Raw genomic sequence first — 57,671 nt, 5'->3', positions numbered from 1 at the left:
ATCTCCTCTACATCAATCCAACGACAAACATCGCCTCTTGGTTGTTGCCCGATTGTCATCACACCGACTCCGGCTCGTCCCGCAACGACGTCCTGCGTGGGTGTTAGGCGTGAGTGTTGGGTGTACGCGGGCCCGCGGGCCCGGTCAGAGCAGGTCCGGCAGCTCCTGCGTCGCGAACCAGAGGAGCTCGAACCCCTCCGCGCCGTCGACGACGAAGGCCGCGTCGTCGCTGCCGAGGTCGGCCTCCAGCACGGCCGCGACGGCGGCCCGCACCGCGGCCTGGGCCTCGGCGTCCGACGGGTCGTCGGAGTGAACGGCCCGGACGGCGGCCAGCGGCACCGACTCGAGGACCTCGACCGCGCCTCGATCCAGGTCGTCGCGAACGCGCACCAGCCGCTCGTCGACGTCCGCGGCGAAGACGAAACGCCGCGGCGGCGACTCGGGGTCGGCGTCGAGCAGCCGCAGGCTCGCCCGGGCCGCGTCCTGCAGCGCCGCGAACTCCATCTCCTCGACGTCGGACTGGCTGTACCACTCCCGCACGGCGGGAGTGACCGCGAACGCCATGCCGGGTGGCACCTTCCGCTCGTGCAGCACCGCGCGGGCGGCCGTCAGCGTTGAGGGAAGGTAGACACGCATGTGCCCAGTGTGGCAACCCGCTGTCAGCCGACCAGACCGAGGTCCGCCTTCTGATCCGCGGCGGTGGTCGCCGCCGCGCGGCCAAGTGCCTCCCGGCCACCGGCGCGACGTCCCGGACCGCTCGCGGTGGCACCGGAGTCACCCGGGCCAGCCGTTGTTCCCGCCGTCGCTGTTCCCGCCGCCCGCGTGGCGCGGATGGGACGGGTGGGGCGCGTGTCGGCGCCGAGCGCGGTTCGGAGGGCGGCGGCCGAGGTTCGCAGCGAGGTCTCGAACACCTCCGCGCGGCGTGTCAGGTCCATGACGTTCCCGCCGATCACTTCTAGATCCTCCGGACCCGGGCACAGCGCTGTCACCCGGGTGCCGGCAGCCTCCAGCAGCTCGATCTCGCGGGCCAGCCGTCGCGTCGCGGCCCGGCGCATCTGCCGCTCCACCCGGGCGATGGCGCCACGCGGGCGGTCACTGTCGAAGGAGCAGGCCGGCGCGAGCACGAGCACCTCGTCCAGTTCCTCCTCGACCAGCAGGTCCAGGGACGCCGGTGATCTGGTGCCGCCGTCCACGAAGCGCCGGCCGGCGATCTTGACCGGCGCGTACCAGCCGGGGATGGCGCACGAGGCCATCACCGAGTCGGGCAGGGTCGCCCGCGGCGCGTCCGGGGAGCCGAAGAGCACCCTGCCGCCCGAGTCGAAGTCCATCGCGACGACGCGCAGCCGGGGGGACCGCGGCCAGCCGTTCGCCGCCAACGAGACGGGCTGACGTCCCCGGCCCGCGCCGGGGGGCACCGCGGCCGAGCGCTTGGCGGCCAGCGCGTCCAGCGGATGCTCGATCCGGGCGGCCGTCTCGGTCACGAGATCACCGATCGCGGCGATCTGGCCACGGCCCTGCGGGAGCAGCGCCGCCAGCGCGACCATCGGCGTCGCTTGGCGGGGATGCAGAGCGGTCGTGGTCAGCAGCCGCGGCGAGCCCATCCGCATCCGCGGCCTGGGCGGCAGGGACGCTCCGAGATCGCGGTAGTCCAGCACGGGGTAGCCCGGCTCGAAGATCCCACGCTCGGAATTGACCATCACGTCCGCGCCGACCCCCAGGCCGAGCAGCGCCGCGATGACCGATCCGGCGGATGTCCCGAGTACCAGGTCGTGATCCCGGACGTCGATGGCCTGTTCGGACTCGACGGCCCACAGTGCGCCGATCATCCAGGCTGAGCCGAGCACTCCGCCGGCGCCAAGCACCAGCCCCCTGTGCGAAGCCCGCTTCCTCGGCATTGCGTCACCTCCCGACGCGGTGCACCCGGCCACGCACACGGGTCGTGGTGCGCGTACGACACCGATGTCGCCGCTCCCGCGCGCGGGCCGTCCGCGCCCCATCAGGTACAACCGGGCCGGCCCGGCAGTTGTGCCGGCCCGCAGCCCGCCCCGGCCCGCGTCGACGCGGGGTGCCGTGGCCGGCGCCGCGATGCCTACTCCGGCGGCTCGCTCTCCTCGGGGAAGCTGGTCTCGAGCACTCCCCAGGCCCGCAGCCGCTCGGCGAACTCCTGTGGCGTCGTGTCGTGCAGCAGGGCCAGGGCCCGGACGTCGCCGTCTCGGATCGACAGCACATGCCCGGCGTAGTCGTCGCGCTGGCGCTGAATCTGCGCGACCCATCTGCGTACCAGTGCGGACGAATCGGGCGGCGCCTCGGCGAGCTTCTCCAGATTCAGCACGGTACGGGGCCTGCGTTCCCGCGGCGGCAGCTGATCCTCATTTGGTAGGAGCGCTGACACCGGAACACCGTAGAAACCGGCGAGCTCCGACAACTGATGAACGCTGATCATTCTGTCGCCGCGCTCGTAGGAGCCGACCGCGGCGGTCTTCCACCGACCGCGCGACTTCTGTTCGACGCCCTGCAGCGACAACCCCTGCTGGATCCGGATTGCCCGCAGGCGACCACCCACGGCCTTCGCGTACTCCCGGCTCACCCGACACACCCCCAGCCGTCTCGAACGAGCATCGACGTGCCCCTGTCACCACGCTGAGCTGGGTGGCGACGTTACACGCACACACTAACTTAACGTCCCCGAAAGCGACGGTTCACCATCCGACAGGTCATTGATGCGGATCGCGGCGAGTCCGCCACTCAGGCTGGATACGATTTGCACGATTTGCAGCAGGTCGCTCACCGCTGGACGTGGTTCCCAACCCCCTTATCACCCAATGCCAGGGCTTCGCCACTACTCGCGGGGAACCGTTCGACAATTCGATGCCCCCGAATCGCTCCCCGTAACCGCAGCAGGCGCAGACCGCCGCCGCCGAGGGCCACCGAATGTCACAGCAGCCATAGCTGGACGGACGAAATCCCCCGGACTGGGCCAAATGTCACCTGAGAGATTCGTGATGCCAGTTAGGCACACTCCGGAGGAACGATTTCCGGAGACCGCCCACGGCCGGCGCGTCGGGGCGTGTCGGGACGACACGCGAGGAGCCGGGCGGGGCCGAGTGGGCCGGACCTGAGGCGCGCCGGGCTGGGGCGCACCGGCTTGGGGCACGCCAGGCTGGAGCGGTCAGCGCTGAGCGCGGCGCAGCGCGGAGCGCCGGCGCCGCCCCGAACCGGACACCCCCGCCAGGAGCGCGGCCAGATCCCGCACCGCAAGCCGGGCCGGCGATGCCGGGGCGATGTCGCGCAGGAGCTGACCGGACGCGGCTGCCGCGTCCAGGCCCGCCAGATCGTAGGGGACGAGCGCCACCGGCTCGCGGCCGGTGTGCCGGGCCATCGCCCGCGACACCTCACGACGCGGGTCACCGCCCACCACCGAGCCCCGCAGCTTGTTGACCACGATCAGCGGATCGACGTGCGGAACCACCTCCCGCAGCTCCGACAGCCCACGGACGAAGCGAACCAGCCCGACCGGCTCCGCGGACGCGACGGCGAGCACCGAGTCGGCCGCGCCGAGCACGGCCAGTGTGGCGCCGTTGCGCCGCGGCGCGGCCGTGTCGAACGACAGCTCCTCGTCCGTCTCCAGGCAGAAGCCGCAGTCGACGATCACGAACGACGCGAGCCGGCGCGACAGCGCCAGCACCGTCTCGATGGAGGCGGGACGCAGCTCCGGCCAGCGGGACGGCCGCGAGATACCCGGCAGCACCCGCAGACCGCCGCCGAGATCCCGACACAGCACCGCCAGGCGAGGGACATCCAGCAGGCCCTGGTTCGCCGAGCGCGCCGCTGCCGCGAGGCCCGGCGCCTCCTCGAGCAGCCCGACGTGCTGGCCGACCGAACCGCCGTACGAATCCGCGTCGATGAGCAGGGTCGGGGTGCCGAGAGCGGCGAGCTCGGCGGCCAGGCCCAGCGCGATCGTCGTGCGCCCCGGCGAGCCCACCGGCCCCCAGACCGCGAGCACCCGGCCCTCACCGGGCTCGCCGGGCTCGGTCTGGTCGGCCGCCGGCACCGCCGGGGCGAGTGGGTCGAAACCCATCAGCGGCTCGCTGAACGCCGCGGGCAGCGCGGGCGGACCGGCGAGGTCGGCCAGCGCGCGCGACGCCTCCACGACCGCACCCGCCACCGCCTCCGCGGTCGCGTCCGCCGGGATCACCGCGACGACGCCGAGCTGGCGCAGCCGGCGGTCGGCGTCCTCGTCCCCCGGCGCGATCAGGCCCACGACGGCCACACCGGACGCCGCCAGCCGCACCAGGGCATCCCTGTCGAGGCGGCGCAGATCGGCCGACAGCAGGGCGGCCCGGGCGGCCCCGGTCGTCGCGGCGGCAAGCAGATCGGGCAGGTCGACACACCGGCGGACGACCGTCACCCCGAGGTCGCGCCGGTCGAACGCCGAGACGAGGCCGGCCTCGACCACCGAGTCGGTGACGGCGGTCAGGATCGGCAGGCTCACCGACCGTACCCCGGAGCGGAGGACGGGCCGCCCGATCCGACCTCGCCGCGGGCGTCCCGCTCCAGCTTCACGACGTCGACCCGCTCGCTCTGCGACGCCGCCACCGCCCGGATGGCGTCATCCACCGGAACCCGCAGGGACAGCGACCGGTCGCCGCTGTTGAGCCTGTCCTGCGCGACGAACTCGACGTCGTGCAGCACCTGGATCTCGACGCCCGCGCCGGCCACGGCCTGCCCCTCCTGCGCGGGCTGCGCCGGGTCGCCGCCTGTCTCGGGCGGCGCGGCGGCTCCCGGCTGGTACACGAAGACGTCCACGTGATCGCCGGGGGACAGGTCGGGGACCCGCCCGGCCTTGACGATCACCGGGACGAGCCTGGTCGCGGCGGCGTCCTCGCCGGCGAAGTCGGCGCCGCTCAGGAGCTCGCCCGAGCTGACCGGACGGGCCAGGGTGGCGCCCAGGAGTTCGCTGCGACGGTCACCGGGGTAGTAGCGGTCCGACGTCGCGCCGTCCAGGTGGGCGGTGGCCGTGGTCAGGTCGCCGTCGACGACGATGTGGCCGGCCGGCAGGTCGGCGGCGGCGACCACCCACTGCCTGGTCCGGTCCGCGGTCGCGAACAGGCGCGCGCCGGCGACGACGGACACCAGCACCAGCAGGACGCCGATCAGCAGCCGCGAGTCGCGCCAGCGGCGGCGCCCGAGCCTGCGCGCCGGGGGTGACGGCGGCACCGGCGGGGTCGGCTCCGGTCGCGCCGGCGCGACGGTCAGCTCGGTCACCGGGCCCTCCTCACTCCTCGCCCGCGGCGATCTTCACCAACGGTCGTCCTCACCAACGGTCGTCCTCACCGGCGGCGGCATGTGCCGTGCCGGCGACGTCCTATGACGGCCACCGAAGAACACACCCCGGTCGCAGAGCGTACGTGGCCGACGATCCCGAACCCAGTCGAAACGGTGATACAGCATCAAGCCGTCACCGTCGCCGCGTTACGGCCTTTCCCCACATAGGACGCCTGGCTGGGCCCCGGCGATGCGCGGCGGCGGCGACGGGCATAAGGAGGTCGCCCGCCGGCCGCGCGCGTCTGGGCCTGGCGGCCGGTTACCGGTTGCCGGTCCCACCGATCGGTATCGCGAGCAGTTATCCACAAGCCGAGGCATTCGAACGCGATGCGAGGCGGGAAGTCTGATACACAGGTAAGACGCGCCGACCGTCACCGGAGAGGAGGCGTTGATGAACGACCGCTTCCTTCAGCTCAGCGACGTGGCAGAGATCCTCAACATCTCTGCCAGCCAGACGTACGCTCTCGTTCGCTCCGGTGAGCTGCCCGCCATCAAGATCGGCGGGCGGGGCCAGTGGCGGGTCGAGCGCAGCGAGCTCGAGGCCTACATCCAACGCGCGTACGAGCAGACCCGCGCCTTCGTGGCCGCCAACCCGATGAGCCGCAACGAGACCCTGCCCGAGGACTGACCCACCCCGAACACCCGCACCCGGGCCGGGCGTCTGGACGTCCAGCCGTCGGTCGCCGGGGTTTCAGCCGCGCCGGTCGCCGTGGGCTCAGCCGCGCCGGATGAACGCGAGGCCCTCGAGGGGCACCGTCCAGCCGGAGCGCACCTCGCCGCGGCGGGCGAACCCGCCCAGCGGATGTTCGGCGAGCTCGACGAAGTCCGCGCCGACGCGCAGCAGCGTCCCGGTCAGCTGCCCGCCGCCGAGCAGGGCGACCGCGCAGGCCGCCCGGTCGCGCACCAGGCCGCGCAGCACGTGGCGCAGGTCGAGCCGGGCCGCGAGACGGCCCTCGTGCCCAGGCTGCGCCGACACCGTCGGCAGGCCGCGCACCGCGAGCAGCGACGATCTCGGCACCAGCACCTCCGCCGGGCCGGACTCGGACAGCAGGAGCCAGTCGACCCCGAGCGCGGTGAGCCGCCCGGTGACGGCTGCGGGGCCGGCCGTCGGCCCGCCCCGCAGCAGGCATCTCACCTCGGCGCCCACCGCCGGTCGCAACCGGTCGAGCAGCCGGAGGTAACCGGCCTCCCGCCGCGTCCGGTCAGCGATCTCCGCTTCGAGCTCGGCCGCCTCGACGGCCTCCCACTGCAGCTCAAGATCGGCGAACAGGTCCTCCCAGCGCATCGCGGCGCCAACCTCCATTTCTACAGGTCAACCGTCACGACCCCGATCAGACGAAGCAGGACGGATTGACATACGCCTTTCGGCGGGTTACACAAGCAAACGTAACCAAACGGCCTCTGCCGTAGTTCGGCTCCCTGACCCCGAGCCAATCCGGAGGCCGGCATGGCTACCGATAGCAGCCATGCCGCCCATGGGCGATGTACCCCGACACAGCCGGTACATCGCCCATGGCCGGCACCGCTCCCATACCCGGACGGACGGTCACCAAAGATGATCTCAGGGGTGCGGCGGGACGCGGCCGCCAGGGTGGGCAGCGCCGTGCTCGCCCTCGGTGTCGCGGCGGTGCTGATCCTGCTGGGCCCGCGGCTGGCGGACCTGCCGTCGAGCCCCGGCGACATCCCCACGTGGTTCGCCGACGAGCCGGAGCTGGCGTTCGCCAACTGCCTCGGCATCATCGCCTGGATCTGCCTGCTGTGGCTGTGCGCCGGAGTGGTGCTCGGCGTCCTGGCCGCGCTGCCGGGCGCGGCCGGCCGGGTGTTCGCCGCGCTCGCCCGCCGGGTCCTGCCCAGCGCGGTGCGCCGGATCGTCGAAATCGGCCTCGGGGTGACCCTCGTGGCCGCGAGCGTCAGCCCCGTTCTCGGCGCCAGCCCGGCTTCGGCCGCCACCGGCCCGCCCGCCGCCACGGCGTCGGCGAGCGTGTCAGCGGACGCTTCGGCGGGCGCCCCGGCTATCGGGCCGACGGGCGGGCTGGCCGCGTCCCAGCGCGGCTGGCCCTACCTGGGCCACCCCGACGCGGCGTCCGGCGCCGGGCGTGGCCTGCCGGACGACGTCCAGGTCGTGCCGATGACCCCGGTCAGCGCGGCCGATCCACCCACCCGTGCGCAGCAGCCGCCGGATCCCGCCACGGCCGCCCCTGACCCCGGCGCCGCGCCCACGGACCGATCGGCCACGGCGACCGCGCGCGGATGGCCCTTCCTCGGCCATCCCGACCGGGCCGGGCACACCGATCAGCCGGGCCAGGCCGGCCAGCCGTCCAGCGCCAGCACGCCACGGCCCACAAACCCGACCCCAGGTGCACCGGCCCCCAGTGCGCCGAGCACCACCGCTCCGACGCCCGCCGCCGCAGCGCCCAGTGCTTCCGCGCCTTCCAGCAACGGCGGGGGTGATCCCCTCGTGCCCTCCGCGCCGCTCGGCACGGGCACGCCGGGCACGGCGCCCGGCGTATCCCCGGGCACTCCCCCGACGAATCCGGGCGCGACCGCGGAGGTCGTCGTGCTGCGCGGAGACAGCCTGTGGACGATCGTCGCCCGTCACCTCGGGCCTACCGCCACGACCGATCAGATCGCGGCCGAGTGGCCGCGCTGGTGGTCGGCGAACGCCGACGTGATCGGGCCCGACCCGGATCTTCTTCTTCCCGGCCAGCGGCTCCTGCCGCCACCCAGTCCCTGACCCCGGCTACAGCCACCTGCCCGGCCCAGGTCCCTCGGTGCCTGGGCGATGACGCCCCACCATCCCCCGAAAGGTCCGCCGTGACCGCGACGACCGCCCTGACCCTGCCCCGTCGCCGGCGTCCCCATGTCGCCACAACGCCCCGGTTGATGCCCGTGCGTCCCATCGACCCGCCCTACGACGACGAAACCGTCTCACCCGAGCAGACCGCGCCGGCCGGGCGAGCCCCGGGAACCGACCGGTCCGCGGGTGCCCGGTATTCACGAGTCGCGGCGCCGACCACCACGCCAAACGCCCCGTCGACCGCCATGGGCGCGCCGGTCAGGACGGTGTCCCGCGCCGAACGCGGCGCCGCCCGCCACCTTCTGCCGGACCAACGGACCCTCCCGTGGCCGCGGCCCGCCCGAACGACCCGCACGCCGGCGCGCCAGCCGGCGGACGGTGCTACCGCGGCGGACGGTGCCACCGCCGCCGCGGTGGCACCGCGGCTCGCGGCACGGGCACCGACGGGCCCGGGGACGTCACCGGACCCGCGCCGGACCGCGGCCGTCGTCGTACGAGTGATCGTCGAGGTGTTGTCCGGAGCCCGCCCGGCCGCGCATCTGGCCCCCTGGAGCACGGCCGCCCTGCAGAGCGACTTCCAGCGGACGGCCTCGTCCCTGGCCACCCGCCAGCCTTCTCAGGTGCGCAGCGTGCGGGTCAGCGAGCCGCTGCCCGGGGTCGCGGAGGTCAGCGCCGTGGTCAGCAGGGGCACCAGGGTGCGGGCGCTCGCGCTGCGGATGGAGCACGCGGCCGGCCGCTGGCAGGTGACGACCCTCCAGCTCGGCTGATTCTCCAGCTCGGCTGACCGGCCAGAGGCGGGGCGGAGAGCTCCGGGGACGCACCCGCCCCACCTCTGGCTTTCCGGTGGTTCCGTCAGTCGTTGCGGCGGGCCGGATCGCCGTGGCAGCGCTTGTACTTCCGCCCCGAGCCGCAGGGGCAGGGCGCGTTGCGTGCCGGGCGGGCCGTTCCGCCCTCGCCAGCGCCGCGGGACACGCCGCCGCCGGCCGAGCGCGGCCCACCACCGCCGGCACGGGACAGCTCGGACCCGTTGTCGACGGTCGTCACCGTGGACGAGCCGCCGTCGACGGACGGCGCCGTGTAACGCAGTCCGCCGGTCGGGCGGTGCGGTTCGAGGCCCTTGACGAAGACGGGCGGCGGGGACGCCGGCACCGGGGCCGGCGGAGGCTCGGGAGCGGTCCGCGCGGGCTGCGCCGGTGCGGGCGCGGCCGGGGTGACCGGCGGCACCGCGCCGACGGACACGGAGCCGCGCTCGGCCGGGGCGGCCGGCGTGGGCGTCGTGCCGGCCGGGGCCGCGGGCGCTCCTTCGGGCGCGGTGCCGCTCTGGTCGGTGTCCCGCCCCGCTACCTGCACCTCGACGTTGAACAGGAGGCGGACCGACTCCTCCTTGATGCCCTCCATCATCGTCTGGAACATGTCGAAGCCCTCGCGCTGGTACTCCACGACCGGGTCTCGCTGCCCCATCGCCCGCAGGCCGATGCCCTCCTGCAGGTAGTCCATCTCGTAGAGGTGCTCACGCCACTTGCGGTCGAGTACCGCGAGCACCACCCGGCGCTCCAGCTCACGCATGACGGCCTCGCCGTCCGGCTTGTCKCCGAGGTCGGCCTCACGCCGGTCGTAGGCGTCCTGCGCGTCCCCCTGAAGATCCTCGAGCAGAAGGTCGGAGGTCAGCCCCTCGCGGTCGTCGGTGCCCGGTGCGTCGACGCCGACCGGGTAGAGCAGGCCCAGGCCCGACCAGAGGGTTTCGAGGTCCCACTCCTCCGGGTACCCGTCGGCCGTCGCGCCGCGCACATAGCCCTCGACGGTGTCATCAACGAAGTGGCGAACCTGCTCGTGCAGGTCGGCGCCCTCCAGGACCTTGCGGCGCTCCTCGTAGATCACGGTGCGCTGCTTGTTCATGACTTCGTCGTACTTGAGGACGTTCTTGCGGATCTCGAAGTTCTGGCCCTCGACCTGGGTCTGCGCGGAACGGATCGCGCGAGTCACGATCTTGGACTCGATCGGGACGTCGTCCGGGATGTTGAGGCGGTCCATGATGCCCTCGACCGCCGCGGCGTTGAACAACCGCATGAGGTCGTCACCGAGGGAGAGGTAGAACCGGGACTCGCCGCGGTCGCCCTGACGGCCGGCACGGCCGCGCAGCTGGTTGTCGATCCGGCGGGACTCGTGCCGCTCGGTGCCGAGCACATAGAGGCCACCGGCGTTGACGACTTCCTCGTGCTCGGCCTTGACCGACGCACGGGCCTTCTCCAGCGCCTCGGGCCAGGCCGCCTCGTAGTCGTCCGGGGTGTCGATCGGAGACAGGCCGCGCTGGCGAAGCTCCGTCTGGGCGATGAACTCGGGGTTGCCGCCGAGCATGATGTCGGTGCCTCGGCCGGCCATGTTCGTCGCCACGGTGACCGCGCCGCGCCGGCCCGCCTCGCCGATGATCATCGCCTCGCGCTCGTGGTGTTTGGCGTTCAGCACCTCGTGCCGGACACCGCGCTTGGTGAGCTGCTTGGACAGGTACTCCGACTTCTCCACGCTGGTCGTGCCGACCAGGACGGGCTGACCGTTCTCGTGCCGCTCGGCGATGTCCTCCACGACCGCGTCGAACTTCGCGATCTCGGTCTTGTAGACGACGTCGGCCTGGTCCATGCGAGCCATCGGCTTGTTGGTCGGGATCGGCACCACGCCGAGGGCGTAGATCTGGTGGAACTCGGCGGCCTCCGTCATGGCCGTACCGGTCATTCCGGACAGCTTGTCGTAGAGCCGGAAGTAGTTCTGGAGAGTGATCGTCGCCAGGGTCTGGTTCTCCTGCTTGATCTCGACCTTCTCCTTGGCCTCGATCGCCTGGTGCATTCCCTCGCTGTAACGGCGGCCGTGCAGGACGCGACCGGTGAACTCGTCGACAATGAGGACCTCACCGTCGGTGACGATGTAGTCCTTGTCTCGCTTGTAGAGCTCCTTGGCCTTCAGCGCGTTGTTGAGGTAACCGACGAKGGGGGTGTTCACCGACTCGTACAGGTTCTCGATGCCGAGCTGGTCCTCGACCTTCTCCACGCCGACCTCGCTGATCGAGACCGTCCGCTTGCCCTCCTCGACCTCGTAGTCGACGTCCCGCTCGAGCAGGGGGGCGATCCGCGAGAACTCGGTGTACCAGCGGGTCGGGTTGTCGGCCGGGCCGCTGATGATCAGGGGCGTACGTGCCTCGTCGATGAGGATGGAGTCGACCTCGTCCACAACGGCGAAGTGATGGCCGCGCTGGACCAGTTCCTCGGCGCTCCAGGACATGTTGTCGCGCAGGTAGTCGAACCCGAACTCGTTGTTCGTGCCGTAGGTGATGTCGCACCGGTACTGCTGGCGGCGCACCGACGGCGGCATCTGGGGATGGATGACACCGACCGTGAGGCCGAGGAAGCGGTGGACACGGCCCATGTTCTCGGCGTCGCGCTGGGCCAGGTAGTCGTTCACCGTGACGATGTGGACGCCGTTGCCGCTCAGGGCGTTCAGGTAGGACGGCAGCGTGGAGACCAGGGTCTTGCCCTCACCGGTCTTCATCTCGGCGATGTTGCCCAGGTGCAGCGCCGCGCCACCCATGATCTGGACGTCGAAATGGCGCTGGCCGAGCGTGCGCCGCGCCGCCTCGCGCACCGTCGCGAACGCCTCGGGCAGCAACGAGTCGAGGGTTTCCTCTTCGCTGGCCAGGCGCTGGCGGAACTCGTCGGTCATCCCGCGCAGCTCGGCGTCGGTCAGACCGGTGAAGTCGTCCTCGATGAGGTTCACCTGCTCGGCGATCGCCTTGAGCTTGCGCAGAATCCGGCCCTCACCGGCACGCAAGATCTTGTCTAGAACCACGGCGAAACTCCTCCGGCAGGCATGTCGGCGAGGCTCACCGACAACCAAGATGCTAGCCCCTCGATCGCCACCCACGGCCCGTCCTCGGACCGGCGGCGGCGCGCCGGGATCGGGAGCCGCGCACCGCGCCCAGGTCGCCGCGGCGTCTCCCTCCCCCGCGAGTACACAACGACCGAGCGGCGGCGCCCGTGCCCGGCCTGGCAACGCGCGCCGTGGCCCGCCGGCCATCGTCGGAAACGTCTCGCGCCCACCACCGAATCGGGTGGCGACGGCGGACCGCGAGCACGCCGCCGCGGCCCGGGGTGCTGGCATCGTGGCGGTATGCGTTCCGACACCGGATCCGGTCCCGGCCCCGTCCCCGGCCCCTGGCTGCCCCCCGCGCGCCGGCCTGGGCCGGGCGCAGAGCGCGCCGTCCAGCGGATTCCGCTCGAGCCCGTCGAGATCACCGCGGGTGCGCTGCACCTACGTCCCTGGAAGGCCTCGGACGTCGACGCCGTGTGCGGGGCCTGTCAGGATCCCGAGATTCCGCGATGGACGCGGGTCCCCGTTCCCTACACGAGAGACCACGCGGAGGACTTCGTCTGCCGGCAGGCGCCGGAGGCGTGGGCGACGGCGACGGGCACGCCGCTGGCCGTCGTCGACGCCACCACCGAAGCGCTCCTGGCATCGGTGGCCCTGCAGGACCTGACCGACGAGGGGGACGCGGAGATCTCCTACTGGTGCGCCGCCGACGCCCGCGGCCAGGGCGTGGCCACCCGGGCGGCGGCGGCGCTGCTGCGTTGGGGGTTCGGCGCCCTTGGGCTGGAACGCGTCGAGTGGCGCGCGGCGGTCGGAAACCACGCCTCCCGCCGGGTGGCGGAGAAGCTCGGGTTCACCCTCGACGGCACGCTGCGCAGCGCGATCGTCCTGGGGGACGGCGTCCGCCACGACTGCTGGATCGGCACCCGGCTCGCCACGGACCCGCCCGTCTGACCGCCGCACTGCGGCTCGCCAACGGACCCGGCTGACCGCCGCCGCGCGGCTCGACGGACACCGACCGCGGGCCCGCCGGGCGCGAGGCCGTCAGGTGATCTCGAGCAACTTCTCCCGCACCGCGTACACCACCGCCTCCATCCGGGAGTGGAGCTGGAGCTTCTCCAGGATGTTCCGGATGTGGTTCTTCACCGTGTTCTCGCTGATGTAGAGCTGCTTGGCGATGTCCCGGTTGTTCAGCCCCTTGGCGACCAGGCGGAGGACCTCCATCTCCCGGTCGGTCAGCCGCGGTGTCGGGAGCTGCGGGCGGTCGTCCTTCGTCTTGATCATGGCCGCGAACTCGCTGAGCAGCTTGGAGGCCATGGACGGGCTGATGAGGCTCTGGCCGTTGTAGACCGCCCGAATGTCCGCGGCGACCTCGTCGATCGAGATCTCCTTGAGGAGGTAGCCCATGGCGCCGGCCTTGATGGCGTCAAAGAGGTCGGCTTCCTCGTCACTTATCGTGAGCATCACGATCTTCGCACTGGGCACCTTCTCCTTGATGGCGCTCGTGGCGTCGATCCCACCGCGCCTGGGCATGCGGACATCCATCAGGACGATGTCCGGCGCCATCTCGGCGGCCATCGTGACCGCCTCCGCCCCGTCGGCGGCCTCACCGACGACCTCGATGTCGACCTCCTGCGCCAGGACCATCTCCAGGCCGCGCCGGAACAGGGCATGATCGTCAACGATGAGCACCCGGATGGGATTCGCCTCCGATGGCGTACGCAGCGCCTCCTCGGAACGCTGCTCGTCCACCGTCATCTCCGACCTCCCCTGGAACCGCTCCCGCGGGGTTGTGCCCCCGGCGTCGCGACGCCGGGGGCACAACCCGTGGAACGTGCCGTGTGCACCGATGCCGGGAGTCCGACACCCAAGGCAAATGGTCCCACGCCGGCAGGGGGGATCGACCGTCACACGGCGGAAATGACCGCCGCCGTTCGTTCCCGGGCGCCGATCATGCTGTCTCCGGCCGCTCCCTCGAGCCGGATGACGCCGTAGTCGTAGCCGCATCGGCGGTACACGACGCTGGGCAGGCCGCTAGCGGCATCGAGGAAAAGGTAGAAGTCGTGCCCCACGAGCTCCATGTTCGACAGGGCGTCGTCGAGCGTCATGGGCGCGGCCTCGTGGGTCTTCTCGCGTACCACCATCGGCGAGTAGTCGGAATCGTCGCCGTCGCCATCGTCGGCCGTCGACCAGCTCGGCCGCTTCGCGCGGGTCTCGGATCCGACGGCGGCGAGGCCCGCCGCGCCGTCCTCGGCGCCCGGGACCGGCGGGCCGGCGGTGTCCGTCTCCGGCTGGCGGCCGGTCGGGACGGCGGGGATGTCCGGGACGGCACCCGCCCAGCCGGGAACCGGGTGGTTCGCACCCGCGTGGTTGGCGTGGTGGCGGACCCGCCGGTCCGAAGCGCGGCGCAGGCGCTCCGCCAGCTTGGCGGTAGCGCGGTCGAGCGCGGCGTAGGCGTCGGCCGCGGCGGCCTCCGCACGGATCACCGGGCCCCGCGAATACACGGTGAGCTCGACACGGTCGCAGGTGTCCGACAGCCGAGGGTTGTGTTCCTTGGAGAGTTCGACGTCGACCAGCATGACCTTGGAGTCGAGCCGCTCGAGCTTCGCGAGTTTGGCCTGGACATGCCTGCGGAACCGTTCCGGAACCGCGGTGTGCCTGCCCTTGACCACGATGTCCACGCGATCCACCTCCCGTTCACCTGGCCCGGCCGGCCGATCCGTGCGGGATCGACGCGACCGGCGAGTCGGTACCTCGGGCGGCCGTCGATGGCTGACCTCGGCGTGCCGAGGTCACCTCGTGTGCCGCCGTAGGTTGTCAACGTTCCTGGTGCAGTACCTGGTTGCAAATCAGCTGGTGCTGGTTTCTGGCGCTGCCGAATGGCTCCTTCCATGGGCGCGCCTCGCTGTCCGGTGACCACGGCATCGGCGGTGTTTCCACCGACCCGCCTCGCTCGGCTCCTTCCCCGCGCCGGTCGGGTCTATGCCGGAACGGCCCTACCAATATCGGGAGATTCCGGACCGGCATCCTGGGAGCGGCCGGCCGCGCCGTGAAGCCGGTCGGCACGTTCCGAAGGCCCCGCCTCGCGCGCTCCTCGACCGGGTCGGCAGCCCCGGGACGGCGGCCCGGGACGGGGGGCCGTGCGCCGCATCCGTCGCGTCGCGACGGTGGGCCGCACGCCGACCTCGTCCAGGACGACGGCACCGCGCCGAGCAGTGACGGTCATTGCCGGCATCAGCTTGTCGCCGTCGGCTCCGGGGGCGGAGCGCTCGCGCCCAGTGTCCCCCTTCCACCGCCCGGACGGCGGGCAATCCCGAAGGATGGCGCGTCGCGCCCGTGCTGGAGCGGTGTGGCGGCCACCGCCGCGCCGGCCGCCGGCGCCCAGCCGCCCGCGCGCAGCGCGCGCACCGCCTCCCGGACAGTCGCACCGGTGGTGACGATGTCGTCCACGACGACCGTGATCTCCCCGGGACGCGGCGAAGGCACGCCGGTGCGCAGCGCGAACGCCCCCGAACGGTTGCGTGACCGTGCCGCCGCCCCGAGGCCGGCCTGGTCGGCTCCGGACCGCGACACCCGTAGCGCCGCGCTAACCCGCGCCCGGAGCCCGCGGTGGGCGAGGGACCGGGCGGCGACCGCCGCGAGCCGGGCGACGTGGTCGACCCCTCGGCGCCGCCGCGCCGCGGCCGTCGTCGGGACCGGGACGAGAAGTACCGGTGGGGGCCGGCGACCGCCGGGCGCGGCCGCCACCAGCGCGGCCGCCACCGCCCGCGCGAGCGCCTGGCCCAGCACGGCAGCGAGGTCGACCCGCCCACGCTCCTTGTAGGAAAGCAGAAGGACCCGGGCGGCACCGGTGTACGAGGCCGCCGCGAAGGCTGGGGGCATCGCCGGCCGGAGCGCCGGCTGTAACGAGGGACCACGTGGCCGGCCGGGCCGCTGGGAGTGGCTGGCCGGATGGTGGCCTCGCCGCCCCGGGCTGGCCGTGGGACCCGGGGCGGCGAGAACTGGGGGACCCGCCAGGGCCGCCGCGCAACGCGCACAGGCGGCCTCGCCGAGCCGGCCGCAGCCCGCGCAGGCGCGCGGCAGCACGAGATCCGCGAGGATCGTCAGGGCCTCGGCGAGGTGGCGGAAGCGGGTCACCGGACGAGAATGACCGGTGATCGACCGGCTTCGCCATCGCCGGACCCGAGTTGTGGACAGACAGCACCGCACGCGGCGGCTGTGGACGACGCGGGCCGGACCCCGGCCAGACCGGCACCCGGCACCCGGCACGGGGCACGGGGCACGGGGCACGGGGCCATGAACTGCCTGCTGCGCCGCACCGGCCACGCCGGCATCAGCGGCACCCGGCGCACATCGACGACGCCCGGCGCATCCGGACCGGCCCGTCTGCCAGACCTGCGCGTCCGCCCGGCACGGCGGTGGCCCGTCGCCGGGCCGGCGGCGGGCGATCGCCCCGCGTCGACAGGGCGCCCGGTCGGGAGGTGTCCGTACTCGGTCTGCAACGATGCGGTCGCCAGGAACGTTGGTCGACACGGGACGGCAACTAGTACAGGGAGACCACGATGACGGACGGAGCCGGTCAGACCCCTCCCGGCACGCCCGGACCGGAACAGCCCGGCTCGTGGGGTGCGCCCTCCCCGGGCCCGCAGCACCCACCCCCCGGTTCGTGGGATCAGCCACCACCCGGCCCCGGAGGCGGCGCGCCCGCGCCCGGCGAATGGCCTGCGCCCGGCGGCTGGCAGGCCCCCGGCAGCGACCCCGCCGCGGCGCCGGTCCCCGGGCAGGGCGCTCCCCCCGGCTACATCCCGAACAGCCCGAACAGCGGGTACGGGCCGGGCGGGTACGGGCCGCACGGTGGCTACGGCCAGCAGCCCGGCCCGGCCCGGGGCTACGGCGCGTGGGGCCCGAACGGGTGGGGCGGTCCGCCGATCGCACCCAAGCCCGGTGTGATCCCGCTGCGCCCGCTGGCGGTCGGCGAGATCCTCGACGGGACCTTCGCGACGATCCGGTCGAACCCCGGCGCCACCCTCGGCCTCACCCTCGGCGCCACCGCCGTGGTCGAGACGATCAGCACGGTCGCCGCGATCGCCGCCGAGGAGATGTCCAATACGGCGGCAACGGTACTGACGCTGCTGCTCTTCGGCCTGAACGCGGCGCTCGGGATCTTCCTCTCCGGGGTGCTCGCGGTGGTGGTGAGCGAGGCGACACTCGGCGGGCGGATCACCGCGGGCGACGCCGTCCGCCGGGTCACCCCCCGGCTGGGCGGTCTGCTGATGCTGACCCTGGCGGTCACGCTGTTGAGCGCGCTCGGCCTGGTCGCGCTGATCGTGGGGGCGGTCGTGGTCGCCGTCTACCTGAGTCTGGCCACACCGGCCTACGTGCTCGAGGCGCAGTCGACCGGCGACGCGCTTCGGCGCTCGTGGCGGCTGGTCAAGGGATCGTGGTGGCGGACGCTCGGCGTTCTCCTCCTCTCCGCGGCGGTCGGCGGGGTCCTGATGTTGATCTTCGCGATCCCGACCAGCGTGATCCTCATGTCGTCCGAGCAGACGTTCGGCAGCCTGGTCGAGGGAGACCTGACCATGGCCGGGCACATCGTCAACGCGATCGGCAGCCTGCTCGCCACGACGGTCGCGACTCCGGTGATCTCCGGGGCCGTCGTCCTCCTCTACATCGATCGGCGCATCCGCCGCGAGGGGCTGGACGTCACCCTCACCGAGGCGGCCCGCCAGCGCGCGGCCACTCCGTGATCACCGGCCACCTGTCCGCCCCCTTCCTGCCCTCGTTCCTCCCCTCCCTCGTCGCTCCGGCCGTCGCCCCGGCGGCGGCCGGCGGCCCGCTCGGGGGGCCGGTGACACGCGAGGGGGCGCAGGACGAGGCTCGGCGCGAACTGTCCAAGAGCGTCTACCAGGACGCCCAGCCCGACTGGTTCACCCGGGCCATCACCTGGATCAACGACCGCCTCGCCGATCTGTGGAACTGGCTGACCCCGGACACCGATGCCGGCGTGGGCGGTTTCAACGGACTCGGTGTCCTCGCCGTGCTCCTCGTGCTCGTCGCGCTCGCCGTTGTGATCCGGCTGTGGCTGGGCCCCGTGCGGCGGACCGCGCGGGACCAGGTGGAGGAGACCGACCTGTCCAGTCCTCTCACCGCCGACCAGCTCCGCGTGCTGGCCCGGGACCAGGCCGGCCAGGGCGCGTACGCCGAGGCGGTGCGGTCCCGGCTGCGGGCGATCGTGCGGATGCTGGAGGAGCGTGGAGTGCTGGACCCGAGACCTGGACGCACCGCCGGCGAGCTCGTCGACGCCGTCCGCGCGGCCATCGACCGCGACAGCGATGCGATCGGTGCGCTGGTCGCGGCCGTCGAGGTGTTCAGCGAGATCTGGTACGGCGGTGGGCCGGCCACCGAGCGGGCCTACGAGGTTCTGGTGCGGGCGGACGAGCAGCTCACGGGCGTGCGACGCCGCCCGGGCCATGGCCGGTCCGACGACCGGTCCGACGACGGATCCCGCCCGGTCCCGGCATGACCGCTCCGCCGACTGACCGCCCGCGCCCGGCGACACCGGCCTCCGGGCCCTTCGGCACTCCAGCGGGACCGCGCCCGGGCGCAGGCGTGGGCCGAGGCGGGGGTGGCTCGACCCACGTCCGCAGCGGTCCCCGGCCGCCGGCCGTCCGGCGCGCGGTGCGGCTCGGCGCCGTCCTCGGCGCACTGGTGATCGCGTACGCGGTGATCACCGCTGTGGTCAGCCGCCCGGCCGGCCACGGCTACCTGGACATCACCTCCGCGGACGGATACGGCACCCGGGCGGTCGCGGAGATCCTGCGCGCCCGCGGGGTGACGGTGACGGCCGGCGAGCAGGTGCCGACGGCAGCCCCGGCACCCGGCCCCGCGGGGGCGTCCGCAGGGCGGACGGTGGTCGTCACCAACCCCGACCTGCTGTCCCAGGCCGAGCTCGACGCGCTGGTGACCAGCACCCGCGCCGGCTCGGACGTCGTTCTCGTCGCCCCGGATCCCAGCGTGGTGGTCGCGCTGGGCCTGCCGGTCACGACCGGGCAGCCGGGCGTAGGTGACTACGGTGACGAATCCCCCCCGGGGTGCACGCTCCCCGAGGCAGGCGCGGCCGGGTCGACCACGGTCGGCGACTCGGTGACGTTCGCCCGCACCAACGGCCAGGACAGCCAGGACAGCCAGAACGGCCAGGGCACCCCGGGCGGCCGGAGCGGCGCCACCCGCGTCGAGCTCTGCTACGGCGACCCCGGCGCGGCCCGGCTGGCGGTGCTCACCCCCACCCGGTCGGACGTCGGCAGCGGGCCGACCGGGCGCCTGGTGCTCCTGGGCGGCGGCGGCTTCCTCACCAACGAACGCCTAGACGAGACCGGGAACGCGGCGCTGGCCCTCGGGCTGCTCGCCCGCACCCCCCGGCTGGAGTGGGTGACCCCGGTCGTCGCGGCCGAGGACGCCGTGGGCACGAAAGGCCTGTCGGAGCTGCTCCCCGACGGTTTCTGGTTCGGCTCCCTGCAGCTCCTGCTCGTCCTGGTGTTCCTCGCCCTGTGGCAGGGACGGCGGCTCGGGCCACCGATCGAGGAGCCGCTGCCCGTCGTGGTGCGCTCCACCGAGACCGTCGAGGGCCGGGGCCGGCTCTACGCCGCGGCGCACGCCCGCGAACGGGCCGCCGCGGCGCTGCGGGCGGGGCTGCGGGCCCGGCTCGCCGACCGGCTCGGCATCGATACCGCCGCGGCCGGCTCGCCGTGGCACACCCGTGGCCCGGATCCGACCGTCCTCGTGGCCTCCGTCGCCGAACAGACCGGACGGTCACCCATGGAGATCGGGCCACTCCTGTACGGTTCGGACATGGCGCCCACGGGCTATTCCGAACCACCCTGGCCGGCCCACCAGGGCCCGCCCGCCTCATGGGCATCACCGATCCCGCCGAGCCCGGTCGACATCCAGGCTGCCAGGACGAGGCGGGATGCCGAGGGTGACGTCGCGCTCGTCCGGCTGGCCCGCGCCCTGCACGAACTCGATCGACAGGTGGGCAGAAGGTGACATCCCCGAACCTCGGCGCTCCCCCGCCCGGATCGGAGACGCTGCGCAAGCCGCTGGCCGCTCCGCAGGCGCCTCCCCCCGCCGACGCCGAGGCCGCCCGCCGGGCGCTGGTGACGCTGCGCGACGAGGTCGCGAAGGCCGTCGTGGGCCAGGACGCCGCCGTCAGCGGCCTCGTCGTGGCGCTGCTGTGCCGCGGCCACGCGCTGCTCGAAGGCGTCCCCGGGGTCGCGAAGACCCTGCTCGTACGAACGCTGGCGGCCGCGTTGTCGCTCGACACCAAGCGGCTGCAGTTCACCCCGGACCTGATGCCGGGTGACGTCACGGGTTCGCTCGTCTACGACAGCCGGACCAGCGAGTTCACGTTCCGTGAGGGGCCGGTCTTCACCAACCTGCTGCTCGCGGACGAGATCAATCGGACGCCACCGAAGACCCAGGCGGCGCTGCTCGAGGTCATGGAGGAACGACAGGTCACCGTCGAGGGCGTGCCACGCCCGCTCCCGGCGCCCTTCGCCGTCCTGGCGACCCAGAACCCCATCGAACACGAGGGGACCTACCCCCTTCCCGAGGCGCAGCTGGACCGTTTCCTGATCAAGGTGACGCTGCCGCTGCCGCCCCGCGACGACGAGGTGCGGATCCTCGCCCACCATGCCGGCGGGTTCGACCCGGGCAACCTGGCCGCCGCCGGGGTGTCGCCGGTGGCCGGCCCGGCCGATCTGGCGGCCGCGCGGGCAGCCGTGTCCCGGGTGCAGATCCACCCCGAGGTGCTCGCGTACATCGTGGACCTGGCGCGGGCCACCCGGGCGGCTCCGTCGGTGCAGCTCGGGGTGTCGCCGCGCGGGGCGACCGCGCTGCTGGCGACCACCCGCGCGTGGGCCTGGCTGTCCGGGCGCACATACGCCACGCCGGACGACGTCAAGGCGCTGGCCCGGGCGACCCTGCGCCACCGGATCAGCCTGCGGCCGGAGGCCGAGCAGGACGGCGTCACCGCCGACACCGTGCTCGACCAGGTGCTCGCCGTCGTGCCCGTCCCCCGGTAACGGGCAGCTGTGGCGATCACCGGCCGCGCCGTGGCGCTGGTCGCGCTCGGCATCGTCGTGGTGGTTCTCTCCCCGGCGCCGGGCGCGACCTTCGTGCTGGTGAACCTGCTGGTCGTCGCGCTGATCTGCGTCGACGTGTGGCTGGCGGGGCAGGTGCGCGCGTGCACGTTCGCCCGCTCCGGACCGACCGCGGCCCGGCTGGGTCAGCCGGTTCCGCTCGTGCTGACCGTCGCCAACAACGGAACCCGCACCGTGCGGGCCCGCATCCGCGACGGCTGGCCGCCGTCCGCCGGCGCCCGACCACGGGTGCACCGGGTGACGGTGCCGGCGGGCGAGCGCCGGTTCCTGGAGACCACGCTGAACCCGACCCGACGCGGTGACCGGATGCCCGTCCGCATCACCGTGCGCTCGCTGGGCCCGCTGGGCCTGGCCGGGCGGCAGGGCCGGCACCACTGCCCGTGGCGGGTGCGGGTGCTGCCGCCGTTCTCGTCCCGCCGGCACCTGCCGGCCGCGCTGGCCCGGTTGCGCGAGGTGGAGGGCGAGGTCGCGATCCGCGGCGGCGGCGCCGGCTCGGAGTTCGACAGCCTGCGGGAGTACGTCGTCGGCGACGACGTGCGGACGATCGACTGGCGGGCCACCGCCCGCCACCACGGCTCGGTGGTCGTCCGCACCTTCCGGCCCGAACGGGACCGCCGGGTCATCTGCGTCCTCGACACCGGCCGGACGTCAGCCGGCCGGGTCGGCGACGTCCCCCGGCTGGACCATGCGTTGGACGCCGCACTGCTGCTCACCGCCGTCGCCCTGCGGGCCGGGGACCGGGTCGGGCTGGTCGCCCACGACAGCACCAGCCGGATCTCCCTGCCGACCTCACGGGACAACGGCCTGCTGGCCCGGATGAGCGATGCGATGGCCACCCTGGAACCGGCCCTCGTCGAGGCCGACCACGCCGGGATGGCCTCGGCGGTGCTGCGCAACGCCTCCCGGCGTGCCCTCGTCGTCATCTTCACCGAGCTTGTCCCGGCGGTGATCGAGGACGGCCTGCTGCCGGCGCTGCCCACGCTGACCTCCCGGCACACGGTGCTCGTGGCCGCGCTGCGCGACCCCCGGCTTGACGAGCTCACAGCCGGGCACGGCGACGTCCACCAGGTGTACGCGGCGGCGGCGGCGGAGCAGACGCTGCTGCGGCGGCGCGAGCTGACCGAGGCGCTGCGCCGCCGCGGCGTCGAGGTGGTGGACGTGGCACCGGCGCACTACGCGGCGCTGGTCACCGACACCTACCTCACGCTGAAGGCCCGCGGGCGCCTGTGACCGCGGCCCGCGCGGCGGCCCCCCGCGCGAGATCCGGGGTGCCCGGACGCTCCCGGGGCTCCGCGGCGGCGTCCAGGCCCGTCTCGCGCACGACGGCACGCAGCTCCCGGACGACGCGCAGCGCCCGCTCCCCCGGATCGACGCGCGTGGTGGCGTAGACCTCCTGGGTCAGGTCGACACCGTCGCGGCGGACCGGGACCCAGCGGAACGAGCCCGCCCGCGTGCCCGCGAACGAGCTGCCGCTCTTGAACGGCAACGCGATGTCGGACGGGACGACGACGGTGCCGTGACCGTCCTGGCCGAACGCGACAAGCACCTTGGTGCCATACGCCTCGTGCGCGACCCGGGCCGCGATCCCCGGATCGTCCGCAATGTGCTCGGCGATCTCCCGCTCGAGCATCTGACGGGAGCGTGCGGGCAACGGCGGCACCAGCAGCCGGCGCCGGACCAGATCCCGAAGCTCGATGCCGTGCTCGGCCTCGGCCTCGGCCTCGGCCTCGGCGGAGTCGATCATCGCCTCGAGCCGGGATGTGTAGAGCCGGTGCCGGTCGAGGGCGGGCGGATCGCCCACCCGCCTGGGCGGCGGGCCGATGACGAGGTCCGTCGCGCCGTGCAGGAGCGACCCGATGACGTTCTCCTCGAACACGACCATCGACCGGTCCTGCTCGCCCAGCACGTTGGTGGTGCACTCGATGTGGTCATCCGACCGGCCGTCACGCCCGCCGGCGTCACCGCCGGGACGTTCGTCGGCGACCGTCACGCGCAGCCGGCGCATCACCGCGGAGACCAGGTGCGCGTGCTGCGGGAGGAACGTGATGCGCAGCGTCGACGAGCCGGCGTCCGACAACGCACCCCAGCGGTCCATCATCTCCCGCGCCTGGCGGTACACCTCCGTCCCGAACACCGAAAGGCCACGCCGGTCCTGGGCGAAGAGGCTGCGGCCGGCGAAGGCCGACTGGAGCAGGTCGAGGTTCTGCCGGACGGCATTCGGGGTCTGGCGGAGCTCGTCCGCGGCCCGGCTGACCGAGCAGTCGAGCTCCGCGACCGAGACGAAGACCCGCAACCTGGCAAGGGTGATCCGGGGGTCGGGACCGCGTCCGCGCTCGTGCTGAAGCACAAGCCGAGCTTGGCACAGCTCAGAAGATTTTGTGTGCCTCAGAGCAGCGTAAGTTCTGTGGGTACGGAAATAAAGCTGCTCTTGCTCACGGTCGAGGACGGCCGGCACGATAGGCGGGTGGACATCCTTGATCCGGATCTTGCGGCACGCATCGGCGCGCTCGGCGCCGCGGATGCCGACGGCGTAGGGCGCGAGGCGTGCGCGCTGTTCGCCGCCGGATACGGGCGGCGCGACGCGCGCGACCTCGCCCGAGCCCTGCACTGGCTGCTGCGCGGCAATCCACTGGTCTGCTCCAGCACCCAGATCATGCACGCTCTCGCGAACGGTGCGGGCAGCGCGCGATCCGGCGCGATGATCCCCAGCCCGACGCTTCCGGACGAGCCGCCCGCCGCCGGCACGCTCCCGGCTCGGGCGCCCGCCGCCCCGCCACGCGGCGCGGTGCCCTCGCTCGCCGGGCTCCCCGCGCTTTCGGACGCCCAGTGCGCCGCGCTCGCCGTCGCCCTCGATCTCAACCACGGCCTGGACCAGGGCACGGCCCGCGCGGACGGGTCCCTGCCGCCCCACGGCGCGACCGCGGACCTCATCAAGCTGCTGGCCCTCGGCCGCCGGCTGGCGCTGGCGCTCGAGCTGCTCCGCCGTCCGGACTATTTCCTCTCCGAGATGTACCGGGGCGAGGAACTCCTGATCGGCTAGGACGGCCGACCGAACCGGCGGCCGACCCGAGCCCGAGCTGGACGGCCGCCGCCGCGCGGCGTCACAGCGCCAGGGCGTCTGGGGCGTCACTACGCTCACGACGTCACGGCGGCACTAAGCCACGGGCACGAGATCCGCGGCCAGGGACTCTTCGAGATCGCCCCGTTCTCCGGCGGCGACCGCGCGACTCCCGTAGATCCACACGTAGGCGACGAAACCCGCCCAGGCCAGCGCACCGATCCCGATCCGGATCGCGGTGGGCAGGGACGACGGTGTCACGAACGCCTCGATGACCCCGGAGATGGCGAGCACGACCGCCATCCCCAGGACAATCCCGATCGCGGCCCTCCCCTCGGCCGCCAGCGCCTCCACCCGGCGCCGAGGCCCCGGGGCGATGATCGACCATCCCAGCCGCAGGCCGACCGCGCCGGCCACGAAGACCACGGTGAGCTCCAGCATCCCGTGCGGCAGGATGAGGGAGAAGAACTGCCCGCCCTCCCCGCAGCTGCCCATGTAGCCGCCGACGATGCCCAGGTTCACCGAGTTCAGCAGCAGGACGAGAAGCGTCGGGATGCCGAACAGGACACCGAAGGCCACCGCCTGTGCCGCCACCCAGGCGTTGTTGGTCCAGACCTGGCTGGCGAACGACGAGGCCGGGTTCTCGGTGTAGTAGCTGGCGAAATCCGACCGGCACAGGTCGGCCACCTCGTCGGGCGGGACGAGGTTCGCCCGGGCGTCCCCATTGTTCATGATCCAGAGCGCGAACGCGAGCGCGACCAGCAGCGACATCACCGTGGTCGCGATCACCCAGTAACGGCGCACGTAGACCGCGGCGGGGAACGTGACGGCGAAGAACCTGCCCACGACATGCCAGCCCTGGTCCGGCGCACCGACGACCGCGGCCCGGCCCCGGGTGACCAGACTCGCCAGATCGTCGACCAGGTTGGGGTCGTGGGACCGGCCGCGGATCACCGACAGGTGGGTGGCGGCGCGCTGGTACAGCTCGACCATCTCGTCGAGCTCGTCGGCGGACATCCGCCGCGGCCGGCCGGCCCGGTCGACCAGCTGGCCCAGCCGAATCCATTCCGGACGGTGGACGGCGACGTACGCATCGAGGTCCATGGGAGGCTTACTCTTCCAGACCGGTCCGCGCCCCGCGCGTGCCGGGCATGATCGGTCGTGACCGGAACGGCTGCAGGCGCGCGGGGAGCGGCGGATGAACCAGGTGGTCACGGGTGAGGCCGTCGCCATCGACCTGCGGGTCGCCCGGCTGGGCTCCCGCATGATCGCCGGGCTCATCGACCTCGCCATCCAGAGCTACGCCCTGTACACGATCGCCATCGCGGGCTTCCTCGTGGTCCAGCCGGGCGACGAGGCCCTGACGGCCGCCCTCTTCCTCGTCATCTATGTGGGTGTCGTCCTCGGGTATCCCGTCGCGTGCGAGACCTTCATGCGGGGCCGCACGGTCGGGAAGATGGTGCTGGGCCTGCGGGTCGTCCGTGACGACGGTGGTCCGATCCGCTTCCGGCACGCGCTCACCAGGGGGCTGATCGGCACGGTCGCCGAGCGGCCAGGGCTGTTGCTCGGCCTGCCCGCCGTGATCTGCATGCTCTGCTCGAGCCGCTCCAAGCGCCTCGGTGACGTCTTCGCCGGCACCGTCGTCCTGCAGGCGAACGTGCCGCGTACCATCGGCGCGCTCCCGACCGTCCCGCCGCCGCTGGTCGGCTGGGTCAGCACCCTCGACCTGACCGGTGTGGACGACGAGCTCGCCGTGCGCGCCCGCCGCTTCCTGGCCCGGGCACACGAGCTCTCGGACGATTCCCGGGAGCGGATCGGCGGTGCCCTGCTGTACGAGATCCGCGCGGCGGTAGCACCGCAACCCCCTTCGGACGCGCCCGGCTGGGCCGTCGTGTCCGCCGTGCTCGCCGAACGAACTCGCCGCGCGTACGTACGGCTGACGGCAGGCCGCCAGCCCCATGCCGGGGTCACGGGATATCCACCCGGCGGACCGGCGGGCTGGTCCCCCGGCGGTCCGAATCCAGGACCGGCGGAATACCCGCCCTTCCACGCCGTGCCCTACCCGAGCGCCCCGTTCCCGGCGGCGCAGCACCCAGGCGCGCCGTTCCCAGCGCAGCACCCAGACGCACCGTTCCCGGCGGCGCAGCACTCAGGCAGCGCCCCGTTCCCAGCGGCGGCCTACCCGGGTTCCCCGTTCCCGGCGACGCGACACCCAGGCGCATCTTTCCCAGCCGCGCACTACCCGGGCGCGCCGGGAGCACAGGTCCCTGCCGGGCCCCAGCCGGACGCGGCGTCCCCGACCGCGCCCTACCCGGAGGCACCCGTCCCAGCTACTCCCCAGCCCCCCAACACCCCACCGCCACCCCCCACACACCCTCGGTGACGCGAACGAGGCCGCGGCCCGGGCTGCGGCTGAGTGCGGCGGCTCGCTGAACTGGGGCGGGGCGCTGAAGTGTGGCGGCTCAATGAGTCCCTGGACCCCGTCAGCCGCCGCACATCCAGCCCATCCCACTTTGGTGCCAACTCGGGCAACTCGAGCCAGGGAGGAGGCGGATGGGCCAGGCCGGCCGAGCGTTCCGGGAACTCGGTGGGGCGGACGGGTGACACCGGTGGGCGCGCAGGGTGACCGGGGTGGGTGAGCGCAGCGGCGGTGTGGGGCAGCGCGGGCCGGATGGGCGCGGCCCCACTCGCTCGTCTAGCGTTCCTGGGAGTGGGATCCACCGGGGTGGACCGTGACGAACCGGATCCGTTACCCCTGGGCCGCGTGGCGGTGCGCATCCGATGACCTTCTCGGGTCGGATGAGCGACCTTGCGCGGCGTCACGCATGCTTGACGGGTCCGGCAGGGCAGGGCTCCGGCACGCACAGCCGGGCCCGCGAGGGTTGGGGGTGACAGCGACGGTACAGGGACAGGAGTCGGCATCCCCGGTCCGCGGTGACGCCGCGTCCGGTCGGGCCGGACGCAAAAGAGGCCCGCAGGTCCGTATGGCGGGCAGGCCGCGGGGAGGCATCACCCATCCGGACGAGACGGGTGGTCCCGCGGGCGAGACGAGTGGGCCCGCCCGGCGGTCCCGCGGTGGGCCTGACGGGCCCGGGCGGCTCGGGAGGTCGGTGCCGCGTCCTTCGGGAAGCCGTTCACGCGGCACGTCGGCGCCGCTCGGCAGCACCGACGACCTGCCGTTCGGGCCACCGACCGGCGGAATCCGCCGTCCGGTCGACCGGCGGCGGCACCTCACCCGGATGGGGCTCGTCGCCACCGCCATGGGTGTCGCGGTCGGGCTCATGGCGCTGCCGTTCCTGAGCGCCGCGGGGCTGTTCGCGAAGGCGTCCGCCGACCACTTCCTCGAGCTTCCCTCGGACCTCGTGACCCCGCCTCTGCCACAGAGATCCACGATCCTGGCAGCGGACGGATCCGTGATCGCCACGCTGACCGGGGCGGAGGACCGGCGGGTCGTCACCGGCGACGAGATCCCGAAGATCATGCGCGAGGCGATCGTCGCGATCGAGGACGCCCGCTTCTACTCCCACAACGGCGTGGACCCCCAGGGAGTGCTGCGGGCCGCGGCCCGCAACAGCGAGGCCGGCTCCACCACCCAGGGCGGCTCCACGCTGACCCAGCAGTACGTGAAGAACGTGCTGCTTCAGGACGCCACCACGCCCGAGGAGCGTGACGCGGTCGCCGGCGACTCGCTGGACCGCAAGCTGCGCGAGCTGCGCTACGCCGTCGCGATCGAGCAGCGGTTCAGCAAGGACGAGATCCTCACCCGGTACCTGAACATCGCCTACTTCGGCGACGGCGTGTACGGCGTGGGGACGGCGGCCGAGCACTACTTCGGCATTCCGATCTCCGAGGTCAGCCTCGAGCAGGCCGCCCTGCTCGCCGGGCTCGTCCAGAGCCCGTCGCGCTACGACCCGGTGAACCACCCGCAGGCCGCGCTCGAGCGCCGGAACATGGTGCTCACCCGGATGGCCGACGAGAACTACGTCAGCCGCACCCAGGCGGACGCCGCCCGGCAGATGCCGATCGACGTCATCACCGACCAGCCGACCACGCAGGACTCCTGCGAGATGTCGAGCGCGCCGTTCTTCTGCGACTACATCCGGACCCAGCTGAGCGCCAACCCCGCGCTGGGCGCCACCAAGGAGGAGCGTGACCGGCGGATCTACGAGGGTGGCCTCGTCATCAGGACCACGCTGAACCCGCAGGTGCAGCAGGCGGCGCAGATGGCCGTCAACTCGATCATCCCGCCGGACAACCGGGTGGCCGCGACCGAGGTCGTCATCCAGCCGGGCACCGGCGCGATCCTCGGGATGGCGGTCAACCGCGTCTTCGGGACCAACGAGGCGGCGAACCAGACGAAGCTCGAGCTGCCGACCCGACCGCTCCAGCCCGGGTCGACCTTCAAGACGTTCACCGTGGCGGCCGCGCTCGAACAGGGGTACGGCGTGGGGACGGCTTGGCACTCCCCCGCCTGCTACTCGACCCCCGCGTTCCCGCTCGACCGCGGCGAGGGCGACTGCCCCAAAGGCTTCCAGAACGCCGACCCCGCCGAAGTCGGCGTCTACCGGATGGACGACGCGACCTGGGACTCGGTCAACACCTACTTCATCCAGCTCGAGGAGGAGATCGGGGTACCGGCGGTCGTCGAGATGGCGACCCGGCTCGGTGTCTCCCCCGACAACCTCAAGGACATCCCGCCGACCGAGGGTGACGTGACCATCGGCGGCGAGCCCGTCAGTCCGATGGACATGGCGCTCGCCTACTCCACGCTGGCCTCCGGCGGCATCCGGTGCGAGGCGCGCTTCGCCACCTCGGTGGTCGACTCCGGCGGACAGCAGATCGACGTGGGCAACACGCCGAAGTGCGAGCGGGTGCTGTCCCAGGGCGTCGCGGACACCACGACCAGCATCCTAGCCGGTGTGCTCACCAAGGGGACCGGCGGGAACGCCCGGTTCGACCACCCCGCGGCGGGCAAGACCGGCACCAACGACGGCTTCTCCAGCGCCTGGTTCGTCGGCTACACCCCGCAGATCGCGGCGGCGGTGGCGGTTGCCGACCCGAACGGCCCCGGGCACCCCCTGCGCAACGTCGTCGTGAACGGCCGCCCCTGGCCCCGTGTGTTCGGCGGCGACCTGCCGGCGATGATCTGGGGCGCCTCGATGCGGGGCGCGCTGGCCGGGCAGCCCGTGCAGGCCCTGCCCGGCGCGGACCCGGCCGTGGCCCGGGGAACCAAGGGCGGCCGGATGATGAACACCGCGCCACCCGCGCCGACCCCGACGCTGCCGAGCCTGGAAGATCTGCTGCCGGGCGCGGGCACCGGCCAGACCCCGGGGCTGCCGGGGTTCGGGCAGGGCGGCGGTGGTCAGGGGCAGGTCGTCGTGCCGCAGACCAACCAGGGCGCCGGCCAGGGGCAACAACAGCAGGGCCAACCCGACCGCAACAACCAGGGCCGCTAGGCGTCCCACGGCCCGGGGCCCGAGCGGAATCCCGCCGACAGGTCCCGGGCTGGGTGACCCCCAGGTGGCCCGTCCGGGAAAACCGGTGGCAGCGGGCGGGCCGGACCGGGACAGTGGACCCACTGGCGGCGTTGGCTGGGCGCTGGCGGGTTTCGGCCGGCACTGGCGTAACCCGGGTAGATGAACACGGCGCGGGGCGGTGACGTGACCGAGGATCTACCACCCGAGCCGGTCGCGTCGCTACTCGCGGCCGGCCACCCGGAGCGGGTGTGGGAGCTGCTTCCGAGCCTGACCTTCGGTGACGCGCTGCGGGTGGCCTCGCTTCTGCACCGAACCGGCTGGCGCCCCGGCGGCCGGGGCAACGGGCACGGTGACGCCCACCCGAGGCGGAGCGCGGCGCTGTTCGACCTGCTGGTGCGCACGAACCAGCAGGTGGGCCTGGGCCGGAGCGGCCGAGATGCGGCCTCCGCCCTCAGGTTCCCACCCGTCGCCCGCGGGCTGACCGGGCTCGGGATCGCCACCGCGGCACAACCGTCACTGGCGCCCGATACAGGCCTGATCGCCCTCGTCCACCGGGACGGGTCGTTCCGGGTCGACCACCTGACGATCTGGGATCCGTGGAGCTGCCGGCGGGTGTGGTGGCATCCGCTGCCCCGTGGGCTCGGTGGCGGCCGGTTCACCCGGCTGCTGTTCGCCGCCGACGGCCAGATCTTCGCCTGCCACCGGCCGGACCGGTTCCCGCGCGAGCCCGAGCGCCTGCTCGTGTTCGGCTACGACGCCGGCTCGTTGGTCGTCCGCGAGCTGGACTCCGCCCCTTCGGGCTTCTACGCGCTGGCACCCATGCCCGCCGGACCGGACGAGGCGGTCTGCGCCGTGCACGCGGACGGTGAAATGACGGTGTGGCCGGCGGTGCCGGACGGCGCGCCTGGCCACCCGCGGCCGCCGTCCGTCCGCCTGCCCATACCGGCCGGCCACGAGCTGGACGTCGGACTGCGCCCCGACGCCAACCTGGCCGTCTCCGCGGACGGCGAACGGATCTGCCTTGTCACCCGACGGCGCCCCGGGACGGCGCGCCAGGTCACTGTCGCCGATCGGCGGACGGGAAAGGAGCTCGCCGCCGCCACGCTCGAGTCCGCCGTGGCGGAGGTCTCCTTCCTCCCCGACGGCGAGACGGCCGCGTCCCGCGCGGGGAGCACCGTGTCGTTCTTCGGCGGGAGCGCGCCGGTCGCGGACTGGCCCGTCGGGCCCGCCCAGCGCGTGCTCTTCCTCCCGGATGGCGAGCATGTGCTGGTCGCGCACGCGAGCGGGTCGATCGAGGTCCACACCTGGCCGGACCGCGCACTGGTCGGCTTTCTCAGCGGGCCGGAGTTCCTGATCACGCTGACCGTCTCGCCCGCCGGGGACAGGGTCGTGGCCCTCGGCGAGCGGGGGCGGGTGCAGACCACCGTCTGGGACAGCGCGGTGCTACGCCTGTTGCACCGACCACTCGCCGAGGCCGCCCCGCGGGCGCCGGCCCTCGTCCGGGCGATGTCCGCGCAGGCGGCCGGTGACCGGTGGGAGCTCCAGCTGCGCGCGCTGGCGGCACTCCTCGAACACCGACCCCAACCGGGCCGTCGGGAATAACAGCGGCAGTCAGCCGTCCAGCAGCCAGCGGTTCAGCGGGGGGTGCCGAGCTCCCGCAGCCGCAGCGCGGCGCCGGGGTCGACCCCGAGTGCGAGTCCTACGTAGCTGCCCGCGAAGTCGATCAGGCCGATCAGGGAGGCCAGGCGCTCCAGCGGCGCCGTGCCCTCCGCCCGCAGCTCGGTGACGCCGACGCCGTGCTCACCCGCGAGGACGACAGCCCGCTCCGCCGCGCGGGCGATCTCGGGATGCTCGCCGGCGGGATCACGCAGCAGGATCAGCCGAAGCCGCACGACGGCCTCGTCATCGACCCGGTCGCGGAAGAAGCCGGCCAGATCGTCGTCTGCGGCGTCGCCGTCACCGTCGCCGCCGGCCGACCCGGCCCCGCCGTTGCCGGACCCGAAAGCTCCGCGGAACAGCGCGACCTGTTCCTCAGCCGGATGCGGCAGCGCCCCGACCAGCGCGGGGTAGCCCGCGCTCACCGCGAGCACACCCGCGGCCCGGGTGGCGGCGACCTCGGTCAGCCGGGTCGTCCCCCACCACAGTGGCAGGGCGCCGGCCAGCTCGAGGGCCAGCGTCTTCGCCGGGTTGACGAACGACTCGCTCGTCGGCCGGCACCTGGTCGCCATCGCCTCCAGGCGCACGGCGGCGGCCTCGATCGCGGCCTCGCCCTCACGGTGCACCCCGAGCGCCGCCGCGGCCGCGAGCAGCGGGACGGCCAGCGACCACAGTCCGGTGTACGCCGGCCGGGCTTCGGGCAGCGCCACGAACGGCGCCCTGGCCAGCTCCGCGAGGTGGGACAACGGAGAGTCCGCGGGGCCGACGACGGCCAGCCGGCAGCCCCGCCGGTGCGCCTCCTCGACGGCCGAGAGGGTCTCCGCGGAGGTACCGGACACGGACACGGCGAGGATCACGTCGGCCACCCCGGCCCAGCCGGGAAGCCCGTGCCGATGGTGCGCGATCACCGGCACCGGTGCGGCCTGCCCGGCGACGGCGTCGAGCACGTCCCCGGCGAGCGCCGAGGCGCCCACCCCGACGACCACGATCGCGCGGGGCCGGCCGTCGGCCGCGAGCGACCCGACACCGGCCTCCTGCGCCAGGCGCCAGCTCTCCCGGACCTGGCGCGCCGCCGAGGCCGTGTTCGGGAGCAGGTTGAGCGTGTCCGCGGCCTCGAGCCTGCGCGCGTCGTCCAGGATGGGCTCGTCGACGTTCACGCGGGCCGCGCGGCGCCGGTCAGGACGAGGATCCGGCCGCGGCCGGGAACGGCTTCGCCTCGTCGAGCAGCATCACCGGGATGTCGTCGCGGACCGGGAAGGCCAGACCGCACGACTCGCAGACCAGCACGGGAGCGCCGTCCAGCGTCTCCTGCCGCAGCGGAGCATGCTCCGGGCACGGGCAGGCGAGGATCTCCAGCAACAGGGGGTCGAGGCTCATCAGGAGTTCTCCCTTCCACCGCGGATGCAGACGAGGATGTCGTCGCGCAGCCGGCACATCGTGGCATCATCGCGCCCTTCGACGTTCAGGCGCAGCAGTGGCTCGGTATTGGACGGCCGGAGGTTGAACCACGACCCGTCGGCCAGCGACACGGTCAGCCCGTCCATGTGGTCGATGTCGACCGCCTGGGCGGCGTAGGCCTTCTCGACCTCGTTCATCGCCACGTCGGCGTCCGCGACCTCTGAGTTGATCTCCCCGGAGGCCGCGTAGCGGGCGTAGCCGCCGAGCAGGCCGGACAGCGGGCCGCCCTGCCCGCCCAGCGCGGCCAGCACGTGCAGGGCCGCGAGCATGCCGGAGTCCGCGCGCCAGAAGTCCCGGAAGTAGAAGTGACCGGAGTGCTCGCCGCCGAACACCGCGCCGGTGCGGGCCATCTCGGCCTTGATGAACGAGTGGCCGACGCGGGTGCGCACCGGCGCGCCGCCGCGCTCGGTCACCAGCTCGGGGACGGCCCGGCTGACGATCACGTTGTGGATGATGGTCGCGCCCGGCTCGCGGCGCAGCTCGCGCTCGGCGACCAGGGCGGTGATGACCGACGGGGAGACGATCTCGCCGCGCTCGTCGACGACGAAGCAGCGGTCGGCGTCGCCGTCGAAGGCGAGCCCGATGTCCGCGCCCGAGGAGCGCACGGCGGCCTGCAGGTCGCGCAGGTTCTCCGGCTCGATCGGGTTGGCCTCGTGGTTCGGGAAGGAGCCGTCGAGCTCGAAGTACATCGGGGTGACGGTCAGCGGCAGCCCGTCGAACACCGCCGGGACGGTCAGACCCGCCATGCCGTTGCCGGCGTCCACGACGACCTTCAGCGGGCGGATCCGGCTCAGGTCGACCAGCGAGCGCAGGTGACGCGCGTAGTCGTCACGCAGGTCGCGGGTGGTGACGGTGCCCGGCCGGCCGGTGTACTCCGGCACGCCGGCCTCGATCAGCGCCCGGATCTCCGCCAGGCCGGTCTGCTGCCCGATCGGCGCCGCGCCGGCCCGGCACAGCTTCATGCCGTTGTACTTCGCCGGGTTGTGCGAGGCGGTGAACATGGCGCCGGGCAGGTCCAGCGAGCCGGCCGCGAAGTAGAGCAGGTCGGTCGACCCGAGACCGGCGGCGATGACGTCCGCGCCCTGGCTGGTGGCGCCGTCCGCGAAGGCGGCCGCCAGCGGGACGGAGGACTCGCGCATGTCGTGGGCGGTGACGATCCGGCCGGCTCCGAGCAGGCGGACGAACGCCGCGCCGGTGGCCCGAGCCACCTCCACGTCGAACTCGGACGGCACCACACCTCGCACGTCGTATGCCTTGAAGATCCGTGAGAGGTCGTGCACCCCGTAACCACCTTCCCTGACCGGCGTCGATCGACCGGGTTGACCTTATCCGGCCGGGGTGACATCTCCGTCAGCGCCTTGCCGCGCGGGACGGGTTCGGCGCGGGACGGCGTCACGAGGCATGGCAGGCCGGCGCCGGTGCGAGGTACCGCGGCGGCGGGCGGGTCAGACGCGGGCGGGTCAGACGCGGGCGGGTCAGACGCGGGCGGGTCAGGCGGACGTCACGACGGGCGCGGACGTCACGACGGGCGCGGACGTCACGACGGGCTCGGCACTGCACGCAGGTGGCCGCGGCCACGGCCGCCGGGACCGCCGGGACCGCCGGGCGGCACCGCACCGGGACCAGCGGGACCGGCCGGACCGGTGGGCGGCTCCGACCCACGGCGCGGGGCGGAGTCACGCACGGCGTCGGCGAGCGCCTCGATGTCGTCGGACGTCGGCTCCTGGCCGGCCTGTTGGTGTTCGGCCTGCTCGGCCTCGATCCGGACCACGGCCCAGCCGAGCGGCACGGTCAGCCGGTCGGCGTGGACCCCACACAGGTCATACGAGTGCGGCTCGACGAACGGCGACAGCGGACCGAGTACGGCGGTGGACTCCGCGTAGGCGTAGGTGAGCGTGGCGATCGCGGCCGCGGAACAGGCCGAGCGGGAGCAGCGCCGAGGCTTCACGTTCCGGACGGTAGACCCCGGAACGGGCGACGGCCACCACCGCCCGCCGTGTCGCGCACCGACAGAGGTCACTGTGACGCAGTGGTTATCGCTCGGTTGCTCCACGCACACAATTACACCAGAACGTCGCACACGCTTCGACCAAAACCGCCTTCTGACGCCGTGTCGATCCTGGTCGGGCCCCCTAGGTGGGGGTGTGGGTGGGGGTGTGGGTGGGGGTGTGGGTGGGGGTCCGGGGCCGACTTGCCCGGTTCGCCACGCGCCGCGGTGATCGCCGGACGGACCCGGCGTTACCCTGGCACGATGGCCGAACCAGCCAGCACGCCCAGGGTGCGCTTCCCCGCGGCCGGACGCCCGATCCCCGCCCGTCGGCGGCGGGACAGACGGGGCCGCGGCATGCGTGGCACGCTCCTACCCCCGGACGTGCCCGCCTACGCCACCCGCGGTGAGCGTTTCGACGACCTCGTCCTGGACGCGGTCGAGCACCTGGACCACCGGTGGTCCGCCGAGCTCGCCGACGTCGAGTTCGCCGTCGAGGACGTACCGCCGATCACGGTGACCGACGACAGCATCCCGCTGGCGCATTACCAGCCGGCCACCGGAAAGGGCCGCTCGGCCACGCCGCGGCGGATCGTCATCTACCGGCGCCCGCTCGAAGCGCGCGCCGTCGACAACGAGGACCTCGCCGAGCTGGTCCTCGACGCGATCATCCACGAGGTCGCCGAGATGATGGACGTCGACCCGGCCGTGATCGACCCCGAAGGTCATGGCTGGGGCGACGACGAGGAGTAGGGCCCACCACTAGAGCCACCCGACGGGCTCAGAGCCGCTCACGACCGCCGACGCGGGGACGGAGACACGTGTGACCATCGGGGAGACCACACCAGCCAACACCGGGACGTCCGTTCGGAGGTGGGACGCACGGACCGGTCGACCGGCGGGCGCGCCACGCGGGGCACCGCCGCCGCGTGCCCCGGTCCGCATCCTGGAGCTGCACGGCCGGGCACAGCGCTACGCCTGGGGCTCGCCGACCGCGATACCCGACCTCCTGGACGTCCCGTCCGACGGGGAGCCCGTCGCCGAGCTGTGGCTGGGCACCCACCCCCAGGCCCCGGCCGAGGTCGTGGACACCGGAACCTCAGGCCGGCGGGCGGCCGCCGACCTCGTCGGCGAGTTGCCCTTCCTGCTGAAGGTGCTGGCCGCCGACAAGGCCCTGTCGCTACAGGTCCACCCGAACGTCGAGCAGGCACGCGCCGGCTTCGACGCCGAGCAGGCCGCCGGGATCGCTCCCGACGACCCGCGCCGCCGCTACCGGGACCGCAACCACAAGCCCGAGCTGATCGTGGCCCTGACGCCGTTCCGGGCCCTCGCCGGCATCCGGGCGCCCGGCGCCACCCTCGCGATCGCGCGCGGGCTCGGCCATCCCGGCCTGATCGCCGCGTTCGCGCCCCTGGCGACCGATCCGGCCGGCGGCGCCACCCAGGTGCTGCGCAGCCTGCTGACACTCCCCCCTCAGGCCGGCGAGGAGCTGGCCGCCGGGGCGGTCGCCGCCGCCGAGCGGGTCTCCCCCGACGCGGACGAGCAGTTGCGTCGCGCGGCCGAGCTCGTCCTGCTGCTCGCCGAGACCCACCCCGGGGACGTCGGCATCGCCGCGGCGCTGCTGCTCAACGACGTCACGCTGCGCCCCGGCGAGGGCCTGTTCCAGCCGGCGCGGCTGCTGCACGCCTACGTCCAGGGCGTCGGGATCGAGATCATGGCCACGTCGGACAACGTCCTGCGCGGCGGGCTCACCCCGAAGCACATCGACGTCGACGAGCTGCTGCGGATCCTCGACCCGCGCCCCACCAGCGCGCCGGTACTCACCCCGCGCCCGCTGGCGACCGGCCCCGGCGGCCAGCTGCGGGCCTGGGATGTGCCGGTGGACGACTTCGTCCTGCGCGAGGCTGTCTGCGCCGGTGGCAGCGTGGCGGTGCCCGACACGTCCGTGCTGCTGGCGGTGGAGGGCAGCGTCGAGGTCGCGGGCACGGACCTGGCGGGCTCGCCGCTGGCGCCGCTGACCCTGCGCCGCGGCGACTCGGCCCTGGTGACCGGCCCGGCAGCCCTGACACTCACCGGCACGGGACGGGTCTTCGCCGCGGGCTCCCGCGTCTGAGCCCGGCCAGACAGAGAGCACACGCAGACCACTACACCTTCGTCCGGGCGGGGCCAGTGCCGCTCACCAGGCAACGCGCGGATCGGCCAGCGACGCCGGACCGTACCGGAGGCGCCACGCGCCGGTAAGCGGCACGACGGCCGAGACGGTCCGCGGCACCAGCGCGGTCGCCACTCCCGCGGACGGCGCTCCCGCGGTCGGCGGCGCGGTGCCGAGGACCTGGCTCGCGACGAGCGGGCCGCCGGTGCCGACGACACGCGCGCCGACGCGGCCCGCCAGCAGCGGCGCCAGCACCGCGCGGCCCGCGCCGACCTCGAACCGGCGGCCGTCGACCCAGACGGTGGCGGCCCGCCCGGGCGCGACCAGGACGAGCGCGCCGGCCGTCCAGGCCGGTACCGGCGCCGCCGCGACGACCAGACCTGGCGGCGTCGGCCCGGCCGCGCCCGGCTCGCCGACGACGACGCCCGCCCAGCGGGGCCGCTCCGGAACGACCCCGGCGACCCAGGTACGCCCGTTCGGCGGACCGCCGCCCGGCGCCGCGGGAGCCGCCGTGGCCACGCCGGTGGGCAGGCCGAGCGCCGCGACGATCCCGCCCCCGTCCGTCGACTCGACCAGCAGGGCGGACGGACCCGCCGGAGTCAGCGTGACCGGGCGGCGCAGCGCCGCGCCGGCCGGGATCCGCACGGCCTCCAGGCCGACCGGGGTGTGGCGACCCGAGGCCGTGATCACACTGACGCGTACGGTCGCCGCCGCTCCGGGAGCGGAGAGCACGAGATCGGCCGTTGGCGGGCCGGCGGCCGGTGCCCCCGCACCGCCGGACCCGGCAGGGGTGAGGAACCCGCCGAGCAGGACCCGGGTGGCCGGACCGGCGGTCGGCGGCACGGGCGTGGCCGCCGCCGGCCCGGAGCCGCTCGCGCGGTCGACCAGCCAGCTCAGAACCCGGCCGGTGTGCACATCGACGTCGACGGTGGTCACGGTCGCCTCGGGGGCGAGCTCGGCCAGGCGCCGGCTGACCGTGCGCCCGACCGGAACGGTCACCTCCACCCGGGGCGCCGTCTGGCCCGACGACGCGGCGCCCACACTGACCCGGGCCGGCCGCGGACCGGTGTTCGTCCAGTACAGGACGGGATCGCGGCCGGCGACGGTGGCCGGGCCGGCGAACCACGTCCGCGCGCGGGACTGCTCGCAGCGGGCTCGCAACGGTCCCGCTCCCGACCCGGGGGAGGTCACGGTCGCGGTGAGGCCGGCCGCGGCGGACCCGGTCGCGACAAGCCGCAACGGACCGCCGGCAGGCCCCCGCGCCACCGACTGGCCGCTGTCCGGGCCGCCCGGAGTTGGGCCACCCGAGTCCGGACGCGGCAGGTAGAGCAGCTCGTCGTGCTGGCGGTCGCCACCGAGCAGCGCGCCGCCACCGGATGGCCGGACCACCCCGTCGGGCCCCGAGCCGCGCACGACGTCCAGCAGCTGGGGCACCCGCCCCCTCAGACCGAGATCCGGGCAGTCCAGGGTGACCGCGGTGACCGCGGTGACCGGTCTGGGGACGGCTGCGGGCGGACGAGGCCCCGCCGTGGCGAGCAGGGCCGCGACCACCCCGACCAGGCCCGCCACCCCGGCCGGCACGACGATCCGCTTCACGTGGTCTCCGCCCGCGTGGCCGCCGCGCGGCGGCCGCGGCGCCGGCGCGGGACGGCGGCCAAGGGGCCCGCGGCCAGCAGGAGCGCCCCAGCTGCGGCGGTCGCCAGCACGGCGGCGCGGTGGCGGTGGTGATCGTAGGAGACCTCGAGCAGGCCGCCCTCGGCCGGCAGGACGAACGCCTGCGCCCAGCCGTCCGCGACCGCCGCGGGCAGCGGCGCGCCGTCCAGGGTCGCCCGCCAGCCGGAATCGGCGGGTTCGGCGAGCACCACCCGGCGCCCCGCGGCGCCGCCGGGCAGCCGGGTCGATCCGGCCGGACCGGGCGAGCCGAGCCGGAGCGGGGTCGTGCCTTCCCCGGCACCGGGGGCGGCGGCGACCGGGCGCCACAGCAGTACGTCAGGACCGCGCCTCTCCCGGGAGAGGCCGTCCACCGCGTCGAGCGCGGCCATCAGCGCCGGGTCGGCCGAACCCGCCGGGACGACGACCGCGGCCACACCGAACGCCGGCAGCGCGTCGGCGGCGTCCGGGAGACCGGCGGAGATGTCCGCCACGAGCGTCGCGAGCGCCCGGTCTGCAGCGGAGGGCGGCCGGTGTGGGGCGGCGGCGGGGAACCTCGGCCCGCCCTGGGCGGCCAGGCTGTACGCGACCGGCCCCGACGGGCCGGACCGGCGCAGCACCAGGACGCGCGCGCCTGTTCCGCCCGTCCGGCTCAGCGCGGCGACCGCGCGGGCCGGGCTCTCCTCCTGCGCGGGACCCGGGATCGGCGTCGCGGTGGCCAGGCCGGCGGCGAACGCCAGCACACATCCGCCGAGCAGGACCGCCCCGACCCGGGCCGTGGCCGGCGCCCAGCCGGTGGCCACACCACCGACCCCGGATGACGCCCGACGGCCGAGCAGGCGGGGGCAGGCGGTGAGCAGCAGGCACAGCGCCGCGAAGAGGCACAGTGCCACGAAGAGGCAGGGCACCGCGGCCCGCCCCTCGTCACCGGGAGCGCCGGCCACCAGGCCGGTCAGCTCCGAGCCCGACAGGGACGACACAGCGGCGGGCCACCACCCGACGCCCCCCGTGACGAGGCCGGGCAGCAGGGGGACGGCTCCCGCGATCAGCACACCAAGTACCGGCACCGGCCCGACCGGCGGCGGTTGCGTGCCCGGCGGCCGTGATCTCCGGACGGCCCAGGCCGCCGTGGGCAGGCCGACCAGCGCGATCGGTGCCAGCACCGGCGCGCACGCGACGACGAGGGCCAGGGAGACGGCGAACCGCCAGCCCGCGCGCCCGCGCCCACCGGCGTCGGCGCCGGCGCCGAGGCCGGTTCCGGAACCGGAACCGGAACCGCTCGCTCCGGCCCGGACCGTCCGGCCACGGAGGAACTCGTCCCCCGCCGCGAGAACGGCGGGCAGCACCGCCAGGGCGACGGCGGTCTCGATCCGGCCGGCCAGCACTGATCCCGTGACCGGCGGGGACACGCCGTACAGGGCCGCCAGGCCGAGCCTCGGGCCGCGCGAGCCGACGAGCCGTCCCGAGGCCCGGTACGAGAGGTAGGTCGCCCCGGCCGGAGCGACGGCGAGCACGACCGAGCAGGTCGCGGCCACGCTGAGACCGACCGGGGCGGCAACGGACGACAGCGCGGCGAGCAGAGCCGTCCAGGGCGGTGCGGAGCCCGGCCAGCCGAGCACGCCGCCCACGGAGCCCTGCCAACCGGACCACACCATGGACCACAGGTCACCGGCGTACTCGGGCATTGGCACGCCGCCGCCGACGGCGTCCGGTGGCAACCGGCGGACGGCCAGGCCAGCCGCCCCGAGGAACAGGGCCATCACCGCCGCGAGCGCCCGCGGCGGGGCGGCCGCGCGGGGACCACTCGGCGCCCGGTCGGCGACCGCGCGGGGTCGGGCCGACAGCAGCTCGCGCACGGCACGCCGCGGCACCGCCACGCACCGGCCGAACCGCACGCGCATCCGGAACAGGGGCCGCGGGCTGGCGAGGACGGCACCGGCGATCCACAGCTCGGTCAACGCGTCACGCCACCGGCCGCGGGAACGCGGGCCGCTCGGATCACCGCTGTCCCGGGGCGGGAGGAGCAGGCGGGCACCGGCCCGCGCCGCGCCCGCGACCACCAACGCGAGCACGGCCGGTACGAGGAAGGGCGCCGCCGTCAGCGCGAGCCGCACCCGCGCTCCCGCGACCCTCCCGACACGGTCGCCCGCGCGAGACGCGCCGGACGCGAGAGGCCTGTCAGCGAGAGGCGCGTCGGTGCGTGCGGGCGGCGCGAGCAGCACCGCCGCCGGGGGCACGACGACGACCCGCAGGCCCGCCCGCGCCGCGCGGGCGCCGAGATCCAGATCGAGGCCGGCGGTCATGTCCGCGGCCAGGCCGCCGAGCCGCTCCCAGGCCGAGGCTCGCACGAGCATCCCCGTGCAGGAGACGGCCAGCACGTCCCGCACGGCGTCATGCTGACCGTGGTCGGGCACGCCCGGGACGACACCGGTGATCCGCCGGCCGGCCCGGTCGACCGTCACACCCGCCTCGAGCAGGAATTCCGGTCGGGCGGCGTCGAGCACCTTGGGACCGAGGACCGCCGCGCCCGGGTCGACGCGGGCGTAGGTGAGCAGCCGTTCCAGGGCGTCGGGCCGTGGCAGGACGCCGTCGTGGATCAGCCAGTAGAAGGTGTCGGGCGCGCCGCCCAGCCCGCCGTGCCGGATACCGGCCGCGACCGCGACACCGAAGGACGTCCCGGCAGGCAGGCTCAGGACGTCCCCAGCGGGCAGGCCCGGGACGTCTCGGGCGGGAAGGCTCGGGACGTCAGGGTCCGGGCTCGGCTGCGTGGGGCCGTCTGCCGCCGGAACCCACTGCGCCGGGATTCGCTGCGCCGGGATCGCGGGGCCGCCGAGACGGACGACCACGATCCGCTCGGGCGGGCGGGTCGACGCGGTCAGCGCGACCACCGGGCCCACCGGACCCACCGGGCCCACCGGACCCGCAGCGACCGTCGCAGGCGCCGCAGCGGTACCAGTACTGCCGAGACCGTTTTGTCGCGGGTCGTGGCCGCCGGGCGCCGCGGGCTGATCCCGCCGCGTCACGACGACCGCTACGACCCGCTGACCGGGACGAACGGCTCCTCGGGAACGAACCGCCCACCGGTGGTGGTCGGCGTCCCGCGTTGGTCTCGTCATCGCGGGCGCCGCCTGGTGGATCCGCCGTCAGACTGCCCGGCGGCGCTGCTTGCGCCGTTCCCGCTCGGACATGCCGCCCCAGATCCCGAACCGCTCGTCGTTCTCCAGCGCGTACTCGAGGCACTCGACCCGCACCTCGCAGCCCGAACAGATGCGCTTCGCCTCCCGGGTCGACCCGCCCTTCTCAGGGAAGAACGCCTCCGGGTCGGTCTGCGCGCACAGCGCCCGTTCCTGCCATTCCATCGCCTCGCCGAGCAGGTCGCCGAAGCCGATGTCGATCACCTGGGCGAGGGAGTCGGACAGCGAGCCGTCGCCTCGGGGCAGGGTGACGCCCCCGGGGCCGACCAACGCGCCGTCCCGCACCTCGTCCTCGTCCTCGTCGCCCTCGTCGTCCACATCGTCGTCGAGGTCGTCGGTCGCGGAGTCGTATCCGGTCTCGACGAGCTCGGGCCGGCCCCGCCCGGGCATGACCGGCGGCGCGACCGCCATGGCGGACGCCGCGGCCGGGCGCGGGTGCACCGCTCCGGCCGCGAGTGCCGGCGGCCCGGGAACGGGAACGGGCAGCGGACGTGCCACGGGCCCCGACTCCCCGACCGGACCCGTGTCGTGCTCAGCGGGACGCTCGACGTCCGCCAGGACGGTGTGGACGCCCGCGTCGGTGTGCTCCATATGGACTCCTCCAGACCCGTCGCGGTGCGGTCGGCCACCCCCCCCGGACGCCGGCGCACGGCGCCTGGGATCCATTCCGACCGGACGTCGCCTACCGCACGAGTCCCGTCGACGGGGGGAATGACACGCCGGTAATTACACGCGCCAGACTTGGCCGCGTCAACCCCACCGACGCAACATCTTCTACAACCAGCGATGAGACCATAGCTCACAGTCACTGGGACTCGTCACGGAGGGTCCCCGTGGTCGCACCCTCCAACACGGAGAGTGACGATCGGGCGGACGCGCCGGAGGCCCTCCGGTCACACAGGACCGAACGAACACCCCATACCGGACGCCGAGATTCTCGGACATCTCACCCGAACCTACACCGATCACCAGCGCCGACAGCAGGCCACCGAGACCCCGGTCACAGACCGTCACCACATAAACGAGCTGTGACGAGCTCTCAGGTCACGACAGTCAGCATGGTGCGCGCAGCGTCACCACGTGCGGTACCAAGACGCTCCGCGGAGACCACGCCATATGTAGTGGTCCGTTGCCGAGCGGGACGGCCCGCGGCCTGCGCGACCTCCTCCAGCTCGGCTATGGAGCGCCGTGAGCCGTGTTGCGAGCCCGCCATCCGGCTGATCGTCTCCTCCATCAGTGTGCCTCCGAGGTCGTTGACCCCACCGGCGAGCACCTGGACGCAGCCCTCCGTACCGAGCTTCACCCACGAGCACTGGATGTTGTCGATCGCTCCGTGCAACAGGATCCGGGCCATGGCGTGCACCGCCCGGTTCTCCTGAACGGTGGGGCCCGGTCGGGCAACCCCGGCTAGATAGATCGGGGAACTGTGGTGCACGAAGGGCAGCGCGACGAACTCGGTGAACCCGCCTGTCTCCTCCTGGATGCGGCGCAGCAGGCGCAGGTGGRCCACCCAGTGCGCCGGGGTGTCCACGTGGCCGTACATCATCGTCGCCGAGGAGCGCAGGCCGACGCGGTGCGCGGTGGTGACCACCTCGACCCAGGCGGCGGTGGGCAGTTTGCCCTTGGTCAGCACCCAGCGGACCTCGTCATCGAGGATCTCCGCGGCGGTGCCGGGGATGGTGTCCACCCCGGCCTCCCGGGCCGCCGTGAGCCACTCCAGCGTCGACAGCCCGGTGCGGGCGACCCCGTTGGCCACCTCCATCGGCGAGAAGGCGTGCAGGTGCAGCCCGGGTGCCTGCTTCTTGATCTCGCGGGCGAGCTCGAAGTAGGCGGTGCCCGGCAGGTCCGGGTGGATGCCGCCCTGGACGCAGACCTCCGTCGCGCCGACGGACCACGCGTCCCGCGCGCGGGAGCCGACCTCGTCCAGGGAGAGCGTGTAGGCGTCGGCGTCCGCGCGGCGCTGAGCGAAGGCGCAGAAGCGGCAGCCGGTGTAGCAGACGTTGGTGAAGTTGATGTTGCGGTTCACCACGTAGGTCACGTCGTCGCCCACGGTCTGGGCGCGCAGGGCGTCGGCGAGGCCGCACAGCTCTTCCAGCGCGGCACCCGTCGCCCCGAACAGGGTCAGCGCCTCGGCGTCGGTGAGTCCGGCCGGGTCGGTGCTGGCCCGCCGCAGCGCCGCGAGCACCTCCGGCTCCGCCCGGGTGATCGCGCCGCGCGCGCCGTCGGTGGTTCCCGTGGTGGCTGTGGTCTCTTCGGACCCGTCCTCGGACGGGACGCCGCCACCGGCCGCCGTGCCGACCGGGACCACCGTGCCGACCGGAGCCGTGTCCTCGGTGGTCTTCTCCCCCGCGGCGGATGCCACGGCTTCCGCGGCACCGGCGCCCGCCCGGGTGCCCGTGCCGTAGATCCCGTCCACCCCGGTACCGGCGGCGCGCACCTGCTCGCGCAGACCGGCCCAGTCGCCGTAGACGGAGTCGAAGTCGGAACGGGTGGCGGAGTGTCGTCCCTCGGTGTCCACCGCGGTGTGCAGGTCGGTGCGGCCGCTGTTCCCCAGGCCGCCGTCGGGCTCCTGCCACGGCAGCCCCGCCGCCCGGGCGCCCTCGGCGAGCAGCCCGTCCGGACCGGCCAGCGCCGCCACGTGCCCGGACAGCCGCGGGTCGATCCACGGCTCGTCCAGGTGTGTCGGGTGGACGGTCAGCCGCGGCCGCAGCGTGAAGCCCGCCGCCGCGGTCACCTCCCGCAGGACGTCCAGATCAGGCCAGGGCCGCTCCGGGTTGACGTGGTCCGGAGTCACCGGCGAGACACCGCCCCAGTCGTCGAGGCCGGCGGAGAGCAGCAGCGCGCACTCGGCGGTGTCGACGAGGTTCGGCGGCGCCTGCACCCGCATCCGCGGGCCGAGCACCAGGCGGGTCACCGCCACGGCCGCCGCGAGCTCCTCGGCGCCGACGTCCGGCTCACCGCGCATCGCGGTGTCATCCTTGGCCCGGAAGTTCTGGACGATGACCTCCTGGACGGACCCGTACTCGCGGGCCAGCCCACGCAGCGCGAAGATCGTCTCGGCGCGCTCGACGGCCGTCTCGCCGATGCCGAGCAGCAGGCCGGTCGTGAAGGGGATGGAGAGCCGCCCGGCGTCGGCCAGCACCCGCAGCCGGACGGCGGGCTCCTTGTCGGGCGAGCCGTAGTGGGCGCCGCCGGGCGTCGACCACAGCCGCGTCGCGGTCGTCTCCAGCATCATGCCCATCGACGGCGCGACCGGCTTGAGCCGCGCGAGCTCCGACCAGCTCAGCACGCCGGGATTGAGATGCGGCAGCAGGCCGGTCTCCTCCAGCACCGCGATCGCGACGGCGCGCAGGTAGCCCAGCGTCGAGTCGTAGCCGTGGGCGTCGAGCCACTCCCGGGCGGCCGGCCAGCGGTCCTCCGGGCGGTCGCCGAGGGTGAACAGCGCCTCGGCGCACCCCGCCGCCGCCCCCGCGCGGGCGATGTCGAGCACCTCGTCCACCGTCAGGTACGGCGCGGGCAGCCGGTGCGGGACGGTCGCGAACGTGCAGTAGTGGCAGCGGTCCCGACACAGCCGGGTGAGCGGGATGAAGACCTTCGGCGAGTAGGTGACGACGCCGGGCCGCCCCAGGGAGGCGAGCCCGGCGTCACGCACGCGCGCCGCGGAGGCGCACAGGTCGGCGAGATCCTCGCCGCGCGCCGCGAGCAGGATCGCGGCCTCGGCGACGTCCAGGGTGACGCCGTCGCGCGCGCGGCGCAGGGCGCGGCGCATGGCGGCGGCGGACGGCGGCGGTTCCTGCCGGTGCCGGCTCCCCTGTTCCGGGGCCACCGCCTGCCCGGGTCGTGATCCGTCCGGTACCGCCGCCGTACTCGTCATGCGTTCACCCTGGGTAGTCGATGGATGATCGTAGGTGGATGTCCCCGCGGGGCCGGGCCGCCGTCAGGGCGGGTCGGCGCGGGTCCAGGTCAGGCTGTGCCGGCGCCGCGGGTGGCCCGGGGGCCGGCCGCCGGGTTCCGCAGCCGCTCGAGGGTGCCGATGAGCAGGTTCGTCCGCCTGCGGGCAGCCAGCGTGTCGGTTCGCGCGGCTCCCGGCGCGGACGCGCCGCCGCGCAGGTCCGCGTGCCGGGCGGCCGCGACCTGTGGCGCGCGGGCCCCGGCGAGGGCTCGGTTGAGGGTGGCGGAGAGGGCTTCGAGGCTCTTGGTCGTGCGGGGGCTCCTGGTAGTCCGGGGGGTCCTGATCGCGGACATGGCGGTCCTTCCAGCGACGTGGAGAGCTAGGTCCATCTCACAGCTCTCTCTAACCAGAATCAAGAGATGGCTCCTACCGGCGCGGATCGTCACGCGCGGCTACCGTCCATCCCCTCCCCGCGACACGGAAGCCGCATGACGGAGCGGGCGGGACGACGCGGGTACCGGACAATCCCCTCCTGCCCCCCGCCGGGGTCGTTACGCTGATCAGGTGCCACGCAACCGCCAGGAGGTCCCGCGCGAGGAACGGATCGACGCGCTGCTCGCGGTCGCCGAGCAGCAGTTCCTCGCCCGCGGGTTCGCCGGTACCTCCATCGCCGAGATCGCCCGCGCCGCCGGCATCGAGCCCGGCTCGGTGTACTGGTACTTCCGGTCCAAGGACCACGCGTTCGCCGCCGTCCTGAACCGCCTGCTCGACGGCGAGGTGGACCGCATCGCGGAGCTGCCCGGCGAGGCGGCACAGAAGCTCTTCGCCGCGCTGGACTCGGTCGAGCGACGCCGCACGCTGCACCCCTGCGTCGCCGAGCGCGCCCCGCACGCCCCGCCGATCATGGAGTACCACGAGCGGCTGCACGAGTGGCTCCACGGCCTGGCGCTGAGCGCCGTGGCCGACCTGGTCCCCCAGCCCGACCACGAGATCGCCGCCGACGCCGTGGTCGCCACGATCGAGGGTGGCCTGGCCAATCCGGCGCCGAGCCGGCCCACCAGCCATCTCGTCCGCTACCTGCTGGCGTCACTCGCCGCGGTCGAGCACTCCCCGAACGCTCCGGCCACCGAGGTCACCACCACCAGCTGAACCACGACATCCGAGGGCGGGGCCGGGGGCCCCGGCCGCCGAGTCGGTGTCCGCGAGGCCCGGGGTTGCCGGTCGGGGTGTCGGGGTGTCGGGGTGTCGGGGCGGTGCGGGTGCCAGGATGATGCGACGTGAAGGTCACCGCATTGGCCGGCGGCATCGGCGGCGCGCGTTTTCTGCAGGGTGTCCGGGCTGCCCGCCCCGACGCCGAGATCACCGTGATCGGCAACACGGGTGATGACATCACGCTGCACGGCCTGCGCATCTGCCCAGACCTGGACACCGTGATGTACACCCTGGGCGGCGGGATCTCGGCCGAGCGCGGCTGGGGCCGGGAGGACGAGACGTTCGTCGTCTCGGCCGAGCTGGCCGCCTACGGGGTGGGTCCGAGCTGGTTCGGGCTCGGCGACCGCGATCTCGCCACCCACCTCGTCCGCACCCAGATGATCGAGGCCGGTTACCCGCTCTCCGACGTCGTGACGGCGCTGTGCGACCGGTGGAAGCCGGGGGTGCGCCTGCTGCCGATGTCGAACGACCGGGTCGAGACCCATGTGATCATCGCTGATGACGAGGGACGTCGGGCCGTCCACTTCCAGGAGTGGTGGCTGCGGATGCGGGCGCAGGTGCCCGCCGAGGCGATCCTGTCCGTCGGTGCCGCCGAGTCGAAGCCGGCGCCGGGTGTGCTGGACTCGATCGCGGACGCCGACGTCGTGCTGATCGGGCCGTCCAACCCGGTGGTCTCGATCGGGACGATCCTGTCGGTGCCGGGTGTCTCGGACGCGCTGCGGGTCACCCTGGCCCCGGTCGTCGGCGTCTCACCGATCATCGGGGGATCGGCGGTCCGCGGGATGGCCGACGCGTGCCTGAAGGCGATCGGTGTCGAGACGTCGGCGCGCGCGGTCGGCGCGCACTACGGCGGCCGGCACCGTACCGGCGGTGCCACCTCCGGGGGAACGACCGAAGAGCTTGGTCACGGTCTGCTGGACGGGTGGCTGGTGGACGTCGTGGACGCGGCGATCTCGGCGGACCCCGACGCCATACCCGGAGCTACCGTGAAAGCCGTACCGCTTCTCATGACCGATCTGGAGGCCACTGTGGCGATCGTGGAGGCGGCGCTGGAGCTCGCCGGTGTCTGACCTGTCCCCGGTGGGGACATCCATGACGAAGGACGGACCGGAACCCGCGGAGGCGTCGTTCCCGGGCGCGGCGGAGCAGGTCGGCGAGGAGCCGCTGGCGGAGCGGGAGCTGCGGATTCTGCCGCTGGGCGGGATCGGCGAGGTGCGGCCGGGCGACGACCTCGCCGCGCTGATCGCCGCGGCCACGGGCGCCGGGCCCGGAGGCGGCCCCGGGCTGCGTGACGGTGACGTCCTCGTCGTGACGTCCAAGATCGTGTCGAAGGCCGAGGACCGGCTGATTCGGATCGAAGGCGACAGAGAGGCCACGCGCCAGGCCGCCATCGACGCCGAGTCCGTGCGCGAGGTCGCGCGCCGCGGCCCGACCCGCATCGTCGAGACGCACCACGGCCTCGTGCTGGCGAGCGCGGGGGTGGACGCGTCCAACATCGCGAAGGACTCGATCGCGCTGCTGCCGGTCGACCCCGATGCCAGTGCCCGCACGCTGCGGGACGGCCTGCGCGACCGGCTCGGCGTCGACGTCGCGGTGATCATCAGCGACACGGCCGGGCGGCCCTGGCGGCGCGGGCTGACCGACATGGCGATCGGCGTCGCCGGGATGGCGGCGCTGCGCAGCCACATCGGCGACATCGACTCCTACGGCAACGAACTCGGGATGACCGAGATCGCCGAGGCCGACGAGCTGGCCGGCGCGGCGGACCTGGTGAAGGGCAAGCTCGGCGCCACACCGGTGGCGATCGTCCGCGGGTTCGCGCGCCGGCCCGACGACGGGAGCGGGTCACGCGCGCTGCTGCGGCCCTGGGACGAGGACATGTTCCAGCTCGGCACGGTCGAGGCACGCCGCTCGGCCCCGTTCGCGCGGCGCACGGTGCGGGAGTTCGCCGACCTCCCGGTCGACCCGGCGGCGGTGCACCAGGCGATCGCCGCGGCGATCACCGCGCCCGCCCCGCACCACACCACTCCGTGGCGGTTCGTGCTGGTCGAGGCGCGCCGGCACGCCCTGCTCGACGCGATGGCGATGGCCTGGACGGACGACCTGCGCCGCGACGGGTTCGACGAGGACTCGGTGAGCAAACGGCTGCGCCGCGGCGACGTGCTGCGCCGGGCGCCGGTGCTGATCGTCCCGATGATGGTGACCGACGGCGCGCATCCCTACCCGGACGAGCGTCGGGTGCGGGCCGAGGAGCGGATGTTCACCGTGGCGCTCGGCGCCGCCGTGCAGAACCTGCTGGTCGCACTCGCGGCCGAGGGCCTGGGCTCGTGCTGGGTGTCGTCCGCGCTGTTCTGCGGGGAGGTCGTGACCGACACGCTGGACCTGCCGCGCACCTGGACGCCGATGGGCGTCGTGGGTGTGGGGCACCCGGCCGCACCGGCGCACCCGCGGCCGGCCCGTGACATCGCGGCGTTCGTCGTGGAGCGCTGAGCTACGATGGCATTCACTTAATGGTCATGTTGAACTACGTACGGCTACCGTCCGGTTCATAGGACGTCCGGTTCGCGCGATCTCCGCCTGTCGGCGGACAGGCCCCGATCTCGCCGATAGTGGCGGTCGGCGGCGGGTCGGGCGGACCGCGGCGGCTCAGGCGTGTTCGACACTTCGTAGGATCGGGCCCCGTGGGGAAGAAGAGCGTCGCGCGCAACGCCCGTCTGGAGGAGCTCCGCCGCGAGCAGAAGCGGAAGGAGCGCCGGCGGGCACTGCTGATCTACGGCACCTCCGGCTTCGTCGCGCTCGCCCTCCTTGCCGGGATCATCGTCTACAGCGTCTTCGACAATCGGTCGAAGAACAAGGAGCGCAGCGTCGGCTACGTCGCCGCCGCCTCCCCGGCCGCGGTCACCGCGAACTGCACCGGGATCCGCAACGACCAGTCGTACGGCAACCAGCACGTGGGAGCCACCGACACGGTCGAGTACAAGGACTCCCCGCCGTCGTCGGGCAACCACGAGTCCGACCCGCTGCCCGACGCCATCCGGTTCTACAACCCGGATTCGGGCATCCGTGCCGAGCGGGCGGTGCACAACCTGGAGCACGGCTTCGTGGTCGGCTGGTACGACGCGAAGCTGCCCGCCGACCAGGTCGAGAAGCTGCGCACGGTCGCGGCGGACGCCGGGAACCGCTTCATCGCGGTGCCGTGGACGCGCAACGACTTCGCGGGCGACCAGCACTTCGTGCTGACCGGCTGGGACCGCACCCAGCGCTGCGGCACCGTCTCCGCCGACGTGGTGAAGGAGTTCGTCAAGAAGTGGGCGAACCCTCCGCTCGACGGCGTGACCTGGGACTCGCCGACCGCGGCGGAATCCGGGGCCGCGGGTGGGACTCTGAACGTCACCGAGGACGGCCCGATCGACCCGGCGGCCGCGGCCGCGGGCGGGGTGGTTCCCGGCGCCGGCACGATGACCCAGGCCCCGACCGCACCCTGAGCCGGCGCTCCGGCGCGCTCGGGGGCGCGCCGGAGCGGTCAGGCGGTGCCGGTGCGGATCGGCATGAGCAGGTAGCGGTAGTCCTCACCGTCGTCCTTGCCGGTGAGGACCGCCGGCTTGCTCGAGGCGATCTCCGGGTCGGCGGTGGCGAACCCGATGATGGCCTCGTCGCCCTCGACCGCCGCCAGGCCGTCCAGCAGGAACGCGGGGTTGAACAGCACCGACAGCTCCGGGCCGTCGTACTCCACGGGCACCAGCTCGGACGCCTGGGCGCCCCCGCCGTCCCCCGCCTCGGCCACGACCTGGCCGGCGGAGAACGTGAACCGCAGCGGCGCCGTGCGCGTCGCCACCAGTGCGACCCGGCGGACGGCGGCCGCGAGCACCGCCGTCGGCGCCGTGACGGTGAGCTCCGACGTCTCCGGCAGCAGCCGGCGGTAGTTCGGGAAGCTTCCCTCCAGCAGCCGGACGATCGTCTGCCGGCCGTTCACCGACAACCCGAAGCGCGGGACCCCGGCCTCGTCGACCCCCATCCCGAGCATGACCCGGGACGCGGTGGTCGGCAGCTTCGCCACGTCGGCGAGCAGCCGGGCCGGCACGTGCGCGACCGCGTCGGGGTCGTCGACGGTGGGCTGCCACGGGATCGTCCGGACGGCGAGCCGGTACCGGTCGGTGGCGACCATCGTCAGCCCGCCCCGGGCGATCTCGAGCCGGACGGCGGTGAGCACCGGCAGCGCGTCGTCCCGGCCGGCGGCCGGGGCCACCTGCGCGACCGCCGCGGCGAAGCCGAGCGTGTCCACCTCGCCGACCGGCGGCGGGAACGCGGGCAGCACCGGGTAGTCCTCGACGGCGAGCGCCGGGATGCGGAACCGGGCCGCGCCGCACTCGATGATCACCCTGGTCTCGGTGGCCTCGACGACCACCGGCGCGTCGGGCAGGTTGCGCACGACGTCCGCCAGCAGCCGTCCGGGCACGACGACCCGGCCGGGCTCGGTGACGACGGCCTCGACCGGGGCCCGCGCGGCGACCTCGGAGTCGAACGCGGAGACGGTGAGCGCCGGGCCCGGCGCTCGGCCCCGCGCCTGGGCCTGATCCCCGGCCTGGTCCTGGTCCGGGGTCGGCATGGTGGCTTCCAGCAGCAGGCCCGTCAGCACCTGCTGGGCGCCGGCGGTGGGCTTCGGCACGTACCGGGCGGCCCAGCCCGTCGCGTCGGCGAGTACGTCGCGTTCCACGCTGAACCTCATGCAGGGATTGTCGCGCCGGACAACGCCGAATCTCCGCATTCCGCAGACCGCCCACCGCTCGCGGCGGCGCGGCAGGCCTGTCACCAGGGCCGTTGATGCGACATCCCGGGGACGTGGGCGGGGCGGGAGCCGGCCGCCGCCGYCCTGCCGCCCCGCCGGCTCGACGCGCCGCCGCCCCGTCCGCTCGACGCGCCGAGGGCTCGACGGCTCGCATGGCGTGTCACGCCGCAGTTCGCGCACGCGGCGGACCAGGTTATCCGCGACGACATTGCGCCGGCTATTGCGCAGCACCTTCAGGTACCCCCGGCGAGGTGGGCGCCACTGATCGAAAAAGACCCGTCTATCGTTTCCAGTCAGTGCTACCCGTACTGCTGGGACCTGTGGGGGGAACCATCGTGGATAAGCTGACCGAAGATGCGAGCCGCGAACCGGCGCCACCGGCACGGAAAGTTCGACGAGCAACCATCGGCGGCCATAACCCTGCGCTCGACGGACTGCGTGCCCTGGCCGTCCTGACGGTGCTCTTCCACCACATGGACCTGGTGCCGGGCGGCTACCTGGGCGTCGATCTCTTCCTGGTACTCAGCGGGTTCCTCATCACGGGCCTGCTGCTGGCCGAGCGCGACCGGGAGGGCTGGATCTCGCTGCGCGCCTTCTGGGCCCGCCGTGGTTTCCGACTCCTTCCCGCCTTCTACATCTTTGTAGCAGCCGGCATTCCGCTCGTCCTTCTCGTCAAGGACACCGACGACCAGTGGCAGTTCCTTCGCAACGGGCTCGCCGCCCTCTTCTACGTCGCCAACATCCAGCGCACACTGAATCCTCCGGACAGCGGTGCATGGTTTGGGCACGTGTGGACGCTCTCCCTCGAGGAGCAGTTCTACCTGCTCTGGCCGATCGCCCTGGTGCTGATCTGCCGCAGCGAGCGCTGGCGGCGGCGCCTGCCGGAGATCCTCATCAGCGCCGTGATCCTGGTGTTGATCTGGCGGGAGATCCTGATCGGCAGCGGCGTGTCGAACTTCCGCATCTACTTCGCGCCGGACACCCGCTTCGACTCGCTGCTCGTCGGCTGCCTGCTCGCCACCTGGCGCCACGAGGCGCTGCGTTCGGCGGCGGACGGCACCGCCGTGGCCGGCGACCTGTCCCGGGTCGCGGGCAGCCGCACCGCCCAGCTCCTGGCCCGGGCCGCTACGTTCGGCCCGGTGGGCCTGCTGGGCCTGGTGATCCTCTTCTTCACCGGCCCCGATCTGCACGGCCCGCCGAACTGGATGGCCCGCGGTGGCTACCTGCTCGTCGCCGTGCTCGCCGCCGTCGCCGTCCTGGGTGCCGACCAGCACCGGCCCGGGTGGTACGACCGTGTGCTCAGCGCCCGTCCGGCCGCCTGGGTGGGGCGGATCTCCTACAGCCTGTACCTGTGGCACTTCCCCGTCACCGGGGTCGCCAACGACTCGCTCGTCCCCCGTTTCGGCCGCGTCCCGGCGGCCGGCGCCGCCCTCGTCGTCAGCCTCGGGCTCGCGTCGGCGTCCTACTACTTCGTCGAGCGGCCCGTGCAGCGCCGCCGGCCGGCGTGGGTGAACGCCCGCGGCACCGCGCCGCGCCGCGGCCGGACGTCGATCGTGACGCCGTCCGCCGAGCCGCTGCTCGCCACCACCCAGCCGCTTCCGGTGAACGGCGATTCCGAGCCGGTTCGGCGCATTCACTCCTGAACCACCACCGGCCGCGGACCAGCCAGCCGCACGCCAGGTGAAATGAGCCAGCCGGCCGCAGGTGACGACTGTCAGTAATGACGTCGCCCGCGGCCGGCTGGTCGTCGTTTGGGTGCTAGCCGCCTGACGTGGCAGAACGGAACGGCCCCGTGCGGCGCGCGATTGCCTTCCGTGACGGCGCTCCAGAGGCAGGGCTTTCCGCGCCCCAGCATGCCCGGCCCAGGTGCCAACTTCTTCACAGCTTGCCCTAATATGGCCGGCTGCACATCCCTCGGTATCCGGATCGTCGCATTGCGCGCACATTGATCTGCAGGCCGTCGGCTGTCGCGGACGTCGGCGACCACTCGCGACGCGTCCTGATCCTGCGTGCCCGAGGGAGTAACCGGCGTGTCCGGAAACAGCGCACCCACGCCGAACGGCGCCGAGCCCGACCCGTTCACCGACCCGTTCGCCGATCTGGTCCTCGACGAGGCCTTCATCGCCGGAGCCACCCGATACGAGGCCCCAGCCCGGACGAGAGCCGCGGTCGCCCGCTTCGGGCCACTCGAAGACGGTTCGACGCCCTGGCGCTCGTACGGCGGCGGCCGGCCACGGCGGGCGGGAGGCGCCTCCGGACCACTGCTGGGCCGCGGACGGGCGTCCCAGCCGATTCCGGAGATCTCGCCGCGGCCGCGGTCCCGAGGGCGGATCGTGCTGGCGCTGATCAGCGTCGTGCTGCTCTCGACCACCGTCTACGGGTTCGTGGCCTCGGCCGTCGACAGTCCGCCGTCCACCACGCTCTCGGCGGACCCGCCGACCCCGGCAGGGAGTGCCTCCGGCCGCGACGCCATCGCCGAGGAATCGCTACCGGATCTCTACCGGCGGGACTGGACGGCCGGTCACTGCTACACCTGGCTCCAGCGGGACGTCTCGACCGCGGTCAACGACGTCCCCTGCGCCGGCCCGCACCTGTTCGAAGCGGTCGGCCCACTCGACGTCGGCTCCGCCTATCCCGAAGGGGCGACGTACCCGTCGCCGGCCGAGTGGGTAGTGCTCGGCAGGCGGCAGTGCGAGCCGCTCATCACCGCGTATCTCGGCTACGGGCTCGACCCGTTCGGGCGCTTCGGCACGAGCGTCCTCCACCCCAAGGAAGCGGAGTGGAACACCGGCGAGCGGGACATCGTCTGCGGCCTGTCACTCCATCCCTCTCCCACGGCACCCTACGAGGTGCCCGACCTCGAAGGACAGGTCCGCGGAGCCGACCAGGCGCTGACCTATCCCACCGGGACCTGCTTCCGCACGAACACCGAGGGCCGCAACGAGGTGGTCCCCTGCGAGCAGAGCCACCATTCGCAGAGCGTGGGCACGGCGACCCTGGCGGACACCGCCGAGGGCGCACCGAACAGCGCGCCTCTCTCGGCGGAGCGGCTCGACGAACTCATCGACGCGGCCTGCGCACCCCGCATCGCGCCCTATCTCGACCGGGGATTCGGGGGCGCGCCCGTACAGGGCGGATCGCATTCCCTCCGCCCGGAAAGCTGGTGGGTGGGAACCCGATCCACCACCTGCACCGTGAGCCTCGTCGACCGGAACGGCAGAAAACTGGAGACGACCGGCCTGCTCAGCCCGGACGACGACTCGGGGTCGTTCAAAGCGAACGTATGACAGCGGATCCCCTACCTGCTCCGCCCGAGCTGGAATCGAGCGGTGACCGCACTCGAACGTTACAAAAATTCTGGAGAAAAACGTCATGAGAAAAACCCGGAAGCTTACGGTAGCCGGGCGGAGTCGGCCGTTTCGGCCCGACATCGCAGGCCGCCCACGCCCACGCTCCGGCAGCCGCGGGCGGGCGGGCATCGTAACCGGACTGGCATGCCTTGTCCTCGCAGGCTGCGAACCAGGTTCACCGTCCCGGCCCGCCCCGATCAGCGCGCAGGTTGACGGAACACAGCATTCCGCACGGGGCGGTCCGGCGACGACGGCACCAACCTCCGGAACGCCGCACGACTTCCAGGTCGTCATTCCGGGTCAGACCTCGACCCACGGCACTGCCGGAACTCCAGAACGGCCCTCGACCCCGGGTGCTCCCGGAACCATGTCACCCTCGGGGGCGGTGGCGTCCCCTTCGCTCCCAGCACCTGGCCCTACGGCGCCAACTGGTCATGGACCAGTCCCGCCGCCTCCCCCGGCTCCGACGGTCCTACCCAGGTCGGCACCGCCGCCGGTGCCCGGCCCGGCACCCCGCCCGACGACGACACCACCGGCAGCTAAGGCCACAGTTCCGAACATGCGCGGCCTAACCCGATCGGAGGCGACAGACACTCTTCATCGGGCCGGGTTCTACAACATCTCCTTCTCCGAGGGATGCAGCACAAACGGAGAGCACGAAAAAGTCAATGGCCAGACTCCGGAGGCGGGCACTCCGACCACCCTTGACGCCCCGGTCGGCATGCACATCCATATTCTCAACTGCGTATCGATCCCGGACGTCGTGGGCATGCCGATGGGTAGCGCCGTCGACTATCTCGGCAGGCTGGGTTGGACACCCGTGGTCGGCCAGGGATGCGCCGTGGGCGACAACAGCGTGGTCGCGGCAATGACCCCGGCCAGTGGTTCCTACGCCCGACCTGGATCCCGAATCCAACTCGATCCGAAGTGCCGCTGAGCCATTCAGTGTGTCCGAAGGAGTAACCGGGATGCCCGGAAGCAACAACCGCAACAGGTTCACATCGGTGGGCAACCGAGCGGCCCGGCTCTCCCGGCGGCTCCTACGACTCCGACAGCTGCGGGCGGCCGAATGGCGCGATCACCTCACGACCATCGCGATCAACGCTGTTCTCCTTGGCGCCGTGATCTACGGGCTGGTCGCGCTGCACGGAGACCGCGCCGCGGACCGCGGGTCCGACGCGGCGGAGCAGACCGCCCCGGCGACCATCGACCCGATCGGACCGTCGACGACGGCATCCCCGAGCGCCGACGCCGGCGTCGAGTTCCTGCAACAGGACTACCAGCCCGGCCGGTGTTACTCCTGGCAACAGCATGTCGACTCGACCTCGACCCAGGACGTTCCCTGCGCGGGTGTCCACTACTTCGAGGCGGTCGGCGACACCCGCATCCGGCCGGATCATCCGAGCGACGGCGCCTATCCCACCCCCGAGGAGTGGGATGCCGTCACCGACAAGCACTGCCTGCCCATGATCGAGAAGTATCTGGGCGGCCCGCTTGACCCCGCCGGGCGTTTCTCCGCCGGCCTGATCCGACCCCAGAAGCCCGGCTGGGAGATCGGCCAGCGCACGATCACCTGTGGCATCACCGCCGGCATGACCGAATTTGATCCGCCCGCGTTCCGCCCGTTCGAAGGCAGCGCCCGTGGCGCCGACCAGTCCATGACGCACACCGCCGGAAGTTGCTTTCGCCGTGCCGGCGACGACGGGCTGGTCGAGGCTCCCTGCGAACTCCCCCATCACGCGCAGAGCGTAGGAGCGGTGAGCGCGCCGGAGACTCCGGACGGGGCCGCGCCGTCCGATACCTGGCTCAACGAGAAACTCGGGCCGCGGTGCGGCGACCTCGCCGCCCCGTACCTGGAGATCGGCCGCTTCGACGGCGCGCTCGTCGAGCCGCAGTGGAACCTGATCGCGCCGGAGAGCTGGCGTGCCGGGAGTCGCCGCACCACCTGTTTCATCGGATTCGCCGACGAGGCCGGTTCCCCCATGACGGTCACCGGTGTCATGACCACGCCAGTCGTCTGAGCACAGCCGCGACAGCCCATCATTCCGGACTGCTCGGACCGCACTCATCATGCAGTCCGACGCCGGATATCGATCTGACCCCAACATCCTGGAGAAAGAATGAGAAGGCTTCTCGCCGATTCCCGGAAGAGACCGGTTCGAACCGGTAGACCAGGGGAACCAGGCCGTCCCGGCCGACACCTGGTCCGATGCAGGCAGGTCGGCGTCGCCGCCGGGCTGGCCTGCCTGATCCTGGCGGGCTGTGAACCGGTCGCCGGTGGAGGGCCCGCTCCCTCGACGAGCGGAACCCCCGTCACGACCGGCTCACCCGGCCCGACGCCCACGAACATCGCGCCCCCGACGCAGTCCTCACCGTCCGCTCCGGCCTCACCGGAGACCACACCCTCGCCCGGCACCACAGCAGACCCGACCGAAACGACACCGACGAGCTCGCCCGGGACGACGGACATTCGAATCACGCCAAAGCTGACCGTCTCCTTCATGTACCACGCGTCGTACATCAATACCCACATCACCATCGCGAATCCCGACAATCCCACCCAGGGCCCGATCAGGGCCTCGGCGAGATCGCGTAGCGTAGCGGGCTGTTGCGTAAGGTAGCGGCAGTACCGTCGGGCTGGGGTACGCCTTCGCCGAGATAGCGCAG

Annotated in this window: 45 protein-coding genes; 23 read left to right on the top strand and 22 right to left on the bottom strand. The window is 73.4% G+C overall.

Annotation, left to right across the window (positions count from 1 at the left end; all coding sequences use genetic code 11):
* Positions 1-144 precede the first annotated feature (144 nt).
* The 5 genes from BBK14_RS19530 to BBK14_RS19510 all read right to left on the bottom strand — a co-directional run bounded on the left by BBK14_RS19530 (position 145) and on the right by BBK14_RS19510 (position 5,265).
* The gene (locus BBK14_RS19530) at positions 145-636 is read right to left on the bottom strand and encodes a DUF6912 family protein (protein WP_020463276.1); all 492 of its coding nucleotides are present in this window, start codon (positions 634-636) and stop codon (positions 145-147) included.
* A gap of 23 nt (positions 637-659) precedes the next feature.
* Positions 660-1,895 carry a patatin-like phospholipase family protein gene (locus tag BBK14_RS19525; RefSeq protein WP_071064597.1) on the bottom strand — a complete coding sequence of 412 codons (1,236 nt, stop codon included), beginning with the start codon at positions 1,893-1,895 and terminating at the stop codon, positions 660-662.
* A gap of 194 nt (positions 1,896-2,089) precedes the next feature.
* Positions 2,090-2,587 carry a transcriptional regulator gene (locus BBK14_RS19520; protein ID WP_020463278.1) on the bottom strand — a complete coding sequence of 166 codons (498 nt, stop codon included), beginning with the start codon at positions 2,585-2,587 and terminating at the stop codon, positions 2,090-2,092.
* Between the two features lie 582 nt (positions 2,588-3,169).
* Complete coding sequence (locus tag BBK14_RS19515; protein ID WP_071064595.1) at positions 3,170-4,492, bottom strand: CpaE/TadZ family protein; 1,323 nt, start codon at positions 4,490-4,492, stop codon at positions 3,170-3,172.
* The gene (locus BBK14_RS19510; protein WP_071064593.1) at positions 4,489-5,265 is read right to left on the bottom strand and encodes an SAF domain-containing protein; all 777 of its coding nucleotides are present in this window, start codon (positions 5,263-5,265) and stop codon (positions 4,489-4,491) included. The genes BBK14_RS19515 and BBK14_RS19510 overlap by 4 nt, the downstream gene beginning before the upstream one ends.
* Before the next feature lie 451 nt (positions 5,266-5,716).
* Between BBK14_RS19510 and BBK14_RS19505 the strand changes: the two genes are divergently transcribed.
* A complete protein-coding gene (locus BBK14_RS19505) occupies positions 5,717-5,953 on the top strand; it encodes a helix-turn-helix domain-containing protein (RefSeq protein ID WP_020463281.1) in 237 nt (78 codons plus the stop codon).
* Positions 5,954-6,040: 87 nt separating this feature from the next.
* Here BBK14_RS19505 and BBK14_RS19500 read toward each other — a convergent pair whose 3' ends face one another.
* Positions 6,041-6,610, bottom strand: coding sequence for a hypothetical protein (locus BBK14_RS19500; RefSeq protein ID WP_071064637.1), 570 nt, complete (start codon positions 6,608-6,610; stop codon positions 6,041-6,043).
* A gap of 270 nt (positions 6,611-6,880) precedes the next feature.
* Here BBK14_RS19500 and BBK14_RS19495 point away from each other — a divergent pair, with 270 nt between their 5' ends.
* Both BBK14_RS19495 and BBK14_RS19490 read left to right on the top strand, forming a co-directional pair.
* Positions 6,881-8,059: a LysM peptidoglycan-binding domain-containing protein gene (locus BBK14_RS19495; RefSeq protein ID WP_071064591.1), complete on the top strand. Its 1,179-nt coding sequence runs from the start codon at positions 6,881-6,883 to the stop codon at positions 8,057-8,059.
* An 80-nt stretch (positions 8,060-8,139) separates the two neighbouring features.
* Positions 8,140-8,889, top strand: a complete 750-nt coding sequence (locus BBK14_RS19490; RefSeq protein WP_071064589.1) for an Rv3235 family protein — start codon at positions 8,140-8,142, stop codon at positions 8,887-8,889.
* Between the two features lie 85 nt (positions 8,890-8,974).
* Here BBK14_RS19490 and secA read toward each other — a convergent pair whose 3' ends face one another.
* Positions 8,975-11,956 carry a preprotein translocase subunit SecA gene (gene secA / locus BBK14_RS19485; RefSeq protein WP_071064584.1) on the bottom strand — a complete coding sequence of 994 codons (2,982 nt, stop codon included), beginning with the start codon at positions 11,954-11,956 and terminating at the stop codon, positions 8,975-8,977.
* A 321-nt stretch (positions 11,957-12,277) separates the two neighbouring features.
* On the opposite strand from secA, the gene BBK14_RS19480 reads away from it, so the two are divergent.
* Positions 12,278-12,928, top strand: a complete 651-nt coding sequence (locus BBK14_RS19480; RefSeq protein WP_235014714.1) for a GNAT family N-acetyltransferase — start codon at positions 12,278-12,280, stop codon at positions 12,926-12,928.
* 90 nt (positions 12,929-13,018) lie between these two features.
* Here BBK14_RS19480 and BBK14_RS19475 read toward each other — a convergent pair whose 3' ends face one another.
* From BBK14_RS19475 to BBK14_RS19465, 3 genes are all read right to left on the bottom strand, one after another.
* The gene (locus tag BBK14_RS19475; protein ID WP_018505454.1) at positions 13,019-13,732 is read right to left on the bottom strand and encodes a response regulator; all 714 of its coding nucleotides are present in this window, start codon (positions 13,730-13,732) and stop codon (positions 13,019-13,021) included.
* A gap of 149 nt (positions 13,733-13,881) precedes the next feature.
* Entirely contained in the window at positions 13,882-14,655 is a 774-nt protein-coding gene (hpf, locus tag BBK14_RS19470) for a ribosome hibernation-promoting factor, HPF/YfiA family (protein WP_071064582.1), read from the bottom strand.
* Between the two features lie 553 nt (positions 14,656-15,208).
* Positions 15,209-16,111: a ComF family protein gene (locus BBK14_RS19465; RefSeq protein ID WP_071064580.1), complete on the bottom strand. Its 903-nt coding sequence runs from the start codon at positions 16,109-16,111 to the stop codon at positions 15,209-15,211.
* Positions 16,112-16,536: 425 nt separating this feature from the next.
* Here BBK14_RS19465 and BBK14_RS19460 point away from each other — a divergent pair, with 425 nt between their 5' ends.
* From BBK14_RS19460 to BBK14_RS19440, 5 genes are all read left to right on the top strand, one after another.
* Positions 16,537-17,721, top strand: coding sequence for a DUF7847 domain-containing protein (locus BBK14_RS19460; protein ID WP_071064578.1), 1,185 nt, complete (start codon positions 16,537-16,539; stop codon positions 17,719-17,721).
* Positions 17,718-18,497 carry a DUF4129 domain-containing protein gene (locus tag BBK14_RS19455; protein ID WP_071064576.1) on the top strand — a complete coding sequence of 260 codons (780 nt, stop codon included), beginning with the start codon at positions 17,718-17,720 and terminating at the stop codon, positions 18,495-18,497. Before BBK14_RS19460 ends, BBK14_RS19455 begins: the two co-directional genes overlap by 4 nt.
* Positions 18,498-18,583: 86 nt before the next feature.
* The gene (locus BBK14_RS19450; RefSeq protein ID WP_071064574.1) at positions 18,584-20,017 is read left to right on the top strand and encodes a DUF4350 domain-containing protein; all 1,434 of its coding nucleotides are present in this window, start codon (positions 18,584-18,586) and stop codon (positions 20,015-20,017) included.
* Positions 20,014-21,054 (top strand): AAA family ATPase, encoded by a 1,041-nt coding sequence (locus BBK14_RS19445; protein WP_071064572.1) that lies wholly within the window; start codon positions 20,014-20,016, stop codon positions 21,052-21,054. The genes BBK14_RS19450 and BBK14_RS19445 overlap by 4 nt, the downstream gene beginning before the upstream one ends.
* A gap of 9 nt (positions 21,055-21,063) precedes the next feature.
* Positions 21,064-22,362, top strand: coding sequence for a DUF58 domain-containing protein (locus BBK14_RS19440; protein WP_071064570.1), 1,299 nt, complete (start codon positions 21,064-21,066; stop codon positions 22,360-22,362).
* Here BBK14_RS19440 and BBK14_RS19435 read toward each other — a convergent pair.
* Positions 22,334-23,479 (bottom strand): LysR family transcriptional regulator, encoded by a 1,146-nt coding sequence (locus tag BBK14_RS19435; protein ID WP_131802353.1) that lies wholly within the window; start codon positions 23,477-23,479, stop codon positions 22,334-22,336. The genes BBK14_RS19440 and BBK14_RS19435 overlap by 29 nt on opposite strands.
* Positions 23,480-23,596: 117 nt before the next feature.
* Between BBK14_RS19435 and BBK14_RS19430 the strand changes: the two genes are divergently transcribed.
* Complete coding sequence (locus tag BBK14_RS19430; protein WP_071064566.1) at positions 23,597-24,172, top strand: hypothetical protein; 576 nt, start codon at positions 23,597-23,599, stop codon at positions 24,170-24,172.
* A 114-nt stretch (positions 24,173-24,286) separates the two neighbouring features.
* On the opposite strand, the gene BBK14_RS19425 is transcribed toward BBK14_RS19430, so the two are convergent.
* Positions 24,287-25,294: a stage II sporulation protein M gene (locus BBK14_RS19425; protein WP_071064564.1), complete on the bottom strand. Its 1,008-nt coding sequence runs from the start codon at positions 25,292-25,294 to the stop codon at positions 24,287-24,289.
* 94 nt (positions 25,295-25,388) lie between these two features.
* On the opposite strand from BBK14_RS19425, the gene BBK14_RS42295 reads away from it, so the two are divergent.
* The 3 genes from BBK14_RS42295 to BBK14_RS19410 all read left to right on the top strand — a co-directional run bounded on the left by BBK14_RS42295 (position 25,389) and on the right by BBK14_RS19410 (position 31,269).
* Positions 25,389-26,573, top strand: coding sequence for an RDD family protein (locus BBK14_RS42295; RefSeq protein ID WP_083391087.1), 1,185 nt, complete (start codon positions 25,389-25,391; stop codon positions 26,571-26,573).
* A 601-nt stretch (positions 26,574-27,174) separates the two neighbouring features.
* Positions 27,175-29,646 carry a transglycosylase domain-containing protein gene (locus BBK14_RS19415; RefSeq protein ID WP_157904301.1) on the top strand — a complete coding sequence of 824 codons (2,472 nt, stop codon included), beginning with the start codon at positions 27,175-27,177 and terminating at the stop codon, positions 29,644-29,646.
* A gap of 180 nt (positions 29,647-29,826) precedes the next feature.
* Positions 29,827-31,269, top strand: coding sequence for a WD40 repeat domain-containing protein (locus tag BBK14_RS19410; RefSeq protein ID WP_241831668.1), 1,443 nt, complete (start codon positions 29,827-29,829; stop codon positions 31,267-31,269).
* A gap of 32 nt (positions 31,270-31,301) precedes the next feature.
* Here the strand turns inward: BBK14_RS19410 and BBK14_RS19405 are convergent, their stop codons facing one another.
* The 4 genes from BBK14_RS19405 to BBK14_RS19390 all read right to left on the bottom strand — a co-directional run bounded on the left by BBK14_RS19405 (position 31,302) and on the right by BBK14_RS19390 (position 34,729).
* Positions 31,302-32,480, bottom strand: a complete 1,179-nt coding sequence (locus BBK14_RS19405; RefSeq protein ID WP_071064562.1) for an SIS domain-containing protein — start codon at positions 32,478-32,480, stop codon at positions 31,302-31,304.
* Between the two features lie 19 nt (positions 32,481-32,499).
* On the bottom strand, positions 32,500-32,700 hold the full coding sequence (locus tag BBK14_RS19400; RefSeq protein ID WP_018501528.1) for a Trm112 family protein: 201 nt from the start codon (positions 32,698-32,700) through the stop codon (positions 32,500-32,502).
* Entirely contained in the window at positions 32,700-34,061 is a 1,362-nt protein-coding gene (locus BBK14_RS19395) for a phosphomannomutase/phosphoglucomutase (protein WP_071064560.1), read from the bottom strand. Before BBK14_RS19395 ends, BBK14_RS19400 begins: the two co-directional genes overlap by 1 nt.
* A 257-nt stretch (positions 34,062-34,318) precedes the next feature.
* On the bottom strand, positions 34,319-34,729 hold the full coding sequence (locus BBK14_RS19390; RefSeq protein WP_071064558.1) for a DUF3499 domain-containing protein: 411 nt from the start codon (positions 34,727-34,729) through the stop codon (positions 34,319-34,321).
* 396 nt (positions 34,730-35,125) lie between these two features.
* Here BBK14_RS19390 and BBK14_RS19385 point away from each other — a divergent pair, with 396 nt between their 5' ends.
* Together BBK14_RS19385 and manA are read left to right on the top strand one after the other, a co-directional pair.
* Positions 35,126-35,521 carry a metallopeptidase family protein gene (locus BBK14_RS19385; protein WP_041254899.1) on the top strand — a complete coding sequence of 132 codons (396 nt, stop codon included), beginning with the start codon at positions 35,126-35,128 and terminating at the stop codon, positions 35,519-35,521.
* A gap of 70 nt (positions 35,522-35,591) precedes the next feature.
* On the top strand, positions 35,592-36,881 hold the full coding sequence (manA, locus tag BBK14_RS19380; RefSeq protein WP_071064556.1) for a mannose-6-phosphate isomerase, class I: 1,290 nt from the start codon (positions 35,592-35,594) through the stop codon (positions 36,879-36,881).
* Between the two features lie 63 nt (positions 36,882-36,944).
* On the opposite strand, the gene BBK14_RS19375 is transcribed toward manA, so the two are convergent.
* The 5 genes from BBK14_RS19375 to BBK14_RS19355 all read right to left on the bottom strand — a co-directional run bounded on the left by BBK14_RS19375 (position 36,945) and on the right by BBK14_RS19355 (position 46,009).
* Positions 36,945-38,516 carry a DUF5719 family protein gene (locus tag BBK14_RS19375; RefSeq protein WP_071064554.1) on the bottom strand — a complete coding sequence of 524 codons (1,572 nt, stop codon included), beginning with the start codon at positions 38,514-38,516 and terminating at the stop codon, positions 36,945-36,947.
* Positions 38,513-41,467, bottom strand: coding sequence for a glycosyltransferase (locus BBK14_RS19370; protein WP_241831667.1), 2,955 nt, complete (start codon positions 41,465-41,467; stop codon positions 38,513-38,515). Before BBK14_RS19370 ends, BBK14_RS19375 begins: the two co-directional genes overlap by 4 nt.
* A 246-nt stretch (positions 41,468-41,713) precedes the next feature.
* Entirely contained in the window at positions 41,714-42,355 is a 642-nt protein-coding gene (locus tag BBK14_RS42290; protein ID WP_071064550.1) for a WhiB family transcriptional regulator, read from the bottom strand.
* A 448-nt stretch (positions 42,356-42,803) separates the two neighbouring features.
* Positions 42,804-45,638 carry a bifunctional FO biosynthesis protein CofGH gene (locus BBK14_RS19360; protein WP_071064548.1) on the bottom strand — a complete coding sequence of 945 codons (2,835 nt, stop codon included), beginning with the start codon at positions 45,636-45,638 and terminating at the stop codon, positions 42,804-42,806.
* Between the two features lie 89 nt (positions 45,639-45,727).
* Positions 45,728-46,009, bottom strand: a complete 282-nt coding sequence (locus BBK14_RS19355; RefSeq protein WP_071064546.1) for a hypothetical protein — start codon at positions 46,007-46,009, stop codon at positions 45,728-45,730.
* A gap of 211 nt (positions 46,010-46,220) precedes the next feature.
* Between BBK14_RS19355 and BBK14_RS19350 the strand changes: the two genes are divergently transcribed.
* The 4 genes from BBK14_RS19350 (at position 46,221) to BBK14_RS19335 (ending at position 50,353) form a co-directional block, all read left to right on the top strand.
* On the top strand, positions 46,221-46,805 hold the full coding sequence (locus BBK14_RS19350) for a TetR/AcrR family transcriptional regulator (RefSeq protein ID WP_071064544.1): 585 nt from the start codon (positions 46,221-46,223) through the stop codon (positions 46,803-46,805).
* A 128-nt stretch (positions 46,806-46,933) separates the two neighbouring features.
* Positions 46,934-47,938, top strand: a complete 1,005-nt coding sequence (gene cofD, locus BBK14_RS19345) for a 2-phospho-L-lactate transferase (RefSeq protein WP_071064542.1) — start codon at positions 46,934-46,936, stop codon at positions 47,936-47,938.
* 22 nt (positions 47,939-47,960) lie between these two features.
* Positions 47,961-49,358, top strand: a complete 1,398-nt coding sequence (locus tag BBK14_RS19340) for a coenzyme F420-0:L-glutamate ligase (protein WP_083391084.1) — start codon at positions 47,961-47,963, stop codon at positions 49,356-49,358.
* 191 nt (positions 49,359-49,549) lie between these two features.
* Positions 49,550-50,353: a DUF3105 domain-containing protein gene (locus BBK14_RS19335; RefSeq protein WP_071064540.1), complete on the top strand. Its 804-nt coding sequence runs from the start codon at positions 49,550-49,552 to the stop codon at positions 50,351-50,353.
* 38 nt (positions 50,354-50,391) lie between these two features.
* On the opposite strand, the gene dnaN is transcribed toward BBK14_RS19335, so the two are convergent.
* Positions 50,392-51,594: a DNA polymerase III subunit beta gene (gene dnaN / locus BBK14_RS19330; RefSeq protein WP_071064538.1), complete on the bottom strand. Its 1,203-nt coding sequence runs from the start codon at positions 51,592-51,594 to the stop codon at positions 50,392-50,394.
* Between the two features lie 395 nt (positions 51,595-51,989).
* Between dnaN and BBK14_RS19325 the strand changes: the two genes are divergently transcribed.
* From BBK14_RS19325 to BBK14_RS19315, 4 genes are all read left to right on the top strand, one after another.
* Positions 51,990-53,297: an acyltransferase family protein gene (locus BBK14_RS19325; RefSeq protein WP_071064536.1), complete on the top strand. Its 1,308-nt coding sequence runs from the start codon at positions 51,990-51,992 to the stop codon at positions 53,295-53,297.
* A gap of 387 nt (positions 53,298-53,684) precedes the next feature.
* Positions 53,685-54,941: a septum formation family protein gene (locus BBK14_RS19320; protein WP_071064534.1), complete on the top strand. Its 1,257-nt coding sequence runs from the start codon at positions 53,685-53,687 to the stop codon at positions 54,939-54,941.
* Between the two features lie 622 nt (positions 54,942-55,563).
* Positions 55,564-55,941, top strand: coding sequence for a PASTA domain-containing protein (locus tag BBK14_RS37195; protein ID WP_116430115.1), 378 nt, complete (start codon positions 55,564-55,566; stop codon positions 55,939-55,941).
* Positions 55,942-55,972: 31 nt separating this feature from the next.
* Positions 55,973-57,025 carry a septum formation family protein gene (locus tag BBK14_RS19315; RefSeq protein WP_083391082.1) on the top strand — a complete coding sequence of 351 codons (1,053 nt, stop codon included), beginning with the start codon at positions 55,973-55,975 and terminating at the stop codon, positions 57,023-57,025.
* Positions 57,026-57,671: the final 646 nt, after the last annotated feature.

Origin of the sequence: Parafrankia soli (genome assembly GCF_001854695.1) — a bacterium.
Taxonomy (GTDB): Bacteria; Actinomycetota; Actinomycetes; order Frankiales; family Frankiaceae; genus Parafrankia; species Parafrankia soli.
This window is presented reverse-complemented; position numbering and strand designations above follow the sequence as displayed.

Coding starts and splice junctions, on each gene's coding strand:
- BBK14_RS19530 (WP_020463276.1), bottom strand. CDS start 636: ATGCGTGTCTACCTTCCCTCAACGCTGACGGCCGCCCGCGCGGTGCTG.
- BBK14_RS19525 (WP_071064597.1), bottom strand. CDS start 1,895: ATGCCGAGGAAGCGGGCTTCGCACAGGGGGCTGGTGCTTGGCGCCGGC.
- BBK14_RS19505 (WP_020463281.1), top strand. CDS start 5,717: ATGAACGACCGCTTCCTTCAGCTCAGCGACGTGGCAGAGATCCTCAAC.
- BBK14_RS19500 (WP_071064637.1), bottom strand. CDS start 6,610: ATGCGCTGGGAGGACCTGTTCGCCGATCTTGAGCTGCAGTGGGAGGCC.
- BBK14_RS19495 (WP_071064591.1), top strand. CDS start 6,881: ATGATCTCAGGGGTGCGGCGGGACGCGGCCGCCAGGGTGGGCAGCGCC.
- BBK14_RS19480 (WP_235014714.1), top strand. CDS start 12,278: ATGCGTTCCGACACCGGATCCGGTCCCGGCCCCGTCCCCGGCCCCTGG.
- BBK14_RS19475 (WP_018505454.1), bottom strand. CDS start 13,732: ATGACGGTGGACGAGCAGCGTTCCGAGGAGGCGCTGCGTACGCCATCG.
- BBK14_RS19460 (WP_071064578.1), top strand. CDS start 16,537: ATGACGGACGGAGCCGGTCAGACCCCTCCCGGCACGCCCGGACCGGAA.
- BBK14_RS19425 (WP_071064564.1), bottom strand. CDS start 25,294: ATGGACCTCGATGCGTACGTCGCCGTCCACCGTCCGGAATGGATTCGG.
- BBK14_RS42295 (WP_083391087.1), top strand. CDS start 25,389: ATGAACCAGGTGGTCACGGGTGAGGCCGTCGCCATCGACCTGCGGGTC.
- BBK14_RS19415 (WP_157904301.1), top strand. CDS start 27,175: ATGGCGGGCAGGCCGCGGGGAGGCATCACCCATCCGGACGAGACGGGT.
- BBK14_RS19410 (WP_241831668.1), top strand. CDS start 29,827: ATGAACACGGCGCGGGGCGGTGACGTGACCGAGGATCTACCACCCGAG.
- BBK14_RS19400 (WP_018501528.1), bottom strand. CDS start 32,700: ATGAGCCTCGACCCCCTGTTGCTGGAGATCCTCGCCTGCCCGTGCCCG.
- BBK14_RS19385 (WP_041254899.1), top strand. CDS start 35,126: ATGCGTGGCACGCTCCTACCCCCGGACGTGCCCGCCTACGCCACCCGC.
- BBK14_RS42290 (WP_071064550.1), bottom strand. CDS start 42,355: ATGGAGCACACCGACGCGGGCGTCCACACCGTCCTGGCGGACGTCGAG.
- BBK14_RS19355 (WP_071064546.1), bottom strand. CDS start 46,009: ATGTCCGCGATCAGGACCCCCCGGACTACCAGGAGCCCCCGCACGACC.
- BBK14_RS19340 (WP_083391084.1), top strand. CDS start 47,961: ATGACGAAGGACGGACCGGAACCCGCGGAGGCGTCGTTCCCGGGCGCG.
- dnaN (WP_071064538.1), bottom strand. CDS start 51,594: ATGAGGTTCAGCGTGGAACGCGACGTACTCGCCGACGCGACGGGCTGG.
- BBK14_RS37195 (WP_116430115.1), top strand. CDS start 55,564: ATGCGCGGCCTAACCCGATCGGAGGCGACAGACACTCTTCATCGGGCC.
- BBK14_RS19315 (WP_083391082.1), top strand. CDS start 55,973: ATGCCCGGAAGCAACAACCGCAACAGGTTCACATCGGTGGGCAACCGA.